This is a genomic window from Arthrobacter ulcerisalmonis (assembly GCF_900609065.1).
GTDB classification, from domain to species: Bacteria; Actinomycetota; Actinomycetes; order Actinomycetales; family Micrococcaceae; genus Arthrobacter; species Arthrobacter ulcerisalmonis.
Genome location: NZ_UXAU01000008.1, coordinates 1 through 57671, shown reverse-complemented (window position 1 = coordinate 57671; position 57671 = coordinate 1). Strand labels below are relative to the sequence as shown.

The following is a 57671-nucleotide window of genomic DNA, read 5'->3' as shown; positions in this document are numbered from 1 at the left end:
TCCCAGTACCGGCACTCAAATGGACCCCAACGCTGAGGTACTCCTGACCATCTCTGACGGTCCCAGCGCCGTGAACGTCCCGGACAACATTGCGGGTGCCACCGAGGCTGCCGCCAGGGACATCCTGCGCCAGATTGGCTTGGTGGGAGCTCCCACCACCACCACGGCCAACAGCGTCTCAGTTCCCGCGGGCGTGGTCATTACGTCCACGCCGGCGCCGGGCCAGTCCGTCGCCATCGGATCCGTCATCGAATTGGTCGTTTCCACCGGGAAAGTCAGCGTTCCGGAGCTCCGCGGCAGAACCCGCGACGAAGCAGAAACCGCGCTCAAGGCCTTGGGGCTGGTTCCGTCCGTTGGTGAGGATCCCAACCCCCAGGTGGAAGCCGGCCGGGTCACGGACCAAGACCCGGCCGTCAATTCGGCGGTGGAACAGGGCAGCACCGTGAATATCGTGGTGGCCAAGACTCCACCTACTCCAACCCCCACGCCGTCGCCGTCCAGCGCCTCACCGAGTCCCTCGGCCACCAAGAAAAACTGAGGCCGGCGGGCCTGCTAGTGCTGGATCAACGGGCTGAGCGTGGCGGCGCGACTGGCAGCACCCGTCATGCCCAGCGATTCGAGCCAGTTGCCCAGCATCTGGTAGCCGCCTTCGGTCAGGACGGACTCGGGGTGGAACTGAACACCGCTCAGCGGGGCCGTGCGGTGCTGTAAGCCCATGACGACACCAGACGCCGTCTGAGCAGTCACTTCCAGAACATCCGGGATGCTCTCACGCACTGCCGCCAGCGAGTGGTACCGGGTCGCCGTCACGGGTGAGGGCAGGCCGGCAAAAACGCTGGTGCCGTTGTGTTCCACCAATGACGTTTTGCCGTGCATCAGTTCCGGCGCGTGCGTGACGGTTCCGCCGTACGCCTCGGCCAGGGCCTGGTGGCCCAGGCAGACGCCAAACATCGGGACCTGGTTATCCCCGCACCACTTGATTAGCTCGATGCAGACACCCGTTTCGGCCGGATTGCCCGGGCCAGGTGAGACCAGGACACCATCTCGGGTGCTGGCCATCTCGATCGCCTCGGCGAGGGTGACATCGTCGTTCCGGACCACCGTAGTTTCGGCGCCAAGCTCCTGCAGGTAGCCCACCAGTGTGTAGACGAAGCTGTCGTAGTTATCCACCACGAGAATTTTGGTTGCGGTCATGGCTAGCTCTGGGACCAATCATTGTGTCGGCGACGGGTGGGGATTCGGAACTATTCGCAAATAGTGCCTGTTCCATGAATACCAGTGTGGCAGCAATCAACACCAACGCAGCCTTGATTCCGAGCGGTATTGCTGCCCTGGACCGCCACGAACTACCGCTAGGATTGATGGTTAGAACCCCTACCCAGCCCGTGCAGGAGAGCCAGTGCCCGAGTCGAAACCGCGCAAGAAGTCTGTCAGCACTCCACCGTCAGCAGGATCCCAGGCATACAAGCCGAACGCGGTGTGGTTCAAACCGGTGATGTTCGGTCTCATGATCATCGGCCTCTTCTGGATCATCACCTTCTACATCAGTGAAGGCCGGCTGCCCGTGCAGGCATGGGGATCCTGGAACATCGTTGCCGGCTTCGGCATTGCGATCGTCGGCTTCCTCATGACCACCCGCTGGCGCTCCTAGCAGCACGCCAACCACTGCGCCCATTGGTGCAGCTGGGCCCACCTCCGGCGAGGACACAACATGGCTGTTGATCATGCCGACCTGGTGACTGGCTCCGACGGACTCACCAGGCCGCTCTGGGCCGCATCATCGCCACTCCTACAGCAGTACTACGACCAGGAGTGGGGGCTGCCCGTCACCGATGAGCAGGGCCTCTACGAGCGGATCTGCTTAGAGGGGTTCCAGGCCGGACTTTCCTGGGCCACCATCCTGAAGAAGCGACCAGCTTTTCGCGCCGCCTTTGCGGACTTCGATCCGGACGCGGTGGCGCAGTTCTCGGCAGCAGACGCGGACCGGCTCATGCTGGACGCCGGCATTGTCCGGAATCGTTTGAAGATCAATGCCACCATCCGCAACGCCCAGGCGACCTTGGCGCTCCGTGCGGAGGGCGGTCTGGTGGACTTTGTCTGGGGCTTCAAACCGGAAATTACTCCTCGTCCTGTGGTCCACAGTGACATTCCCACCCAATCCGCTGAGTCGGTTGAACTCTCCAAGGCGCTGCGGCGCAAAGGCTTCGCTTTCGTAGGACCCACCACCATGTTTGCCCTCATGGAAGCCATTGGCATGGTGGATACCCATCTACTGGCCAGTCACCGCCGCGGATCGTCCGGGATCTGGGCCGACTAGCCGCTGTCGGCTCTTCTCCGTCCGCGGCCGGTTCCTGCCGCTCTCACGCAAGGCGCCTTCAGTTTTCCCCAGCTGTTGGCAAAGTTATCCACACTGTTGAAAACTCCGTCCACCTGCGCCGATGCATGGTTGAGGTTCCTTTGGCGACAAGATCGTGTCCCCGCCCACCCACCAGGGGAGATATTAACACTGTGGATTCAACTGTGGATAACTTTGCACCAGCGCATCCGCGTTCCGGCTGAAGAGATGCTTCGTTAGCAGCAGGGGACTGACACCCGTCCTCCCAAGGTGCGTCGGCAAACCCGAGCGAGCAGGCTGCTGAACGGCTCAGGGAAGCCAAACTTATCCACATACACACATCCTGATACCCACACGTTATCCACAGATGGGGATAACGGCGACGCTGGGTGGCATTCAATCCCCGGTGTGGCAGCGAATCCGAGCCATTCATGACTACTAACTACACGGTTGTTACTTATTAACACTGTGCACAAGCCTGTTGAAAATGCAGTAAGAACCCTAGTAACACCGCACCCTCCACCCGAATCAGACCGCGATTTCCACACAATCGAGTCTTTGCTCCTGCCTTATCCACTTACACACACTGCAATCCCCACGCCTTATCCACAGTTGTGGACAATCGGCTACGCGCCAGTAACTAAAGCCCGGGAACTAGGCATCGCCAGGGACAAGGCGCTGTGAACTACACCCATGTAAGTTACCAACATTGTGGATAAAGTCTGTGGATAACAAAAAGGCCCGCACCGCGTTCAGCGATGCAGGCCTTCCTGGATGTGTGGGTAGCTAGATGGAAACCCGGACAGTAGTGGCAACGACTAGGAGAATCAGGACTCCTACCAGGCCAGCAGCCTGGACCAGTTCCCGCCGGGGCCCACGGGGCGCGTACGCGATGACGGCTGCCGCCAACGCCCCGGTGACCAGGCCACCCAGGTGCGCCTGCCAGGCGATCTGGGGGACCAGGAAGCCAATGGCACCGTTGATGGCAATGAGGATCCAGAGTTGGCGGGTATCCCCGCCGCGCTGGCGCTGCACCAGCAACATGGCCCCGAACAATCCGAAGATCGCCCCGGAAGCTCCCACCACGCCGTAGATCGGCTGGCCCGGAACATACAGCGGCGTCAGGAGGAGATAGCCCACCGACCCGCCGAGGGCAGACAGCAGGTACACGGCCAAGAAGCGGATCCTGCCGAGCAGCGGCTCCAGCGCCTGGCCAAAGATCCAGAGCATGTACATGTTGAGCACAATGTGCAGGATGAATCCCTGGGAATGCAGGAAGGCCGAGGTGAGCATTCGCCACGGTTCGAAGAGGCCTAGTTGAGGCTGCGCGTAGATATTGGAGTAGCCCAAGGTCTGATAGACGGCGTCATTAGGCACCACCCATTGCAGAACATACAGAAGGGCGCAGGCGGCGATGATACTGAACGTCGCCAACGGCTTACCGGCGGCTACCGCGCCGCCATAGACCGACCTGACGGCCGGCGTCGAACGTTTTGTTTCGTTGACACAGTCAACGCATTGGAATCCGACGGCGGCCGCCCGCTGGCACTCGGGACAAGCGGGCCGCCCGCAGCGCTGGCAGCTGACATAGGAGGGCCGATCTGGGTGCCGCGGGCACACCGGGACCTGGGCGGACGGCTCAGCCGCCGGAATTCCGTAACTCATCGGGACGGTTAGAGGTTTTCGATATCGATGCTGTTGATGGTGACGTCTTCAACCGGACGGTCGCCCATCCCGGTGCGGACACCTTCAATGGCGTCTACGACCTTCTTGGACGCGTCATCAGCGACCTCGCCGAAGATGCTGTGCTTGCCCTGGAGCCAGTCGGTGGGAATGGTGGTGATGAAGAACTGCGAACCATTGGTGCCCTTGCCACCCTGCATGCCAGCGTTGGCCATGGCCAGCTTGTAGGGAGCGTTGAAGCTGAGCTCGGGGTGGATTTCGTCGTCAAAACGGTAGCCAGGGCCACCGGTGCCGCGGCCCAGGGGATCGCCGGCCTGGATCATGAAGTCCTTGATGATCCGGTGGAAGATGGTTCCGTCGTACAACGGGGTCCCGGTCTTGGCTTCGCCGGATTCGGGGTGGGTCCAGTCCTGCTCGCCGGTGGCGAGGCCGACGAAATTCTTGACCGTCTTGGGCGCGTGGTTGCCGAAGAGGTTGACGACGATGTCGCCGAGGCTCGTGTGGATGGTTGCTTTTGCGGTTGCGATGGCAGTCATGGCCCTATTATCCCACGCCAACCTCGGCCCAAACTGGACGTGACAGCAGTTCCGCGCTGGGTGAAATCTGCGCCAAATCAGCGAAGTGAATAGCCGGTGACGAGCAAGCCACGTAGGCTAGCGACAGAACTGTCACATTAATCGGGAGGTAGTTGTGAAGAAGTCAGACCGTATTGCTCGTGACCTCGAGCACTCAGTCACCAACGCAGTTGAGAACGCCCGCGAGTGGGCCACCCCCCGAGTGGAAGCGGCTGTTGACTGGGCGGTACCCCGCCTCCAGCACGGCCTTGATTCTGCTTCGCCCAAGATCCAGGAGGGCCTCAAGACTGCTGCCCACAGCTTGGCCGACGGCGTCGAAAAAGTAACGCCGCGCATTCAGGATGGCCTGTCGCAGTTGGCGCCGCGGATCAGCGACGCCGTGGACAACGCATCTCCTCGCCTGCACGACGCCCTCGACAAGGCCGGCCCCGCCGTGCTGAACGCGCGGGACCGAGTTGTTGGCGACTACCTGCCGCGCCTTTCTGACCAGATTGGCAGCGCGTCGGAGGCCGTCCACCGCACCTTGGAGAGCGCCCCGGCCCGCGTGGACAAGGTGGCACAGAAGCTTGGCGACGCCGGCATTGTGCACTCCTTGCAGGACCAGGCACAGGCCGCCGGGCACCAGATCCGTTCCGTAGCGTCGGACGCTGGCAAGGCTGTGGGCATCGAGATCGCCAAGCCCAAGCCGAAGAAGCGCGGTTGGCTGGTCTTCGGCATCATTGCCGCAGCTGTTGCTGCTGGTGTTGCCGCATGGAAGGCTTCCAAGCCGGTCGAGGACCCGTGGAAGACCCCCTCACCCGTTAAGCCCACTCCAGCACCGGTGCCGGCCACCACCGTCAACGATGTCAAGGAGTCCGCTGCTGACGCCGCCGAGAAGGCTGGCGACGCCGCTGCGGATGCCAAGGACAAGGCAGCAGACGTTGCCAGCGACGTACAGGACAAGGCAGCCAAGGTTGCTGATGACGCAGCTGACAAAGCTGACGACCTCAAGGGCAAGGTGGCCAACGTAGTCGAGGACGCCAAGGATGCCCTTGCTGACGGTGCCGAGAAGGCCAAGCATGTTGCAGAAGATGCTGCAGACCACGCAGCTAAGGTCGCAACGGACGCCAAGACGGCTACCAAGAACATTGCTGCCAACATCGGCAACGCTGACAAGGGAAACCACTAAATACTGACGCTTGAAGGAAAGGTCCCGTCTTCGGACGGGACCTTTCCTGCGTCTACAGGTGAGTTCCAACCTCCCGGTGGCTTGACCGAACGGTGCTAGATTTGATCCTGATGTCAGCCGATCAATCCTCTGGGGATGCCTTGAACGACGCAGCCGTGCTGCCCCGTGTTTCCATCGTCATCCCGGCCTACAACGAGGAAAGCGTCATCAGGCAGTGCCTGGTGGCCGCTATCTACCAGTCGGTGCCTGCCCACGAAATTATTGTGGTGGATAACCTCTCCACAGACCGGACCGCCGCCATGGTCCAACAGATGCAGCGCGAATACGCCGAAAGCCCCATCATCCTGCTCCGCCAAGAGCTGGACCAAGGCCTCATTCCCACTCGAAATTTTGGCTTGGACCACGCCACCGGTGACGTCCTCGGCAGGATCGACGCAGACTCGGTCATCGAGCCGGATTGGGTGGAGCAGGTTCAGCGGGCCTTCGAGGACCGTTCGGTCCAAGCCGCTACCGGTCCAGTGGTCTACTACGACATGCCCATGCGCCGATTCGGTCTGAAAGCCGACGACAAGATGCGCCAGCTCATGCTGAAGCTGGGAAAACAGCAATATCACTTTCTTTTCGGCTCCAACATGGCCCTGCGAGCCTCCGCCTGGCAAATTATTCGGACCGAGACCTGCCGTGATGAGCGTGATGAGATGCATGAGGACATCGACCTTTCACTCCACTTGGCCGATCATGACCTGAAGATCCAGTACTGGCCGGAAATGGTTTCTGGGATGTCTGCTCGGCGGCTTGAGGACTCACCACGCGACTACAGGTACTACGTCACCCGGTTCGACCGAACGTACAAGGCCCACAATGTGCGCAAGATGGCGCTGAAGGCGCCCATGGTGGTGTTCTTCTCCGTCTACTTCCCGGCGAAGATTCTCCGGGCCATTCACACCGTCAATACCGCCCAACCGGTCCGCCGGGGTGGGCAGTAGTCAATCCGCACCGAGCTCGGCTAGTGGCTCGCCCGTTGACCTGTTGCGGCCTTCTTTGCGCTGCGATTTCTGCCCGGCCACCACAACCGCCAGTCCGCACATAATCAACGCCAAGCCAGCATAGGTTCCAGTGGGCAGCACTTCGTTGAGGAAAATAGCAGCCAGGACTGCTGCGCCTGGAATTTCCAGCAGGATGATCATGGAGACCAGGAGTGGGCTCATGGTGGCCAGCAGATGGTTGAAGGCTGTGTGGCCTACCAGTTGGGCACACACGGTGATCGCCACAATGCCCAACCAGCCGGCCCCTTCAAACCCTGACAGAGGCGTCGCGGTGCTGAGCGCCAGAACGGCCACCAGAGCCGCACACATGCCGTAGCAGAGGGTGGTGTAGCTGCCGATGCTCAAGCTCTGCCGCGCTTTGCCACCAGCGATTGTATAGATTCCCGCCAAAGCCCCGCCAGCCACCGCCAGAGCGTCGCCCATCAGCGCTTGATCCGAGCTGCCCATGTCCAAGCCGGTAATTGCTGCTACGCCAACCAACGCGATACCCAAACCCGACAAGACCTGCCAGCGGTGTCGGGTGCCGCGGAGCATCTGGAAGACCGCAATCCAGGCCGACTGCAGGCACACCAGGGCCGTTGCTGCTGCCACTGACGTCAGCTGCAGGGAGGTAATGAAACAAGCAAAGTGCAGGGCCAGGGCGACGGCGGCAATCAGGCACCAGCGAAACTCGGCTTTGGTGATCTGGCCAAACCGCCGCGGTTCGCGGATGAGGGCTGGCGCGGCCATGACTACGGCGCCCAGAGCGTTCCGCCAGAAGGCAATTGCCAGCGCGCTGACGGATGTTGCCCCCAGGGTGGCGGCAATGAGCGGGCCGGAGGAGGCCACACCCAAGACACCCAACGCGGCAATAAGAAAAGTCACTGCACCACTGTATTCCGCCCCGGGTTGCTGGCCAGCATCGGCGGGCACACGCCAGCCAGGGGTTTTCTCCGGAAAACAAAAGTCCCGGCCAGCTGTTCGCTGACCGGGACTTTACTTATGGTGGAGGCACGGGGACTCGAACCCCGAACCCCCTGCTTGCAAAGCAGGTGCGCTACCAATTGCGCCATGCCCCCATAAGAAGCAACCCGTCAATCATACCCTATAAAAACACTGGTTATTCACCAGCCATTCGTGGGCTGTTGCTAGCTGACCGTGTCGGTCGACTGGCTCCAGACTGTCTTGCGGGCTTCGGATTCCTGCGCTTTTCGATAGAACAGGATGCCTGCGATCGCGGCTGCCAAGATCAGCAACTTCTTCACATGCTCCCCGTTCCGGTGCAATCACGTTTCCGTGACCTTACCTTTTTCGAACCTGCATAGGTTCCGTGGGCGTACCAGGACTTGAACCTGGGACCTCTTCGTTATCAGCGAAGCGCTCTAACCGCCTGAGCTATACGCCCCGATGCCTCATCGGGCCGAGATATGACTGTACAGCACATCCCGGCCCGATCCAAAATCGGGTGTCCGACCGGCGTTTTAGCCGGTTGGAGTGACCAATTAGTCGTCAGTGAGGGTCACGCCGATTCCACCCACAAGGGTGGCTGAAATGTTGTACAGGACCGCGGAAAGCATGGACAGTGCGGTGAGGAGCACCACGTTGACCACGGCGATGATGGTGGCGAACGACGCTACCTGGCCGAGTGAGGCCACCTTCTTCAGTTCAAATCCGCCGCCCTCAGAACCAGCCAAGGTTCCCAGCAGGCTGTCCACCTGGTCGAAGATGCCGGTGAGATCCAGAACGGTCCACAGCACGATCGCAGCAACCACTGTGACGATGCCCAGGGCGACTGACAGCAAGAAGGCCATCTTGAGGACAGACCAGGGATCGACCTTGCTGACCAGGAGCCGGGCGCGCCTGACCTTGGCCTTGGGCGCTGGCTTCACCAGGTTGGGGCTGCCCTGGTTCTGGCCACCCTGGGCACTGCCAGCCGCTGGCCGTTGACCGGCCGGGGCAGGACGTTGGCCAACCGGACCCTGGGCTGGTCGTTGGCCTTGTCCGGGTGCCTGCGCTGGACGTTGTTGCCCCGCCTGGCCCTGGGGCCGCTGACCGGGCGCGGCAGCCGGAGCTGCCGGGCGCTGCTGGGGCCGCTGGGGCGGGTTGACCCGCGGCGAACCCGAGGGACGGTTTGCGCCGGGCGCGGAGCTGTTCGGCTTGGGAAATGAGTCTGAATTACTCACTCGTTACCTCCGTAGTGTCTTCGTTCGGCGCATCGCCGGAGGCGTCCTCAGACTCACTGGCCGGTGATTCTTCTGCGACTGTTGGCTCAGCGGAACCACCAATGGGCCCGCCGTCTTCAGCCAACGTTACGTCATCCTCCGGCGATTCCTCGCCCTCGAGACCACGTTCGCTGTTGCGTGCCACCTCGATAATCCGATCGTTCTTATCGGGTTTGGCAAAGATGACGCCCATGGTGTCGCGGCCTTTTGCGGGGACTCCGGCCACCGAGGAACGAACCACCTTGCCGCCCTCCATGACCACCAGCACTTCGTCCTCTTCCTGGACAATCAGCGCACCCACCAGGTCGCCGCGTTCTTCGGCCAGTTTGGCCACCTTGATGCCCAGCCCGCCACGGCCCTGCAGCCGGTATTCTTCGACGGCGGTGCGCTTGGCGTAGCCGCCCTCGGTCACCACGAAGACAAATGAACCGTCGGTGATGACGTTTGCTGCCAGCAACTCGTCTTCTTCCCGGAACTTCATGCCCGTGACACCCGACGTGGCGCGGCCCATGGGCCGAAGGGCATCCTCGGTGGCGGTAAAGCGGATTGACTGACCCTTACGCGAGACCAACAACAGATCATCCGTTTCCGAGACGAGCTGCGCCGAAACAAGTTCGTCCTCGTCCCGGAGGTTAATGGCGATGACGCCTGCAGAGCGGTTGGTGTCATAGTCCTCCAACCGGGTCTTCTTCACAAGGCCCCGCTTGGTGGCCAAGACCAGGTAGGGCGCCTGCTGGTAATCCTGCAGGTCCAAGACCTGGGCAATGTGCTCGTCCGGTTGGAACGCCAACAGGTTCGCAACGTGTTGGCCCTTCGCATCCCGGCCGGCCTCAACCAATTCGTAGGCCTTGGCCCGGTAGACGCGCCCCAGGTTGGTGAAAAACAGCAACCAGTGGTGGGTTGTGGTCACAAAGAAGTGTTCCACCACGTCATCCCCGCGGAGCTGGGCACCCTTGATGCCCTTGCCGCCACGCTGCTGTGAACGGTAGTTGTCACTCCGGGTCCGCTTGACATAGCCACCGCGGGTGATGGTGACCACCATCTCCTCGACGGGGATGAGGTCTTCCATGGACATATCGCCGTCGAAGCCCATCAGGATCCGGGTGCGGCGGTCGTCACCGTGTTTGTCGACGATCTCACCGAGCTCTGTGCTGATGATCTCCCGCTGGCGTTCCTCAGAAGCGAGGATCGAGTTGTATTCCGCGATCAGCTGCTCGAGTTCCGAGTGCCTGTCCTGGATCTTCTGGCGTTCCAGGGCGGCCAGCCTGCGCAGCTGCATGTCCAGGATGGCCCGGGCCTGGAGCTCATCAATGTCCAGAAGTCCCATCAGGCCATCACGAGCGGCCTCGGTGGTGTTGGACGCACGGATCAGGGCAATGACCTCATCCAGCATGTCCAAGGCTTTCAGGAGCGCCCGGAGGATGTGTGCTTCCTCTTCGGCCTTCCTGAGGCGGTACCGGGTCCGGCGGGCAATGACGTCCATCTGGTGGGTGACCCAGTGCCGGATGAACGCGTCAAGGCTGAGGGTGCGCGGCACACCGTCCACAATTGCCAGCATGTTTGCCGAGAAGTTGCTCTGCAGTTCGGTGTGCTTGTAGAGGTTGTTCAGCACCACCTTGGCCACAGCGTCACGCTTCAGGACAATCACCAGGCGCTGGCCGGTGCGGCCGGACGTTTCATCGCGAAGATCAGCGATTCCGGAGATCTTGCCGTCCTTGACCAGATCGGCAATCTTGATGGCCAGGTTGTCCGGGTTGGCCTGGTAGGGCAGTTCCGTGACAACCAGGCAGGTCCGGCCCTGGAGTTCCTCGACGTTGACCACAGCGCGCATGGTGACCGAACCGCGACCGGTCCGGTAAGCGTCTTCGATGCCCTTGTGACCCAAAATGGTGGCGCCAGTGGGGAAATCGGGGCCCTTGATACGCAGGAGAAGCTCCTCCAGGAGCTCCTCACGGGTGGCCCCGGGGTTACGCAGGTACCACTGCACGCCGTCGGCTACTTCCCGGAGGTTGTGCGGCGGGATGTTGGTGGCCATGCCCACAGCAATGCCTGAAGAACCGTTTACCAGAAGGTTGGGGAACCGGGCCGGCAAAATGGTGGGTTCCTGGTTCTTGCCGTCGTAGTTGTCCTGGAAGTCGACGGTCTCCTCGTCGATATCGCGGACCATTTCCATGGCCAGGTGAGCCATCTTGGTTTCCGTGTACCGGGGGGCTGCGGCGCCGTCATTGCCGGGAGAACCGAAGTTGCCCTGGCCTAGGGCCAGCGGGTAGCGCATGGTCCAGTCCTGGATCAGACGAACCAAGGCGTCGTAGATCGCCGTGTCACCGTGGGGGTGGTATTGGCCCATGACTTCGCCAACAACACGAGCGCACTTGTTGAACGATCGGTCAGGGCGGTAGCCGCCGTCGAACATGGCGTACAGAACCCGGCGGTGTACTGGCTTTAGGCCATCACGGACGTCCGGGAGCGCGCGGCCCACAATGACGGCCATGGCGTAGTCGAGGTAGGAGCGCTGCATTTCCGTCTGCAGGTCCACTTGTTCAACGCGGTCAACTACGGCAACATCAGCGTCGGGCAGGAGAGCCGGCAGGCCAGCGTCCGCGGCCTGATTCTCAGGTGTTTCGTCACTCATCTATTATTTTCCGTTTCAGGTATATGTCGGTTCGTGAATATTCAGGCAGTGCCTCTAGATATCCAGGAACCTGACGTCCTTGGCGTTTTGCTGGATGAAGTTTCGGCGCGATTCAACGTCTTCACCCATCAAGACGGAGAAGATCTGGTCCGCGGCGAGGGCGTCATCCATGGTCACCTGCAGCAGCGTGCGGTGGTCAGGATCCATGGTGGTGTCCCATAGTTCCGTGTAATCCATCTCGCCGAGGCCCTTGTAGCGCTGGATGCCGTTGTCCTTGGGGATCCTGCGTCCTGCTGCTTGGCCCGACAGGAGCTTCGCGTCGCGTTCCCGGTCGCTGTAGACGTAGTCGTGGGCCGCATTGGACCACTTGATCCGATACAGCGGTGGCTGCGCCAGATAGACGTAGCCGTTCTCGATCAGCGGCCGCATGTAGCGGAACAGCAGGGTCATTAGCAGCGTGGTGATGTGCTGGCCGTCAACGTCAGCGTCAGCCATCAAAACAATCTTGTGATAGCGCAATTTGGAGAGGTCAAAGTCCTCGCCAATGCCGGTACCAAAGGCTGTGATCATGGACTGTACTTCGGCATTGCCTAGGGCCTTGTCCAGCCGCGCGCGCTCCACGTTCAGGATTTTGCCGCGCAACGGCAGGATCGCTTGGGTCTCCGGGTTGCGGCCACGCTTAGCGGAACCACCCGCGGAGTCACCCTCCACAATGTAGACCTCACACTTTTCCGGATTCTTCGAGGAACAATCCGAGAGCTTTCCGGGCATCCCAAAAGATTCGAGCGGACTCTTGCGGCGAGCGTTATCGCGGGCCTTGCGTGCCGCCATCCGGGCCTGGGCAGCGGAAATAGCCTTGCGGATCACGTCGCGGGCAGGGCCAGGGTTGCGTTCCAACCAGTCACCCAGACCGTCAGTGACCACGCGCTGGACGAAGCCCTTGACCTCGGAGTTGCCCAGCTTGGTCTTGGTCTGTCCCTCGAACTGGGGCTCGGCCAGCTTCACGGAAATGACCGCGGTCAGCCCCTCGCGGATGTCATCACCGGTGAGGTTGTCATCCTTTTCCTTAATGATGCTTTTCTCCCGCGCGTAGCGGTTGATGAGCGAGGTCATCGCGGCCCGGAAGCCCTCTTCGTGGGTGCCACCCTCATGGGTGTTGATGGTGTTGGCGTAGGTGTGGACGCTCTCCGAGTAGGCGTTGGTCCACTGCATTGCCATCTCCAAGGCAATCTTGCGGTCCTTGTCCTCGGTTTCAAAGGCGATGACGTCCTCATGGACTACCTCAACCTTTTTGCCTGAGTTCAGGTGTTTCACATAGTCCAGCAGGCCGTCGTCGTACTGGTAAACCACCGTGCGGTGCTCTGCAGCACTGACCTCGCCCTCTGTTGCCACGGCGTCCAAGTCCAGATCGTCGTCCTGGGGCGCGGACTCGGCTACGCGTTCATCTGTCAGGGTGATGCGCAGGCCCTTATTCAAGAAAGCCATCTGCTGGAAACGGGAGCGCAAGGTTTCAAAGTCGAACCGGGTGGATTCGAAGATCTCGGGATCCGGGTAGAACGTCTGGGTGGTTCCGGTTTCTTCGGTTGCCTCGCCCTGAACCAGGCCGCCCTGCGGCTTGCCGCCGTGGGCAAACGACATCCGCCACGCGTGGCCTTGCCGCCGAACTACAGTGTCGACTCGTTCAGACAAGGCATTGACAACGGAAATGCCAACGCCGTGCAGTCCACCAGAGACCGCATATCCGCCGCCGCCGAACTTGCCGCCAGCATGGAGGATGGTCATGACAACTTCGACAGTTGGTTTGTGCTCGGTGGGGTGCATATCGACGGGGATACCGCGACCGTCATCAATCACCCGCACGCCACCATCTGCCCGCAGAATCACTTCAATGTGGGAACAGTAGCCCGCCAAAGCCTCATCAACCGAGTTATCCACCACCTCATAGACCAGGTGGTGGAGGCCACGGGGACCGGTGGACCCGATGTACATCCCGGGGCGTTTCCGGACTGCTTCAAGCCCCTCGAGAACAGTAATGTCGCTGGCGCCGTATTCCCGGGGAGTTGTGGCTGTGGGGGTGTCATTCGCAGCCTCCCCAAGCTCGGTATCGGCTGCCAGTTGTTCCGTATTGTCGTTAGCCACAGGCGCTGTCGACTCCTCTGTTCTCGGTTTTGGCCAGGCGAAGCCCCTCTATCAGGAAAGACCCGCCGCTAGGCATGAACTGATAGCAAAGTGCCGAGACAGCAAAGAGGCCGAACCCCTCTCAGTGTGAAGAACGCGGAGTTCGGACTCAGTCAACGGTTCACCCGCGCCCAGTTTTCTTACCCGATTCTACCGCGAAGTAGCCCATTTCCTCGCATTCATAAGCCGTGGGCAGATACTGAATTGCCCTTGAGCGGCCATTGACTACCGTTTTGGCGGACTTGGGGAGCGGTCGCCGGGGACCTATACGGCACAACGCCCCAAAATGGCTCTATCCGGCGCTGGGCACCCATCGCGGCGCAGATTCGTTCAGCCATAAGTATCGCGGGGCCCGCGACCATTAACTGTTCGGGCGCCCTTACGCCAGGTTGGTGCCGAAGGCCCCAGAACCTGGATGCTGGTGACCACGCCGTCACCGAGTTCTGTCCGGAATTTTTCAAGAAGGCTGATACTCAGAAGTCGTAGCTGCGTTGCCCAGGCAGTGGAGTCGCAGCGAACGTGCAACGTGGTGTCGGTAAAGCTTTCGGGTGTGCAGTGCGCGGAGATCTCTGGGCCAACCAGGGTGGCCCACTCGGCCATGACAGAACCCACCGCCACGGGTGAGGTCCAGCCACGTTCTGCCACCAGCCGGCCAACAACCTTGCCCAGCCCCAGCGGATCGCGGCCGGTATTGTGAAACTGGCTGAACCCACGGGTGTCCCGAATTCCCGACCTGGCCTTCTTCGCGCCGGCTCGAGGAGCAGCCCGCCGCACTTCGCCACGGGACGCCGCAGCGTCGCGCATCCGGTTCAACGCCGCCTGCGGGGCGTCGATTTCGTCCGGGTCCCGGCCAGGTTGGAGTCCGCCACCAGCTTCAGCGTCCCTACTCATCAATACCTCCCGGGACAACGTTCACGCGACGCCCCGACAACTCCGCCGGAATATCAGCATCGACAGCGGCCGTCACTAGGACCTGCTCGGCGCCGGTCACTATGGCTGCTAGTTTACGCCGCCGGTGCACGTCCAGTTCGGCAAAAACATCGTCGAGGATCAGGATCGGCGCAGAGCCTCCGGTGCGGGCATCATCCAACATTACGTAATAGGAAGCCAATCGAAGCGACAAACACATGGACCACGTTTCACCGTGCGATGCATATCCCTTGGCAGGCGCCTGGCCAAGGATGAGTTCCAACTCGTCGCGGTGGGGGCCCACCAAGGAGATTCCCCGTTCCAGCTCCTTTTTCCTCGCCTCCGCAAAAGCCTTGACGTACCGTTCGGTGAGCTCATCAACGGAGAATTGCCGCAGGTCGTCAACCACTGCTGACGATTCTGCCGCCACCGGTGACCCGTTCCCGCGTGCCGGCCCGCCGTCGTCGTCAATCTGGTCCTGGAGGGTGGACCGATACAGCGCGTCAGCGGGTTTGGACGCATCCGTCAACCCTGCATAGGCGCGGGCGAGGTGCGGCCGGAGAAGTTCCACGAGCTCAAGCCGTGCGTGTAACAACGCTGCACCTGCCTTGGCCATATGGTGATCCCAGACTTCAAGGGTCGCCTCGTGGGCCGCGCTGAATTTCCCAGCCCGAGCAGACTTCAGCAGCGCATTGCGCTGTTTCAAAACCCGGTCATAGTCGGCACGTGTTGCAGCGTGGTGAGGCACCAAGCTGGCCAGCAGCTCATCGAGGAACCTGCGCCGATTGCTCGGGTCGCCTTTGACCAGGGCCAGGTCCTCGGGGGCAAAAAGGACTGTCTGGCAGATGCCCAGAAGGTCCCGTGCGCGGACAGGGTTACTACGATTAATCCGGCCACGATTAGCCCGGCCAGCGTTGATTTCCAATTCCAGGACCGTGATTTGGCCGCCACGGACCACCCGAGCCCGAACCAGGGCACGCTCTGTCCCAAACCGCAGCAAGGGCGCATCGGTGCTGACCCTGTGTGAGCTAAGGGTGGCTAGGTAGCCGATTGCTTCCAACAGGTTGGTCTTGCCGATTCCATTCGCGCCCACAAGAACGGTCACGCCCGGAGTCAGCGCCAGTTCAACCTGCGCGTAGCTGCGAAAATCGGTCAGGGAAAGGTGTTCGAGGTACACGCGGGATTCGACAATTCTGGGAACCTCTCGGTTCCCGCTGGGTACTACTTAGCGGGACGGGTGGCGTGGCCGCCAAACTGGTGGCGGAGGGCGGACACCATTTTCATGGCAGGCGAGTTATCTTCGCGTGAAGAGAACCGGGCAAAGAGGGCAGCGGTAATGGCTGGGGCGGGGACGGCATTGGCAATGGCTTCTTCGACCGTCCACCTGCCTTCGCCGGAATCTTCAACGTAGTCGTCAATCGATTCCAGTCCCGGATCCTCGTCCAGCGCTTTCACCATCAGGTCCAACAGCCAAGACCGGACCACGGTGCCTTTTTGCCATGCCCGGAACGTGCCGGGCAGATCCGAGACGATGTCTTTGGCTGCCAGGAGTTCATAGCCTTCGGCATAAGCCTGCATGAGACCATATTCGATGCCGTTATGGACCATTTTGGCGTAGTGCCCAGCACCAACATCGCCAACATGGACGAAGCTGTCGGCGCGGTCTCCTTCTGGGCGAAGTGCATCGAAAACCGGCATGGCACGTTCAATGTCTGCTGCAGCGCCGCCCGCCATGAGTCCGTATCCGTTCTGCAGGCCCCACACGCCACCAGAGACACCGCAGTCGGCGAAGTTGATTCCCTTTGCCGCGAGGATTTCACCGTGCTTTTGGTCCTCGGTGAAACGAGAGTTGCCGCCATCAATCACCAGGTCGCCTTGCGCGAGCTTGTCGCCCAACTCCGCGATGACCGAATTGGTGATGCCGCCTGATGGCACCATGACCCAGATGATGCGGGGAACGGGAACCTGGGCCAACAGCTCGTCCACCGAGGCCACATCCGTCACCTCGGGGTTGCGGTCCATGCCGGTCACCTCAATGCCGTTTTGTCGTAGCCGCTCGCGCATGTTGAAACCCATCTTGCCGAGGCCGATCAGTCCAATGTGCATGGTGAGACTCTTTTCTGGGCTAGTGGGTGGCGGTGGCTTGGGCCCCGTTGGCGAGCGGCACTGCCTCAGCTTGCGAAGGCTGGGAGCCGTTGGAGACTAGTTAGGGAGCCGGACGGGCATGACCAGGTAGCGGTAGTCGTCCTGGTCATCGCCCTCAGCTTCGGCCTGGGCAGTGATCATGGCCGGCTTCGGCGCAGACGTGAAGGAGAATCGGACAAATTTGGTTTCGATGACGCTGAGACCCTCCACTAGGTAGTGCGGGTTGAAGGCCACGGTAATTTCTTCACCGGAGAGCTGGGCTTCCAACTCTTCCGAGGCTTGGGCATCTTCACCGGTGCCTGCGTCAAGGTTCAGTTGGCCCTCGGTGAAGGCCAAACGCACCGGAGTGTTCCGTTCGGCTACCAGCGAGACACGGCGGACAGCTTCGACGAGTTCCTGGGTCTGCACCGTGGCGTGGATTGGCGTGGATTCCGGGAAAAGCGAGCGGATCTTGGGGTAATCGCCATCCACCAGCAACGATGTGGTGGTGCGCCCACCGCTCTCGAAGCCGATGAGCCGGGTGTCGTCGTCTGCCAAGGCGAGGTTGATGTCGCCACTGTTACCGAGGGTTTTGGCGACTTCGTTCAAGGTTTTTGCTTTGACCAATGCGCTGGTAGACAGGCCCGGAGTTGCTGGCTTCCACGGGACTTCACGCATGGCGAGCCGGTAACGGTCCGTTGCCAGGAGCGTAATGAGGTCGTCCTCGATTTCCATCCGGACACCGGTGAGGATCGGCAAGGTGTCATCCTTGCTCGCAGCAATGATGACCTGTGAAACAGCCTGGGCAAAGGCATCGCCGGGAACGGTTCCGCTAATGGTGGGTAATGCCGGGAGGGGTGGGTACTCGGCTTCCGGCATGGTGGCCAAATGGAAACTGCTACGGCGGCAGGTCAGGGTGACTTTGCTGCCATCGGTTTCGACGTCCACTGGCGCGGACGGCAAGCTGCGGCAGATGTCTGCGAGGAGCCTGCCGGAAACCAGGATAGTGCCCGCTTCCCGCACGTCAGCGGCAATTTCAAGCCTGGCAGAGGTTTCGTAGTCGAAGCTCGAGAGGCTGACGGTGCCAGCTTCTGCCTTAAGCAAGAGACCCGAAAGGACGGGGACGGGTGGCCGCGGAGACAACGACCGGGCTGTCCATGTGACGGCTTCTGCCAGGACGTCCCGATCGACTCTGAACTTCACGGAAGGGTGCCGCCTTTCATTGCTGCTGCGTTGGTGTAACCGACACCGCCTGGGGTGGTGCCAAAAAAATTCAGCGAATCATCATGGTTTTCCGGATGGGAAGCACAAGAAAACCCAAGGATGGGAGCGCTGCTGACAGCTTAGCCCGAAGATCTGGGATTAACCCATCCCCGGCCCCTGCCCGGAGGCCCGTTGGGCCGTTTGGCCCGGCCCGTTGCCGTGCAGAACCCATCTTGTTGTTTGAGGGATTTCAATTTCTTGGGATTAGTAGTGTTAATAACTGCTGTGGAAACTGTGGATAACTCGATCCTGCCGCTGAATCCAGCGGTTAAGCCCTGTTCATTGGGTGTGGGTGGATCAGGTTTTAAACAGGGTGTGGATGGGGATAACATTTTCGGCCGTTTCGCTGATCCACAGATGGCTTAAGGGTTTTAAGCCCATTAAGCCGCGTTGTCCCCTTAACTATCCACAGGCTTATCCACATGCGCCTGTTAATAAGGTATGTGTAGCGCGCTCAGGAGTCGCGTTGCTGCTGCTTGATCCGGTTGGTCAGCTCTGTGACCTGGTTGTAGATCACACGACGTTCAGCCATCAGTTCACGAATCTTGCGGTCCGCATGGATGACAGTGGTGTGATCACGGCCGCCGAGCTCTTGGCCAATCTTGGGCAGCGACATGTCCGTCAACTCACGGCAGAGGTACATGGCGATCTGCCGAGCCGTGACCAAGGTCCGGGTCCGGGACTTGCTGCACAGTTCCTCCAGACTGAGCTTGAAGTACTCCGCGGTCTGTTGCAGGATCTGGGCGGATGTGATTTCCTGGGCGCCGTCGTCGGTGATCAGATCCTTGAGGACCATTTCGGCAAGCGCGACGTCGACCGGCTGGCGGTTCAGGCTGGCGAAGGCCGTGACGCGAATCAGGGCGCCTTCCAGTTCACGAATATTGCTGGAAATTTTGGAGGCGATGTACTCCAGCGCATCGTCCGGAGCGGACAGGCCCTCACTCAAGGCCTTCTTCCGAAGAATCGCAATCCGGGTCTCCAGTTCAGGTGGCTGGATATCGGTGAGGAGGCCCCACTCGAAGCGTGACTTCATCCGGTCTTCAAAACCAGCCAGTTGTTTCGGCGGCAGATCGGAGGTGATGACCACCTGCTTGTTGTTGTTGTGCAACGAGTTGAAGGTGTGGAAGAACTCCTCCAGTGTTCGATCTTTGCCGGCGAGGAACTGGATGTCATCGATGAGGAGCACGTCCACGTTGCGATACGTGGTCTTGAAGCTGGCGCCCTCATCATCCCGGATGGAATTGATGAAGTCGTTGGTGAATTCCTCGGAATTTACGTACCGAACGCGGATGCCGCTGTACAGTCGGCGGGCGTAATGGCCGATGGCGTGGAGCAGGTGTGTCTTGCCCAGGCCGGAATCACCATAGATGAACAGCGGGTTGTAGGCCTTGGCGGGCGCCTCCGCCACAGCCACTGCCGCAGCGTGGGCGAATCGGTTCGATGAGCCAATCACGAAGGTGTCAAAGACGTACTTGGGATTCAGCCGGCCGAACTCATGGGAAGTGCTGGGCAGCATGGGCTGCGGCTTCTGTTCGATCAGCTGGTCGGCTGCGAAGGAAAGTTCGACGGCGGGTTCAGGTTCCGTGAAGAGCGGCACCAAGTCGGTGTCGACGTCGATCGCGCATCGGATGTCTTCGGAGAAGACGCTGTGGAGCGCATCGTCCAGGGCTTCCTTCACCTGGGTCTGCAGAACCTCACGGGTCAGCTCATTGGGCACCGCCACCAGGAGGGTTGAACCGATCAGGCCTTGAGCCTGGGCCAGAATGACGAATCCACGCTGCCGGGGTGAAACCCGGTGGTCCTGCTCAAGCAGGGTGATGACCCGGCGCCAGGAACTTCCGACAGTGTTGGCGTGGTTGGCTTCGTCTACTGTCATCAATCGGTTCCCTAAAGCTTGCTGTGTCTGCATTACCTGCAGCCAGGCCTGGGACCAAGAAGGGACCAGCTCTATCCACAGGGTTATGCACAGTCCGTGGATAATCGGCTACTGAGCCACTCTAGGGGATCAAAAGCCTAGAAGATAGCTGGCAATCGGCTTGTGGATAATTACACTGGTGTGGTTCGTAAACGGGCCTTGTGAGCCGGTTCATCCACAGGCTCCATGGCGAGTTAGCCACAGCTGGGGATAGTTCTGGAGTAGGCTGCTGGTTTGACTCTGCTACCCCGGTTGCCCTAGTGTTGTGAAGTCCTTTGTGTGCGCTTTTGGTCCCATTGAAATACTTCGACGCCCTGCGTTGGAGTCCTGGGAATAGCGTGCATATACAAAACTTAGCGTCGGCCAGTTCTTCCCTTTTTGATCGGGTGGGCGCACCTTTGATCCACTGGAGTAACTAACGTGAGCAAGCGGACTTTTCAGCCGAATAACCGCCGTCGAGCCAAGAAGCACGGCTTCCGCCTTCGTATGCGTACCCGTGCCGGCCGTGCCATCCTGGCAGCCCGTCGTGGCAAGGGTCGCACCGAACTGTCGGCATAACTACTGACTTGTCGGTAGAGATCTTCCTGCGAGTGTAAAGGTGCTAGCCGCCAGCAATCGCCTGAGGACTGCTACCGATTTTTCAACCACTGTACGTTCCGGTGTCCGCAATGGACGCCGGAACGTAGTGTTATATGCGGCAGCCCTCGCTGCCGACGAACCCAGCCGCATCGGGTTCATCGTTTCCAAAAGTGTCGGGAACGCTGTAGTCAGGAACCTCGTTAAGAGAAGACTGAGAGAAGCAGGTGCTGCCTCGTTGGGTGCGCACGCACATGGTTTGGCTATTGTGGTCAGGGCGCTGCCCGCGTCCGCGACAGCCAGCTGGGACCAGCTCCTGTCGGACTACAATGCCGCACTCGAATCGACTGTGCACCGGTTGGCGAGCCGCCCATCAAAAGGCGCCACCAACGGTGCAGCCGGTACAACACAGGAGGGGACACCGCGTGACTAATGGCACCGCCGTCGTCCGCCGTTCTGTACCCCTGACCGTGGGCACGTTCATCTGGAACTTGCCCCGAAACATCCTCATTCTCCTGCTGATGGCGTACCGCAAGGTGATTTCCCCCTTGTACGGCCAGGTATGCCGTTTCTTTCCCTCATGTTCGGCCTACGCTCTGGAAGCTATTACCGTCCACGGAGCTGTGAAAGGGACGTGGCTGGCTGCCCGGCGCCTGGGCCGTTGCCACCCATGGAATGCTGGTGGTGTGGACCATGTCCCCGCCGGCACCCGGGAATGGCCGTTGAGCCAGACCCCCACGATTGTTGTGCTGAACAACCCGGACATTTACCTGGCTGCTCGGACTGATGAAGAAGGCCGCAATGCGGCCTGACGAATAGGGATAAGTATGGACTTCTTTGCGACAATCATGTTTCCGTTCAAATGGCTGGTGTCCATCATCATGGTGGGCTTCCACGAAGGCCTGACCTTCATTGGCCTGCCGGCGGCGAGCGGCTGGACCTGGACCCTGTCCATCATTGGCCTGGTGTTGGTGATTCGCGCCGCCCTGATCCCGGTGTTCGTCAAGCAGATCAAGGCACAGCGTGGCATGCAGCTGCTGCAGCCCGACCTGAAGAAGCTGCAGACCAAGTACAAGGGCAAAACGGATCAGCTTTCCCGCCAGGCCATGGCGCAGGAGCAAATGGCCATGTACAAGAAGCACGGGACCAACCCGTTCTCGGCCTGCCTCCCCATGCTCATCCAGATGCCGTTCTTCTTCGCCCTCTTCCAGGTACTTTCCGGTATCAGCACGAACGCCAAGGCTGGCGAGGGTGTCGGTGCCATGAGTCCGGGCCAGGTAGTGCAGTTCGATGAGTCCAGCATTTTCGGCGCACCCCTCTCGGCAACCCTGCTCCACGGCGGCGGCGGCGATTCGCAACTCGCCGTCAACATCCTCTCCGTGGTGATGATCCTGGCCATGACGGCCTCGCAGTTCATCACGCAGAAGCAGATCATGGCCAAGAACATGTCTGAAGAGGCCATGGCCAGCCCGTTCATGCGCCAGCAGAAAATGATGCTGTACATCCTGCCCGTTGTCTTCGGCGTGGGTGGCATCAACTTCCCCATTGGTGTCCTGATCTACTGGACCACCACCAACCTCTGGACCATGGCGCAGCAGTTCTTCGTTATTCGTCGGATGCCAACGCCGGGTTCCCCTGCTGCCAAGGCCCTCGCCGATCGCCGGGCTGCCAAGGGCCTGCCGGCACTCTCTGTTCTCACCGGTAAGAAGGATGAAGAGGCAGACGCTGCGGCCATCGCCGCCGTGGAACCCAAAATCCAGCGCGTTCAGCCCCAGCGCAAGAATAGGAAGAAGAAGTAATGTCTGCTGAGAGCAACGAACACGCTTTGACCGACGTCGTCGATGACGTGGAGAAGGCCAACGACGACGGTGCTCCCGCCAAGGTTGCGTCAGTCAGCCGCCTCGAAGAAGAGGGCGAAATCGCTGCCGACTACCTCGAAGAACTCTTGGATATTGCCGATATCGATGGTGACATCGACATTGAGGTTCGCAGCGGCCGCACGTACATTTCCATCGTCGCGGAAGACGAAGTCGATAACCTGGATGCCCTGGTAGGCGCAGACGGCGAAGTCCTGGAGGCACTTCAGGAACTCACCCGGCTGGCTGTCCTCTCGGCTACGGAGAGCCGCTCACGCCTGGTTTTGGACATTAACGGTTACCGGAAGGAGCGCAGCGGGCACCTTCTGAAGATCGCGGAGCAGGCTGTCGCCACCGTGAAGGAAACTGGACAGCCGGTGGCGCTGGAACCGATGAGTGCCTATGAGCGGAAGATCATCCACGACGCCGTCGCGGACCTTGGCCTTGTCAGTGAGTCCGACGGTGAAGGCGCGGGACGCCACATCGTAGTTTCCGCCGACTAAAGAATTGATGACGTGTTAACCATGGTTGAGATTACGGCAACTGAGCTCCAGGCCGCTGAAAAGATCTTCGGTGACCGCCTGGATTTGGCCAAACGCTACGTGGAGCACCTGGCGACGTCGGGCACCGAGCGCGGACTCATTGGACCCCGTGAGATTCCCCGCCTCTGGAGCCGGCACGTTCTGAATTGCGCTGTCATTGAAAGCGAGATTGCCCAGGGCAGCCGGGTTGCCGATGTTGGCAGCGGTGCGGGGCTGCCGGGTTTGTGCCTGGCGATCGCCCGTCCTGACCTTGAACTGACCTTGATCGAACCGTTGGAACGCCGGGTGATCTGGCTGCAGGAAGTCGTGGACGATCTTGGCCTGGCCAATGTCACGGTGATGCGGACTCGAGCCGAGTTGGCTGTTGGCTTGGTGGATGCTGACGTTGTGACAGCGCGTGCGGTCTCCGCGCTGACCAACCTTGCCGGCTTGACCATTCCACTGCTTGCAGGGCGGGGCGAAGTAGTGGCCATCAAGGGACGCAGTGCCGGCGAAGAAATCGAAAAGGCAGCGAAGACCATTCGAAAGTTGGGCGGAATTTCCACCGCAGTGGTCACGGTTGGTGAAGCACTCCTGGAAGAGCCCACCACTGTGGTGCGCATCGTGGTGAACAAGCCGCAAAAGAAGTCCTAGACGGGCTGCGATGTCCGTGGTCAGCCATGCCGAGAAGATAGGCTTGTAGGCGGCAGTCAGTTTGGCCCAATGAGAGTGAGCGTGACCAGTGAGCAGTAGCGAAGCCTCCACACAACGGATTCCCCCGTTTGTGTCTTTGGGGTCGGCGCGGTCTGCCGCTGTACCGGCCGCAGCACCGGCACGTGGACTCAGCCAGCCGAACGTCCCTGTACGCAACGCCAAGAGCGTTTCACGTGAAACAACCTCTGGCGGTAGAAGCAACGTCATGGATGCGATGGACGATTCCAGTCCAATCGCCAAGGAACTCGCCCATGAGACCAAGCGGCGGGAAAAGTTACTTGGGCGTAAGCTGCCCCGCCCAGCCAAGACCCGCGTGTTTACCGTCTCGAATCAAAAGGGTGGGGTGGGAAAGACCACCACCACTGTAAACATTGCCGCAGCTCTCGCAGCGGCCGGGTTGAACGTCCTGGTCATCGACATCGATCCCCAGGGCAACGCCTCGACGGCACTCGGCATTGAGCATCACGCTGAGGTCGACAGCATCTACGACGTACTGATCAATGACGTTCCGTTAGCGGATGTGGTGGCTAACTGCCCTGACATTGATAACCTGCAGTGCGCTCCCGCCACCATCCACCTGGCTGGCGCGGAGATTGAACTGGTGTCCCTGGTAGCTCGGGAACAGCGCCTTCGCCGGGCGATCGATCAATATGCCAAGACCCGGGAAAAAAATGGCGAACCTCGGCTCGACTACATTTTCATCGACTGCCCGCCGAGCCTGGGACTGCTGACGGTCAACGCGTTCTGTGCAGCCGGTGAGGTGCTGATCCCCATTCAGTGTGAGTACTACGCACTCGAGGGCCTGAGCCAATTGCTCAAGAACATTGAGATGATCCAGAAGCACTTGAATGCAGACCTGGAAGTGTCCACGATCCTGCTCACGATGTATGACGGGCGGACCAACCTGGCAGCCCAAGTTGCTGCAGAAGTTCGCACGCATTTCCCTGAGAAGGTTCTCTCAGCAGTTGTCCCGCGTTCGGTGCGGATCTCGGAAGCGCCAAGTTACCAACAAACCGTGATGACGTACGATCCCTCATCCACCGGGGCACTTTCCTACCTGGAAGCCGCTGCCGAAATAGCAGAACGCTAGACTCTTCGATCACCGCAACGACACTTGATCCGGGTACATCCTGGTTCACTGGAGGGATTAATTCATGAGCGAGAAGCGACGCGGCTTAGGTCGCGGACTTGGCGCGTTGATTCCGAGTTCCGCCGGGTCCAGCGACGGTGGCAACGGTAGCTCCGCTTCCAGGCCCGTGGATCTGTTCTTTCCCGAAGGACGGCGGAAGACGGAACCAGTTCTCGAGAAGTCCGAGCCAAGCGATATTGTGGAGCTCGCCAAAGTTCAGGATGCGCCAGCCAAGGAAACTACGCGCCCCGCTGCAAAGAAGCCAACCGCCAGCAAATCATCCGCGACGTCCGGCTCCCCTGTGTCTGGCGCGAAGCAAGACGATGCTCAGACTACCGTTGTGGCTGAAGCGGCGCCGCCGTCCGCACCGAAGTTTGAAAGTCCAGACGTAGAACTCGTCGAAGTTCCCGGAGCACGATTCGCTGAGATTCCTGTCGGTGATATCCATCCGAACCGTAAGCAGCCCAGAAGTGTCTTCGATGAAGACGACATGGCGGAGCTGGTTCACTCTGTTCGTGAAATTGGCGTCCTCCAGCCAATTGTTGTCCGTAAATCAACTGATAATAGTGGTGAACCCTATGAGCTGGTTATGGGTGAGCGTCGGTGGCGGGCAGTGCAGGCCGCTGGGCTGGAAACAGTGCCTGCAATCATCCGCGAAACAGCTGATGACGATCTTCTTCGCGATGCTTTGCTGGAGAACTTGCACCGAAGCCAGCTGAATCCCCTCGAAGAAGCTGCCGCGTACCAGCAGCTCCTCGAAGACTTCGGTACCACGCATGAGCAGCTCGCGGACCGTATTGGTCGGTCCCGTCCTCAGGTTTCCAACACCCTGCGACTCTTGAAGCTCCCGCCATTGGTCCAGCGTCGCGTTGCTTCTGCCGTCTTGTCGGCCGGGCATGCCCGCGCTCTTCTCTCACTCCCGGACGCCGCAGCTATGGAACGCATGGCGCAGAAGATTGTTGCCGAAGGTATGTCTGTTCGAGCGACAGAAGAAGCCGTTACCCTGTATCAGGATCCCACCAAGCCGGCCAAGAACAACATCCCCCGTCCCGGCGCTCGGCACGAACGGCTGGACTACCTTGCGTCGTCGCTGTCGGACCGACTGGATACCAATGTGAAGATTTCCTTGGGCGTTCGCAAGGGCAAGGTCAGTATTGAGTTTGCGAGCGTTGAGGATTTGAACCGAATCATGGATGTTCTCAGCCCGGGATCCACTAGTTGATGTAGTTTTACTTGTTCATAGAGAGGTCCCAGATTTCTGGGGCCTCTCTTTTTGCCTGGTGACATCAATTTCCGTGGATCACTGCTGGGACTGGCGATTGATGCATCGCTTTCGCGGATGCTGCAAAGCCACCTGAGCGGCTGTGATGCTGCCGGTTAGCCCTTCTCAGCTGTGCTCAGCCTGAAGGTCTCTAGCCTAGGACTGCAAGTCCCGGAACAGCTTCGTTCAGACGTTGCGGACACGCCGCATGGCCCCTTGGGGTATCTGATAGTAACCGGGGCGGGCAGCTAGTCTGAATCGCTAGAGTCTGCTGGTGAGCCGCGCAGGGCGCTGCGTGGGTTCGACGGCAGGGATACCTCTCCTAGCTTTAGATCGGAGCCCCTGGTAGCGTTCTACCGCCCATTATGGGTACGTGCAGGTCCTATGGGCGGGCCTCATTCACTCCCCTTAGACCCGCAGGCCAATATTGTTGGAGCTTTGGTAGTAGTGCCGTGCAGGGTAGAGTCCTCCAGGTCTACGCGCCCTACTTGTTGTTTCACGTGAAACATGACACCGGCTACTGAGACGCAGGTATTGATCATTCTATTGCCTCGATTCTGAGCTCTTTTGCGTCACCTAGGCAGTCCAATCCGGCGCCAGGAAGTATGGTGTGTGAGGTGAATGCTGAAAGATTTCGGTACCAGCAGATACTGATAACCTCAACGTTTCACGTGAAACAGTCCAGGCTCAAAGAACTGAGCGCTACAGCGACTGTCGTAGGATAGTCGATGTTTCACGTGAAACATGCACCATGTTGGGTGGACTGGTGGTGACCTATTCGGTGTCAGCCGGCCAGTCCTTGAATAAAGGCGATTCGCCAAGATGCCGTGCGCTGGGCAGCGGACGATCCGACTGACACTGCAATGATCACTGCCAAGAGGTGACCGCGACCTTCTCAACACCGACGGGAGGTGGTTTGCAAATTATACGCTGGAAACTGGCATAGGCTTGACAGCAAAAGCTTCACATTGTTGGGGTGGGACAAAGTCACGGAGAACTTCACCTGGCGGCAGTTCAGCGTGAATCAGAACTAGGTTATGCCTTTCATTGCTCGGCATGATCCGCGCGCGGACGCACTTCATCTCACATGGCGGATTCCTCAGATCACGAGCCAGAGCTGCCGACTGACTCCCCCGTCCTCAGCGGGGTTCCAACCACTCCACAGACGGAGGGACGAGGACACTATGCACTTCATCTATTGCCAGGCACACGGGGAAGTATGATCTGACTTCAGATCGGGTGAAAGCAGGAATACAGGGTGTGGGTGCGGGTGGTCTTTGATGGATCGGAACTTTTGACGCAGGCATTCGTGCTTCAAGTGTGAGAAGACCCCGATTCGAGGCTGTCAGCAATGTCTCTATCGTTAACAATCCGGCTGTGCATCTACCTGTGGATTATGTGGATCGGAGCTGTGGATAAGTCTGTGCACATCATCATCAAACTAGGTAGGACCCTCTGACGAGATATGGTCGATTCTGGTCGACTCCTTTGCGCTGACTCGCCAAAGGCTATCGTCTTGAATACGAACACAATGTGCTGTTTCACGTGAAACATTCTGGACTAATCGTACAAGCGTATTTGGTCGCAAACGCAGCAGTTCAAGCAAATTTGGCGCTCTACTATGGTGGGCCACCGACGCCCGCCTAGTATTTTTGGAGCCGGAACATTCCCGGTCAAATGTCTATTCGGCTGGCTCAGTTGGTCGCGGCTTTTCACTAAGTCAGCTCGACAATCTCGACTGTGGATAGTCCTGTGGATAACTCTGCTCCACACTGTGGACAAGGAGCGAGGGCACTGCCGTTCTATCGCGTGGTCGGAAGCCACATCTCCAGCAATCCTTCCCCGAGCGACTGCGGGTTGCACCATCGTGTTCGGCTTGGGCCCAGCAACTTGTCCCTGTTCTTGCTGTCACGCCTCGCCCGGTCCTGGGCGGACTTGTCCACAGCGCTGTGCGCCACACGAGAGGGTGACTATAGGGACGGTGCTCAATTCGTTTGGGCCAGCCCCTCACACCCTGGCCCCCTCGCCTCGGTGTCAAGGAGCGGTTTGTTTGCTTGCGATTCCCAGCCAGTGTTTCATTGCTCCTTGTCCTCCCCTAGGCGGTGGATGGCTGGATGATTGGACGGCGGGATTCCCGGCCTGTCTGGTCTGGCACGTCCTATGTCGATAGGTCTGGGACAAATGTGGATGTCTCGATGTGGTGACCAGCGACGTGCTGTTTGAGACGCTGCGGGAACGACGTGTAGGCAGACGAATTGCGCTGCTCGTGGCATCGTGTTCCCGGTGCACCAGGCAATGGGCAGTCGGCGTGTAATGCGCTGACTGGATGCTGTCGCAGGTCAGACTACATTTGGTCTTCTGGCCAATGTGGGAGGAGCGAGACGGGAGCGGTGACCTGATGGCTGAAACCTGGAGTGTTGTACCCAAATGGCAGGGTAAGATGCGGTTCTACACGCCGCGAATGTTTCACGTGAAACAGACCAGATCCATGGGACCTGGTGGGCAGCGTCAACGCAAGCAGAGATTACATCAGTAAATTCGTTCGGTGGAGTAGGTGTGCCCTAAGGCACATGTGTCAGCTGCACAGCCCTGTCGGTGGGTACACAGAGGGGTGGGCGCCCCAGCCTCGCACCCAACGTTTTCGTTGTAGGAAATATCAGGTTCTGCGTCTAGCTAGATTGTTGTTGCTCGCCAGCATACTTCTGGGACGTCTGGATACTATGGGCAAGGTCCATCGCTAGGGCCTAGACGAGGCACCAGGGCTCTAAGGCTGTCGCTGTGGACATGAGCGGGTTACGGTATCCAGGGGCGGTTCAGAGTAGCTGAGATCCAAAGTCACAACATAGCAGCGGCCTCCATGAGCAGCGATTGCCGGAGGCGGCGGCTCTGATGCCGGACACTCATGATCCGACTGGCGAAATCATTCGGATTAGCGTGATCGGCGGACGGATTTCAACCTTGAGCCACTCACCATAGTACTAGAACGGCCAGGTGCCTCCAGACTCTATTCTCTTACCCAACGTTGGAGGACATTTATTCACGGGATATCCGGCATGTGTCCGGCAAAACTATGTCAGCAGTGTTGGGGGAACCTGCTTTCTGACGCGTGACGGCTCCCACCGTGGGTCCTATGGCCCCAGAGCTAGCGCTCCATCCTGTTATAGCGTTGTCTCACTGGAGGCGCCGCAGTCGACATATCGCGCCTCCCCGCGGATCTACGCCGGTGTGGAAGACCATAGTTTTCGCAGAAGTGCGTGAACTCGAGGTAGTTTTCTCATAAGTAGCGGCTCCAGTGCGTCTTTTCTGTGGTGCGCTGACATTCTTTGCATGGGTCCAGAGGCTTCCAGAGCTCGGCTACGTTCTTGAGCGTCGATGTTTCACGTGAAACATCGACGCTCTGCGGTTTTTGTCGTGTGCCGAGCCCTCGCAACTGAAGACAGCGCTGCCGGCAGTCCTTTAGAGTCGGCGAGTCCATCAACGTTTCACGTGAAACATCACCACGCTCTTCCCATGCCGATGTTTCACGTGAAACAGGTGAGAGCTCCGCCTGGCAGCGTTGAACACTTAAAGCAGAAGGGAGTGGTCGCCGACTTTCCGGCGACCACTCCCCGCTTCACTGCTATCAGCAAACCAGTGGACCAAGATCCATTCGCTGATTAGGACAGAACGTCCGCGAACTCCTTCTCGAAGAACTGCTTCGGCTTGGCGCCGATGACGGTGCTCTTCACTTCGCCGCCCTGGAACAGATAAACGGCAGGAATCGACGTGATGCCAAACTTTGCGGCGATCTCCGGGTTGTCATCGACGTTGACCTTCACCACGTCAACCTTGTCGGCGTACTCCACCGAGATTTCATCCAGGATGGGGCCCAGCTTGCGGCAGGGACCACACCACTCGGCCCAGAAATCTACAATGACAGGTTTCTCGGACGAAAGGACATCCGTGCCGAAGCTTGAATCGGTTACATTTTTAGCGTTGCTCATAATTCTTCCTTCTCTCTTCGTACGTGACGGGGTTGTTCAGGCTGGAAGATCAGCCAAGTAGTGTTCCACATCGAGGGCGGCTACACAGCCGGACCCGGATGCGGTGATCGCCTGACGGTAGGTCGGGTCAATGACGTCACCCGCTGCGAAGACACCAGCAATGCTTGTCTTCGAGGTACGTCCCTCTACCGCGATGGTGCCCTCGGGAGTGAGGTCGAGGATCCCTTTCACCAGGTCCGTACGGGGATCGTTGCCAATGGCGACGAACACGCCGGTAACTGCCAGCTCAGAGACGGTTCCATCGACCAGGTTCTTGAGCGTCAGCCCAGTTACCTTCGGATCGCCAAGAACATCCTCAACGGCGGTGTTCCACACGAAGTTGATCTTCTCGTGCGCCAAGGCGCGGTCTGCCATGATCTTCGAGGCCTTGAGGGTGTCACGCCGGTGGATGACGGTGACGGAGTTCGCGAACTTGGTGAGGAACAATGCCTCTTCCATAGCGGAGTCTCCCCCGCCGATGACCGCAATGTCCTGACCCTTGAAGAAGAAACCGTCACAGGTTGCACACCAGCTAACGCCGTGTCCAGAGAGCCTCTTCTCGTTGGGCAGCCCCAGCTCGCGGTACGCAGAGCCGGTCGACAGAATAATGGCCTTCGCCTGGAACTTTTCGCCCGTGGCGATGGTCACCGTCTTGATGGGCCCTTCAAGGTCCAGCTCGGTGACGTCCTCGAACTGGATTTCCGTGCCGAAGCGCGCCGCCTGCTTTTCGAAGTTTTCCATGAGGTCCGGCCCCATGATGCCTTCGGGGAAACCGGGGTAGTTCTCCACGTCCGTGGTGTTCATCAGCTCGCCGCCGGCAGTGACTGATCCTGCCAGCAACAGCGGCTGCAGGTTCGCTCGGGCCGTGTAGACGGCTGCCGTGTATCCGGCAGGACCGGAACCGACGATGATGACATCACGTACGCCTGGCGCCGTGTTCTCTGCACTGCTCACTGAACTACGAACCTCTTCCTAGATTGACGCGCCCCGTTGGGGCCGGCCACATGGCACAACTGGTAATTGGCGCTGAATATTCCAAGCTACTGCAACGCCACAGCCGACGAACGGCGCTTGATTTGCCGAACTTCCAGATTACCGTCGAAGCGCTCGAACGCCTGCGGAGCTTCACCACACTCCGTCACACCACTGACAGGGAGGTGGGCTACTGGACCTTGATCTCGGCAAGCCGCAGGCCGAACCCGTACCGGGTCTTGGGCTGGGCAAGCTTCGGCAGGGCGTTGATGGCCACCAGGACATACTTCGACTTGGCGGGCTCGGCCAACGGGATATTGAGATCCATTGAAGTGAAGCTGTTTGTACCCACAGACTTTGCACCCTCAAGAGTTGGGGTGTCGTTCGTGTAAATGGTCAGGTTGCCGCCGGAGCCGCCCAGCTGCGAGAGCGTAATGGAGGAAACAGTCGCTGCTTCCTTCAGCTCGATGGCCAGCGTGACCCCATCAGGTGCCAAACCACCCCAGCCTTCCGTGGCGAACTCCATGTCTGACCAGTAGCTCGCTGCGTTACCGTCATAGGCCTTGACCAGATCGCCATCGAACGTTGCGGCGAAGTCGAAGTTGCCCAGCCGGGTCACCCTGGCGATGGCGGGCGGTACCACTGGGGCCGCTGAACTGGGAGCCTGCGACGGCGTTTCCCCGTTGGTGGTTGCACTCGAAGCCGACGGTGTACTGTCAGCCTGCGGAGCTGATGGCGTGAGCCTGCCAAGGTTGGTCACCGCAAAGATCAGGCCAGCAACAAGGACGACGGCGAGCAGCCCACCAACCAGCCATCGCATGGACCGCGGCTCGCGCTCGTCTGTGTCATCGGCATCATCGAATTGTGCCGGCGGTGCTCCCCCAGCTGCGGCAGCACCTTTGGTGAACATTGAAGGACGCCGCTCAGCGGGCTCAGGATCTGCCGCGGGAACGTCGTTGTACTCATCCGACGTGTTGGCCTGGGCATAGTCGTCTTCAGACCAAAGGGAAACCTTGGGGTTCTCCGCAGGTTCCTCTGCAGGGGGCTTGGGAGTTGGTGCCGTGAAGGCAGGCGGTGCCGGGACCAACGGGCGTGCGGGAGGTTGCACTGGTTGGGCCGGCGCAGTGGGGTACGGGTCAACCTGGCTGGGATACGCCTCGGCGTAGTTGATGTACCCGGCCTCGACGTTGTCTTCTTCGTCATCGTACGGTTCCGGCTCGTTGGACCGGGCCTGGCCGAAAATTTCGCTGCCCAGGGTGTCCGTGAAGAACGGCTCAACGTAGGGCGGATTGGAGGCAACAACAAGATCCAGAAGGTCCGCAGCGGAGGCGTGATTGGTGATCAGGTAGGTAGCGTCCTCGCTGACCCCCAGATCCAAGACCTGCACGGTCCCGGGACGCTCCCCGGTGGCCACTTCGCGGGCACTCTGGGCAACCTGTGCGGCGTTGTCCGGCCCGGCCACCAGAATGCTGACGGGACGGTTCAGGACCTGATCCACACCATCCAGCACCAGATCGTGGTCGTGCGAGGTCAGGACTGTGGCAGTGACCTTGTAGCGGCCGCCCAGGACTGATCCGACTTCGATCGGGTTGGACACGTGTTCCTCCTAGACTGTCCGGGATTGCCGGCTCACGTTTTGAAACCGCCGTTCGCGGAGGAAACCCGGTGGCTCCCCTGGTCCAACGACCCTTATATCACCTCTGATCCTATCCGATTGGATACCCGGAGCCCGGGAAACCAGCCGCCGCACGCAAGGGATCCTTTACTTCCTTCGTGGCCGCCGCGCCGAGAAATAAGGGTTCTGACCGGCTTTGCCCTGGAAGGTCCGACGGCCGGGAAGCGGAATCCCTGCCCGCAGCCTGCCCGCCTGGGCCGTGCTGGGCTCGTCCTCCTCCGGCAAATAGCCGCCGGCAGGTTGTTGCCGGGGACCGTCGTCGTACGACTTCGGTGCGCGCTCCGGCATGGGCCCCGCGCGGAACGACGCGGCGTCGAACTCACCGGAAATCCGAGGGATGAGGCCGGTGTCCAGCGAGGTGGTGGCGCGCTGGGGCGTCTCCGCAGCGCCTGCCGCGGCACTTTGTGGGGATCCCGACGTCGGACCTTCCGGCGGAGGAACGGCACCGCCGCCACGCCCGAACCGGCCCATCAGCGGCCGGAGCATGTCCCGGAGTTCGGTGACGTGGAAAACCCGCAGCAGCAACAGGTACACCACCAACATGACAGGACCCACCACCACCACCGTGAGTAGCGCTGAAAGCCGGTCCTGCCAGGCGAATCCGTCGAGGCTGTAACTCCCCATCAGCCAGAGAGCGCCCGCGCCAGCGATCGCGGAACCGAGTGCTGCGTAGCCCATCCGGATGTAGGAATTAGCGATCCGAGGGCCGTCGAGGTGTCCCAGGAGCCGGCGGAGGAAGACGGCGCTGATGACCACCGACAGGATGTTTCCCGCCATGTACAAGATGGCGATGGCGTAGATGATCTGCCCCACCGGCAGGAACTGGATAATGAAAGCGCCCACCACGTAGACCACCGCGAGCAGCAGCTGGACATAGAACGGCGTGCGGGCGTCCTCGTTGGAGTAGAAGACCCTTGACATCATGAAGTTTGCGCTCAGGAACGGGGTGCTGAGGGCAAGGATGGTGAGCGTCTGCGCCAGCATCACGCCGTCCTGCCGCGAGCCGCCCGAGAAAAACATGCCAAGGGGCCCGGCCAGCGCAAACAGGGCCAATGCGCCGAAAACGGTCGCTACCGCCATGGTGCGCAGCCCGTGCGAAAGAGCGTCCCGGAGTGCCGTTTTGTTGCCGTCCTGGGAGGCCCGCGTCATCCGGTTGAAGAGCACCGTCGCCAGCGACAAAGCGATGATCGAGTGCGGCAGCAGGTAAAGCTGGCTGGCGACCTCCAGGACCGCGTTGCCGGGCAGGTTCTCCGCGCCAGGGGCGCCGGCGTCGCGCAACCTCAGCCGCTCGGCACCCGGGATCGTGGCGATCCGCATGACATACAGGAAGGCCAACTGCCCGACGGCGGCCGTCAGGAGCGTCCATACGCTCAACTTGGCAGCCTGGCCCAGGCCTACGCCGCGCCAACCAAAGCGCGGCCGAAGGCCCAGTCGCAGCCGAATCACGGGGATCAGCAGGATGGCGGTTTGGGCCACCACGCCGAACGTGGAGAATCCAGCAATCAGCAGGGTCTGGTCCGGGCCCCAGTTCGCCAGGGTGTGGGGGCTGAACTCGTTGGTGCCGAACAGCCAGATGAACATGCCCAGGCCGCCGATGGCCACCAGGTTGTTCAGGATGGGAGCCCACATGGCGGGCCCAAAGGCGCCGTTGGCATTGAGGACCTGGGTCAGCAGCGCATAGAGGCCGTAGAAGAAGATCTGTGGCAGGCACCAGAACGCGAACGTGACGGCCAATGCCTTCTGCTGCGGGTTGTAGCCCTGGGTGGTGAGCTCAATGACCCACGGCGCCGCCAACGTCACCAAGGCCGTCAACCCCATCAATAACAGGATGGCCAGGGTGAGCAGCCGGCTGATGTAGTCGGCTCCCCGGTCCGGTGCCTTGCTGGCCTTGATGATCTGCGGGACCAAAACGGCGTTGAACACGCCACCAGCCACCAGGAGGAAGATTAGGTTGGGCAGGTTGTTGGCGTTGATGAACGTGTCATTGACCGTGGAGCCGAGCCCCAAGGCCGTGCCCAACATCCAGGTCTTGCCAAAGCCCAGGAAACGCGACACGAGCGTACCTGCCGCCATGATGGCACTGGAACGCGTTTCACTGGCTCCCGCTGCAGCCCGATCGGGTGCTGAGGGAACTGTCCCGGCAGGAACGCCGTTTGGGTCGGCGTCGGACTGGCGGCCGGACTTGTCGGGGGAAAAATTGGTGGCAGGCATCGCCTTTATCGTCTCACCCGAACAGGTCCAGTGCGGCCAGGCGGCCCCGTTGTGCCCACGCGAGGGAAGCCTCAGCGGTGGTTGGGAAGGACCTCGCGGGCCAGATCGGCGATGCGCCGCTCATTGGGGAAGGACAGTTTCCGGGCCAATTCCTGGATGGGAACCCAGGCCACGTCCACAGCTTCCTGGTCCGGGTCATTCTCGATGGTCAGTTCGCCACCGGTGGCCCGCAGGAGGTAGTGGTGAACGGTCTTGTGGACTCGATGCCCACTGACGGTAAACCAGTAATCGATACTGCCCAACGGCGCCAGAATGTCGCCTTCGATGCCGGTTTCCTCAGCGATTTCGCGGACCGCAGCCTCTTCGTTGTTTTCCTTGCCCTCCGGGTGTCCCTTGGGAAGGCACCACTCCAGGCGTCCGCCGCGATTAAGCCGGGCGATGATCGCAACCCGCAATTCGGCGTCGGACGTGTCAACCACAACACCGCCGGCAGACACTTCCTCCACAGTGGGCAGGGAAGCCGGTGCCGAATGCTGGGCAGGGGCAACGTGCGCACCGATTGCCGATGGCAATGGTGCGTTTGTCCTCCTGCCGGGAGCGCTCGGTACTGGGTGGGCCATGGAGTCCACTCTAACGACTGTTGCCCGATCGTGATGACCGGAACATGACTCCACTATGGACAGCAGATGGCCACCTTTGCCGGTGGCACACGGAATCCTTGGCGAACTTGCCGAAAATGGCCTGCCACGGCGCGGATTTCTGACAAGCTTAAGCAACTATGGCGCACCAACATCACAAGATTGATTCCCACACCGTCGACTTCAAGGTTGACCCGGTGGTCCTGGAGCTCGGCCAGCGCTTTGTGGACGCCGGCCATGAGCTCTCGCTGGTGGGCGGACCGGTGCGCGACCTGTTCCTTGGCCGAACCTCGCTCGACCTGGATTTCACCACCGACGCCACCCCTGACCAGACCGTGGCGCTCATCAAAAAGTGGGCTGACAACTTCTGGGAGATCGGGCGCGCGTTCGGCACCATCGGGATGCGCAAGTCCGGGTTCCAGATCGAAATCACCACCTACCGGGCAGAAGCGTACGATCCGGACTCGCGCAAGCCCGTAGTGGCGTTTGGTAACTCCCTCACGGACGATCTCCTGCGCCGCGACTTCACCATCAACGCCATGGCCCTCAAACTACCCTCCCTGGAACTCGTGGATCCGTTTGGTGGCGTGCGCGACCTGCACGCGTCAATCCTCGCCACGCCCGGTTCCCCCGAATCATCGTTCTCTGACGACCCGCTGCGGATGATGCGCGCAGCCCGGTTTGCGGCGCAGCTGGGGGTGGCCGTCCACGATGATGTCCGCCAAGCCATGGCCAACATGGCCGAACGCATCAGGATCATTTCGGCCGAACGGGTCCGCGACGAACTGGTCAAGTTGATCTGCGGTGCGCGTCCGCGGGTGGGCGTGGACCTGCTCGTGGACACCGGCCTGGCCGAATTCGTCCTCCCCGAGGTGTCCGCGTTGCGCCTCGAATCGGACGAGCACCACCGGCACAAGGACGTCTACCAACATTCCTTGCAGGTCCTTGAGCAGGCCGCCGGACTGGAAACCGCAGCAGACGGGGCGGTGCCCGGCCCGGATTTTGTGCTGCGGTTCGCGGCGTTGATGCACGACGTCGGCAAGCCGGCTACGCGTCGCTTCGAACCGGGCGGCGCGGTGAGCTTTCGCCATCACGACATGGTGGGGGCCAAACTCACCGCGAAAAGAATGAAGGCACTGCGCTTCGATAATGACAGCACCAAAGCTGTGGCCCGGCTCGTGGAACTGCACATGCGCTTCTACGGTTACGGCGAGGCCGGCTGGAGCGACTCCGCCGTGCGCCGCTACGTCACAGACGCCGGCCCACTCCTGGAGCGCCTGCACCGGCTCACCCGGTCCGACGTGACCACCCGCAACCAACGCAAGGCTGACAGGCTCTCGTTCGCCTACGACGACCTCGAAACCCGGATTGCCGTCCTCCGGGAACAGGAATCCTTGGACGCCGTCCGTCCGGACCTCGACGGCGCCCGCATCATGGAGCTGCTCGGCATCAAGCCAAGTCCCGTGGTTGGCCGCGCCTACAAATTCCTCCTCAATGAACGGATGGAAAGCGGGCCCCTGCCCCAAGATGAAGCGGCGGCGCGCCTCTTCGCCTGGTGGGCAGAACAGCCTGAATCCGTACCCGCCCAGCCTGATGCACCCACGCCGGCAGCCGCCGTCGTCCCTTCCCCAGCCCAGGAGTCCAAGTGACCGTTCCCGCCGTTTCCCCCCGCCCGCAGCTCTGGATCCTCCGCCACGGTGAGACCGAATGGTCCAAGAGCGGCCAGTACACCGGCCTGACGGACCTGCCCCTGACCGTTGAGGGCGAACAGCAGGCGGTGGATGCGCGCAAGGTGCTCGATACTGTCGATTTCGACTTGGTGCTGACATCTCCGCTCCGCCGGGCCCGGCGGACCGCGGAACTTGCCGGCTTTCCGGCCGCGCAACAGGAACCCCTGGCGGTGGAGTGGAACTACGGTGACTACGAAGGCATCAGCTCCGACCTCATCCGCAAGGACAACCCCGAGTACCTGATCTGGAAAGACGGCGTACCCAATGGCGAATCCCTTGACCAGGTGGCGGCCCGCGCCGACAAGATCATTGCCCGCGTGTTGGAGTCGGGCATGGACAACGTGCTGATTGTGGCGCACGGGCACTTCTCCCGGATTCTGACGGCCCGGTGGCTTGAATTGTCCCCCGTTGAGGGGCGGCACTTTGTGTTGGGAACTGCAAAGGTCTGCACGCTCGGATGGGACAAGAAAACGCCTGCAATTGTCCGCTGGGGACTCTGAATTTCTTCTTTTCTGAATTAGCTGGTTTTCCAGTCAATTCTGGTGTACTTTTAATTTCAGTCCCAAGGCGCTCTGCCGGGACATTAGCCCGCGTCGCACCACGGTGTAGCGAACAACAGAAGAGGAGGTTGGGAAAATGATTACTTTGACTGGCGAATGGAAGACTGTCAGCACTGCACGCCCGGCCTCAGTTGTCCGTGAGCGTGGCTTCGCTGGCCTCCTCGGCGCGTAAGTCTGCCCCTTTTCAAGCTGACCCGGACCAACTGTCCGGGGCTGCTTGGCCCGCAGCAGTGATGGAGTTGTTGGACCCTTAGGTCGATAGCTTCGCTACCCCTGCTGTTGGTTGGCCAACGCTATTTGGCGCGTCCCCGCCTCTCCGGCGGGGCTTGACCCTGCTGGCGTTGTCCGGTTCTTTGGGCAGCCGTCTGGCGTTCGACGCCGAACGGATCCTTGGCAGGGCCTGCTTGCCATGGCCGTTGCCGGTTTCGCTGCCAGCGCGCATCCGCACCATTCCCGCATTTCCTTTTCCTGGCGAAATGCCCTGCGGTAATCGTGCCGCTTTTTATCATTGCCTTTTACTCGGGCAATAAGGGGTCTTATTGCCATGTCCGAATTCATCACTACTGAAAGGAGGTGATTTCCTTGGTGAAAAAACTTTCCGAGCTGTTCCTCGCCGTCTCCGGCCAGCGTGCCGGCCGTCGCGTTGCCCGGAAGCCATTCAACGGCGCCCGTCTCGAGCAGCAGCGCGACGATGTCTTCGTCATGATGCACCAGCAGATGTCAGGCCTGCGTTGACGAGCTGCCACTGGGCGTTGCCCTGGCGAGCTGCCCCGGTCCGGACCGGCGGTATGCTCGGGATCATGCAGGAGACCATGCCCCCGGAACGCCGCGGCGGGCCATCCCTGGTGGTCCCCACCAGAAGTGACAGCACCCTCCGTCAGTTTACGGAGGTGGTTGGCGGGCCGTTGGGCCGGCGGACGGATCCCGGAGTCATCGCACCCCGAATATTTACCGTAGAGCGGGTACTGGTGGTCCTTACCATCCTGGCCGCGCTGCTGGGGCTGGTACTCAAGGACTACTGCCGGGTCAACGGTTGGTCAACGCCTGGCCAGTTCTACGCCACCTGTTACTCCGACTTCCCGGAGCTTTTCCGTAGCCGCGGGTTGGCAGATGGACTCTTTCCCATCCTGGGTGCCGGCAGCCTTTTCGAGTATCCCGCCCTCATTGCCTTGATCGCCGGCGTTACTGCCTGGCTGGTACCGGGAACGGGCATCACCGATGCCCGGACCCTCGCCTACTTCGACGTGAACGCAGGACTGGTCGCGGTGGCAGCACTGGTCACTGTGCTGGTGACTGCCCGGCTTGCTGGGCGGCGGCCGTGGGACGCGGCGATGGTCGCGGTGGCGCCTGGCATCATCCTGGCGGGCACCATCAACTGGGACCTGTGGGCCGCTGCGTTGCTGGCCGTTGGCATGTACCTGTTCGCCCGGAACCGACCGCTTGCCGCGGGAATCCTTATCGGCTTGGCTGCCGCCACCAAGCTGTATCCGGTCCTGATCCTGGCCGCAGTGGTGCTGCTGGCCATCCGCACCGGCCAGAAACGCCCGGCGCTGATCACAGTAGGCGCGGCGGCAGCTGCCTGGTGCCTGGTGAATCTACCCTTCGTTGTGGCGAATTTTCCGGGCTGGGACTATTTCTTCGAATTCAATGCCAGTCGGGAAGCCGGCTACAGTTCGCCGTGGTTCGCTTTCAACCTCGCCGCAGCCCGACTTGGCGGTCCATCGTTGGACGTGAGTGCCGTTGATGTCCTTTCGTTGGGCTTCTTCGTGGTTGCGTGCCTGGGCATTGCCTACATCGCGTTGACCGCCACGCGCAGGCCCCGACTCGCCCAGCTTGCCTTCCTGATCGTCGCGGCACTCATCCTCACCAACAAGGTCTACTCGCCGCAGTACGTTATCTGGCTGATCCCGCTGCTGGCCCTGGCTCGTCCCAACTGGCGAGAGTTCCTCATCTGGCAGGGAATTGAAGGCCTGCACTGGGCCGCCATCTGGCTGTACCTTGGGCAGGTCACCAGTTCAGGCCCCGTTCAGCACAACCTGGACATGCCCTACTACGTCCTGGCTGTGGCGGCCCACATGGCAGCGGTGGCGTATCTCATGGCTCGGGTGGTGTGGGACATTTACCACCCCAGTTCGGACCCCATCAGGCGGCATCACGTTGACGACCCGCACGGCGGCCCCTTCAACAATGCCGCCGATGCGCAGTGGCTGTCCCGGCGCACCGGTCGTATTACCCAGAAACGGCAGGCCCGGACCGGTGCCTGATGTCACAGTAGTTGGCAGCGGGCCCAACGGGCTGGCGGCAGCAGTGGTCATGGCCCGGGCCGGGCTGAGCGTAGAAGTCTTCGAAGCGGCCCCCCGATTTGGCGGTGGAACCCGCACCGACGAGCTGATGCAGCCCGGCCACCTGCATGACATCTGTTCAGCGGTGCACCCCATGGCCCTCGCCTCGCCCTTCTTCAACGCCTTCGAACTGACCCGCCGGGTGGACTTCATTACTCCCGACGTGTCCTACGGGACGCCACTCGAGGGAGGCAGGGCGGCCGTGGCCTACCGCTCGCTTGATCGGACTGCCGCTGGGTTGGGCCGAGATGGAGCCGCCTACCGCTCACTCCTCGAACCGCTGGTGCGGGGCGCCGGCCAGGTCATGGACTTCACCCAGAACCAGCTCCTACGGCTTCCCAACGATCCAGTGATGGCCGCACGGTTTGGCCTGCGGAGCCTGGAACAGGGTTCCTTGCTGTGGAATGCACGCTTCCGCGAAGATCTGGCCCCGGCGCTCCTCAGCGGCGTGGCAGCCCATGTAGTGTCCCCGCTCCCGTCGCTGGCGTCCGCTGGTGCAGGTCTTTTGCTCGGAGCCCTGGGACACGCCAGCGGGTGGCCTATCCCCCGCGGCGGTTCGGTGGCGATCGCCAACGCCCTGGCTGCAGACCTCGCTGCCCACGGCGGTGTCATCCACACCGATTCCCCCGTGGAGCGGCTGGCGGAATTGCCGCCGTCGGCCGCCACCGTATTGGACGTGGCACCCCAAGGACTGTTGCGCATGGCAGCACAGGAACTGCCACCCCGCTACCGCAACAGCCTGGAGAAATTCCGCTACGGGAATGCTTCATGCAAGGTCGATTTCATCCTGTCTGATCCGGTGCCGTGGGCTGCTGCCGAACTCAGGGCCGCCGGCACGGTGCACGTCGGTGGCACGCGGGCGGACTTCGCGCAGGCCGAGCGGGACGTTGCCGCCGGGCGACACCCGGAGCGGCCATATGTGCTGGTTGCCCAGCCGTCAGGCTTCGACACTTCCCGCGCCCCGGCCGGCCAGCACACCCTCTGGACCTACTGCCATGTTCCCGCCGGTTCAACCACAGATATGACCGAGGCCATCACAGCCCAGATCGAACGCTTCGCTCCCGGCTTCCGGGATGTGGTGCTGCAGTCTCACGTAGTCACAGCGGCGCAACTGGGAGCCTACAACCGCAACTATGTGGGCGGCGACTTCAGTGCCGGTGCCGTAGACCTGCGCGGCCTGGTGCAACGCCCCATCATCTCCACGGTGCCGTGGCGGACCCCGCTCCGCGGCGTCTACCTGTGTTCTTCCGCCACACCGCCCGGTCCCGGCGTCAGCGGCATGCCAGGCCTGCACGCAGCGACCCATGCCCTGAAGGACATATTCGGCTTGTCCCGCCCCAATCTGGGCCTGGCCTCGGGCTAAGCCCGGAAACCGGCGCTCCGCTGGCCGAATCCAGCGTGCAGATCGGGGATAATGGCGCCATGGGGAATAGAACAAAGCTTTCACTGGCCGTCGCTGCATTGGTCCTGGGGACCTCACTCGTGGCCTGCGATGACGGCCGCAACGGAGCGGAATCGGCCGTGCAGGGCTTCGCTTCCGGAGTCTCAGCCCTGGACCTGGGGTCCGTTCCGTTCGAGGGCAAGGACTCCGCGGCCGCGACTGACCAGATCCGCAGTGTCTTTGCGGCCCTGGACCCGCAAAAGCCAGCAGTCCAGTCTGGAGACGTGACGGTGGACGGCAGTGAGGCCACCGCTCCCCTGACCTACACCTGGACGTTTGGTGCGTCGGAGTGGAAGTACACGGTGTCCGCGAAAATCAAGAAGTCCGGCGACAAATGGCTCGCCGTCTGGGACCCAACCACCTTGGCTCCCGGCCTGGCGGACTCGGAAATCGTCACCAAGGGCTCGCAATCTCCCCAGCGGGCCGACATTCTCGGTGCCGGCGACGTTCCCCTGGTCACCTACCGTCCCGTGGTGAACGTCGGGATCGACAAACCCCAACTTGGCAGCGCCGATCCCGCAGACTCCGCCGCAAAACTGGCTGCCCTGGTGGGCGTTGACCCCGCCACCTACACCGCTCAGGTCAAGGCCGCCGGGGCTGAGGCCTTCGTTCCAGCGATCACGCTCCGCGAAGACGGCCGCACAGTGACCAACGAACAGATTGCCGCCATCCCGGGGGCAAGGGCGATCTCCGATGCTGTCCCGCTGGCGCCGAGCCGCACGTTCGCCCGTCCCATCCTCGGCTCTGTCGGCGAAGCATCAGCCGAGCAGATCCAATCGTCCAACGGTGCCCTGACCGCCGGTGAAGTGACCGGAAATGGCGGATTGCAGCAGCAGTATGACAAGCAGTTGCGCGGAACAGACGCCCTGATCATCAGGGCCCAACGCGCCGACCTGACCCGCGAACAGATCCAGGCGGCAACCACAGACCCGCGCCGGACCCTCTTCGAAGTGGCGCCCGTTCCTGGCACGCCCCTGAAAACTACCCTGGATCAGCGTCTCCAGACGCTGGCCGAAACCACCCTGGCAAACGTTGGTCCGGCGTCGGCCATTGTTGCCTTGCGCCCCTCCAGTGGCGCCGTCCTGGCCGCCGCGTCAGGGCCCGGCAGCAACGGCTACAACACCGCCATGCTGGGCCAGTACGCACCCGGCTCAATTTTCAAGATGGTCGATTCGCTGGCCATGTTCCGCAACGGACTGACACCTGACTCCAAGGTGGAGTGCACCCCAACGCTCAACGTTGATGGCCGGACCTTCAAGAACTCCGAGGGCTACCCCGAGACCTCGCTGGGTTCCGTGACCCTCCGCGACGCCTTTGCACACTCCTGCAACACGGCCTTCATCGCCGCCCGCGATTCGGTATCCCAAACTCAACTGGAATCGGCAGCCACCGCCATGGGACTGGCCGTTGAAGCGCCCACGCTGGGTGCTGAGGCGTTCCTGGGGTCGGTCCCGGGCGAAGCGGCCGGCACCGAGCACGCCGCGTCCATGATCGGCCAGGGCAAAGTGCTGTTGTCGCCTCTCGCCGCAGCCATGATGGCGGGTTCGGTGGCCAAGGGCGCACCGGTTGCGCCGCAACTCGTTCTCAACCCACAAGCGGGGGCGCCTGCCGCGGGGACCGCCACGGGCTCGGCAGCCCCCGAAGCCCAGCCGTCCGCCACCGCTACCGGCAACGCGCCCGCCACCGCCTCAAGCCAGCCGATCACCGCAGCTGAAGCTGCCCTGCTCGCTGACATGATGCGGGCCGTGGTTACCTCCGGGCACGCAGGATTCCTCGCCAGCGTCCCCGGCGCGCCTGTCGGCGCGAAGACCGGCACCGCGGAGTTCGGCAAGGAGAACCCGCCCAAGACACACGCCTGGATTGTGGCCGTGCATGGCGACTTGGCCGTGGCGGTATTCGTCGAAGACGGCGGACTGGGCGCTACCACCTCGGGGCCCCTACTCAAGGAGTTCCTGACCGCCGCGGGCTAGCAGGCGCACTCCATGGGAAGATGGACCCCGTGGCCCATATTGACGTTTCTGGCATTGATTACTTCCTCTCCGACGGCACCCAGCTTCTCAACGGAGTGAACTTCAAGGTCCCGGATGGCACCAAAACGGCCCTGATTGGCCCCAACGGCACCGGCAAGACCACGCTGTTCAGGATCATCTCCGGCGACCTGGTTCCGGACGAGGGAGTCATTGGCCGATCCGGGAGCATGGGCATCATGCGCCAGTTCGTGGGCCAGGTCCGGGACGAGTCCACTGTCCGTGACCTCCTGGTTTCCGCCGCGCCACCGGCACTCGCCGCTGCCGCCAAGGAAGTCGACGAAGCAGAACTGGCCATGGTGGAGCACGACGACGAGCCAAGCCAGATGCGCTACGCCCAGGCGATCGTGGACTGGGGCGACGCTGGCGGCTACGACGTCGAAACCGTGTGGGATGAGGTCTGCATGGCCGCGCTGGGACTGCCATTCGACCGTGCGCAGCACCGCCCGGCGTCGACCCTTTCCGGTGGCGAGCAGAAGCGGCTGGTCCTGGAAGCGCTCTTCGCCGGCCCCGACGAACTGCTGCTGCTCGATGAGCCGGACAACTACCTCGACGTGCCCGGCAAACGATGGCTCGAAGCGAAACTCAACGAGTCCAAGAAGACAGTATTCTTCATCAGCCACGACCGTGAGTTGCTCAACAACGCAGCCGGCCGGATCGTCACCCTGGAACCGGGCATCAACGGTGCCGGTGCCTGGATCCATGGCGGCGGTTTTGGCTCCTACGTGGACGCCCGGGCCGACAGGAACGCGCGCTTCGAAGAGCTGCGGAAGCGGTGGGACGAGGAGCACGTCAAGCTCAAAGAACTCGTCAACATGTACAAAAACAAGGCCGCGTTCCGCTCTGACATGGCCAACCGGTACCACGCAGCGCAAACCCGGCTGGCGAAATTCCTCGAAATTGGTCCACCCGAAGCGCTGCCGATCGAACAAAACGTGCAGATGCGGCTCAAGGGCGGCCGAACTGCCAAACGCGCGATCGTTGCCGAACGGCTTGAGCTGACCGGTCTGATGAAACCGTTCTCCACCGAGGTCTGGTTTGGGGACCGGGTTGGCGTGCTGGGCTCAAACGGGTCAGGTAAGAGCCATTTCCTCCGGTTGCTCGCCACGGGCGGCACGGACCCGGAGCGCGAACACGTGCCGGTGTCCGACGTCGACATTGCAGAAGTGCCGCACGAGGGCACCGTGAAACTCGGCGCCCGCATCCGGCCAGGGTTCTTCGCGCAGACTCACGTCCGGCCTGACCTGTTGGGGAAGACCCTGCTGGAAATCCTGCACCGCGGCGACGAACACCGTTCCGGGATGGGCCGCGAGGCTGCCGCCGGTGCGCTGGACGGCTACGGATTGGTCGGGCAGTCCGAGCAGAAGTACGAGTCGCTCTCTGGCGGCCAGCAGGCCCGCTTCCAGATCCTTTTGCTGCAGCTCAGCGGCGCAACCTTGTTGCTGCTGGACGAGCCCACGGACAACCTCGACCTGCACTCGGCGGAAGCGTTGGAGCGGGCCATCGACCATTTCGAGGGAACAGTGCTGGCGGTGACCCACGATCGCTGGTTTGCCAGGACGTTCGACCGGTTCATGGTGTTTGGTTCCGACGGCAAGGTATATGAATCGGACGAACCCGTGTGGGACGAGAAGCGCGTCCAGCGCGCCCGCTAGCCACCCTCCCGGAGATCCTGCCGCTTTTTTACCAACCTTCCCGGACATCCCGTCGCGTTTTGCGTAACCCTCCCGGACATTCGGCGGCGGTAGCACCAGGACTCCGGGAGGGTTGGCCGTTCGGTCGTAAAAACTCCGGGAGGGTTCCAAAATTTTGATCCACCATACTCAGGGGAAGTAGTGCACGCATGAGCGCCAAGACAGACAAAGCCAGCCCGGCAGCATTGCGGGCCGCCACCATCGCGACCTTTGTGGTGTTCGGCATCAACGGCCTGGTGTTTGCCAGTTGGGCAGCCAGGATTCCGGCCGTCACGGAAACCTTGCAGATCACCTCCGGGCAGATGGGTGGCCTGTTGCTGTGCATGGCGCTGGGTTCCCTCCTCGCCCTGCCCACCGCGGGCCTGGTGGTGGGCAGGATTGGGACTGCCAACACCGTGCGCCTGGGTGGGCTCATCGCAGCGGCGGCCGGGGTGGGAATCGCGGGTTCCCTATCGATTGCGTCCGCTCCCGCAGTGGCTGTCTCGCTCTTCTTCTTTGGCATCGCCGTGGGTCTGTGGGACGTTGCGCAGAACCTGGAGGGGGCCGACGTCGAACACCGCCTTGGCCGGACGGTCATGCCCCAGCTGCACGCGGCCTTCAGTGGCGGCGCTTTCGTGGGGGCGCTCGTGGGTGCCGGTCTGGCGACCATTGGCGTGGACTTGCCGCTGCACCTGTTGGCTATCGTGGTGGTGGTCCTGGTGGCGACCATGGTGGCGCCAAAGTACTTCCTGCCCCACGTTCCCGCCGCTGTGGTCCCGGAAGGCGAAGCCAAGCCGGCTCGCGGCCCCTCGGCCTGGCGTGAAAGCCGCACCCTCCTGATTGGTGTGGTGGTGCTGGGTGCCACGTTGACCGAAGGCGCGGGCAACGACTGGATTGCCAAGGCCTCGGTGGACGGCCTGGGCACTTCAGAATCCACGGGCGCGCTGCTCTTTGCGCTCTTCGTCCTGGCGATGACGGCTGTCAGGTTTGCCGGCGGCCGCATCATCGACAGGTTCGGCCGCGTGGTGTCGTTGCGTGCCAGCATGGCCGCTGCCGCGGTGGGGCTTTGCCTCTACGTCCTGGCCGGTGAGGTCTGGCTGGCCGCGATTGGCGCAGCACTGTGGGGAATGGGCGCGGCGCTGGCCTTCCCCATGGGCATGTCCGCGGCGTCGGACGATCCCCGGCGTGCTGCGGCGAGGGTATCGGTGGTGTCCACCATCGGTTACGTATCGTTCCTGGCGGGGCCTCCGCTCTTGGGTTTCCTGGGCGATCTCACCGGAATCCACCAAGCGCTGCTGGCAATCCTGGCACCGATTCTGTTGGCACTTTTGCTCGCGGGCGCGGCGAAACCGCTCAAGGCCGTTCCTGCGCACGACGGCGGCCCAACGGCTTAGGTGGGTTGCCGCCCACGGGTGCCTAGTTGCGTCAGTCCCGGCGGTAGGGTGAAAGAATGCGGAACAAACGAGGCCCGATCAGCCTATTGGATAGATACCTCGTCCGGAATGTTTCACGGCTCCCGAGTGGGGAGCACGACGATTTCTTCAGGACGCTATCCGCAGCGGCCAACAACGGCAAATTGTGGATGGCGGCCGCAGCGGCCATGGCGATAATCCCAGGTCGTCCCCGCCGCGCAGCACTGCACGGGCTCATTGCCCAAGGCGTAGCGTCCGGAGTGACCAACGTAGTGTTTAAAACGCTACTGCCACGCAACCGGCCGCACCCGGACAGCCTGCCGGTCTTCAGGTTCGTCCATCCGCAGCCCACCAGCTCATCCATGCCCTCAGGACACTCCGCATCAGCAGTCGCGTTCGCTGTAGGTGCGGGACTGGTGCAGCCAGGGATCGGTGCGGCCTTGGCTCCCGTGGCTGCAGCCGTGGCCTATTCCAGGGTGCACACGGGTGCGCACTGGCCTTCCGACGTGGCATTCGGCTCAGCCCTTGGGGCTGCCTCGGCGCTGGTCACCCGCCGTTGGTGGCCAGTCCGGCCGCCCATCCCCGCGCTCACCAGGACACCCGTTCCCGCGCCGAAGCTGAGCGAGGGGCAGGGACTCAGCATCGTGGTGAACACCTTGGGCGGATCCTTCACCGATGAAACGGCCGACGCCCTTCGAAAAGTATTACCCAAAGCGCATATTCTCCTGATGGAACATGACCAGGATCTTGCCGAGCAGGTCAACCGCTGCGCCGACACGCCCGGCACCCTGGCCTTGGGCGTGTGGGGCGGCGACGGGACCGTGGGCACTGCCGCAGCGGTCGCCGTCGAACGTTCCCTGCCGTTACTGGTGCTGCCCGGCGGTACCCTCAACCACTTCGCAAAGGACGCGGGCACCGGCAGCCTGCGCGACGCCCTCACCGCCGCCGTGTCCGGTGAGGCTGCGCTGGCCGACGTCGGAACGGTCACCATCCAGCGTGGCCTCCTGAGTGAGCCGGAGATGCTCAGCATGACCATGCTGAACACCTCAAGTGTTGGCCTGTACCCCAACCTGGTGCGGCGCAGGGAGCAGTTGCAGCCTGCCCTCGGTAAACCGCTGGCGGGGGTGGTGGCTATGTTCCGCACGTTCGCCGCCGGGACACCCACATCGCTTACCGTCGACGGCATCAGGCACAAGGTGTGGATTGCGTATGTGGGGCGCGGCAGGCACTACCCCCTCGACCATGCGCCGCTGGCTCGGCCAGTTCTGGATGACGGCGTCCTCGACCTTCGGCTGATTACCGCAGATGAGCCCTTTGCCCGGCTTCGCCTCCTCTGGGCGGTGTTGACGGGAACTGTTGCCAGTTCGCGGATCACCCACCTGCAGGAAGCCACCGAAGTCCATATCGACGCTGGCGGCGCGCCTATGGTTTTGGCGGTGGACGGCGAGGTCCTGGCCGGCGTGCGAGCTGTGACCTATACAGTGCAGCGGCGTGCGCTGACGTACTACTCCCCACTACCTCAGTGACCAGGACGGTCATCACTCCGGAGTACCCAGGGCAGCACCAAATCATCCCCAAGACAGGCGAATTACCGCTGCGTCCTCGGTAGCGTAGAAGCACACCACCGTCTCCACACACATTCGGCAGCGCGGGCTGCCAACCGGAGGGAACCATGATTGAGGCACTCAACCTGACCAAAACCTACGGGGCAAAAGCCGCCGTAGGTGGTGTCAGTTTCACCGTCAAAGCCGGGCAGGTTACCGGATTCCTGGGGCCAAACGGCGCCGGAAAATCCACCACCATGCGCATGATCATGGGCCTGGACCGGCCTACTTCCGGATCGGTCACCGTCAACGGACTCCCCTACGTGCAGCACAAGGCTCCGCTGCAGGAAGTGGGTGCGCTCCTGGATGCCAAGGCGGTCCACACCAGCCGAAGCGCCTACAACCACCTCCTTGCCATGGCGGCAACCCACAGCATTCCCAAGAGCCGGGTCCGCGAAGTCATCGAGATGACGGGTCTGGAAGCAGTTGCCCGGAAGAAGGCCGGCGGATTCTCACTGGGTATGGGGCAGCGGCTCGGCATTGCCGCCGCGTTGCTGGGCGATCCGCAGACCCTGATCCTTGACGAACCCGTCAATGGGCTCGATCCCGAGGGTGTGCTCTGGGTGCGTAACCTAGTGCGCTACCTCGCCTCGCAGGGAAAAACAGTGTTCCTCTCCTCGCACCTCATGAGCGAAATGGCGCAGACAGCCGATCACTTGATTGTGATCGGCCGCGGCCGCATCATTGCCGATGCCCCTGTCCGGGACATCATTGCCGGCACTCGGCAGACCAAAACGCTGGTCCGGACCGGCGCTTCGCAACAGCTCTCGGCTCTCCTCGCAGGCAACGGCGTCACCATCGACCAGAGCGAGCCCGAAACCCTCACTGTGACAGGCCTCGAGCCCCGCCAGATCGCGCAGCTCGCCCTGGAACACCAAGTCTTGGTTTACGAGCTCACCCCCCAAGTCTCCTCCCTAGAAGACGCCTACTTCGACCTGACCAAGGACGAAGTGGAGTACCACTCGCATCTGACCGGCGCACCCGCCGAAGCCGCCCCCGCAACGGTAGGAAAGTAGCACTGATGAGTACCTCCACTGATACCACCGCCCCCCAGACCAGGGCTGCCGCAGCCCGGCACGGCTTGACGTTCGGCGGCGTGCTGCGTTCCGAATGGATCAAGCTGTGGACCTTGATGTCTACCCGGATCCTCCTGCTGCTGACGCTGCTCGCGACTGTCGGTGTGGGCACTCTGACCATTCTGGTCCGCTTCAGCATCCTGGACCAGATGGCCAAGTCCGCCCGTGAACAGGGCCTGGAGCCGTCGTCGGGCATGCTGACGGAATCCATGCCAGCTGGCTCAGGCCTGGACCTTTACAACTTGCCCAACGCGGGACTGCAGATCGGCATCCTGATCATCGGTGCCTTGGCGGTGCTGTTCATGTCCTCCGAGTACGCCACGGGCATGATCCGGTCCACCATGAGCGCCGTGCCGCGGCGGACGCCCGCCTTCCTCGCCAAGGCCATCATCCTGGCGGTCATCTCCTACGTCATCACCACCGTGGCCGGAGTGGCAACGTTCTTTATCGCCCAGCCGGTCTTCCGTGGGCTTGGCATCGATTTGGACTGGTCCACGGAGGGCGTGCTGTACAGCGTCTTCACCGGCGGCCTCTATGTGGCAGGCGTTGCGCTTATCGGGTTGTCGTTGGGCACGCTGCTCCGCAACTCAGCAGGTGCCATTACGGTCCTGGTGGGCATCTTCTTCGTCCTCCCGATCGCCTCCAGCGCCGCGACGCTGATCCCCGGCGATTTTTGGAAGTACGTCCCCCAGTACATCCCCAGCGAGGCCGGCGGACGGTTCCTCTCGATTGGCCACATTGACGCGTTCATCGATCCTTGGCAGGGCGGCCTGATCTTCCTTGGCTACGTGCTGTTGTTCTTCATCCCAGCCCTGCTGGTGCTCAAGAAGCGCGACGTCTAGTCAGCACCGTGCAGCATCCGACGACGGCGAGGGACGTGGCAGCCAATCAGGCTGACGCGTCCTTCGCCGAACTCACAGCCCGGCGCCGGGGCCGGCTCCGCAGCTACCTTTACGAGCGGCCTCGCGTCATGGACGCGGTGGTTGCGGCGTGCTACGCGCTGCTCGTGGCCCCCACAGTGGTTGACGCCATCCGGTCCGGGAATTGGTTGGCTGCAGCCTTGCTGGTCGGCGTGGGCGGGGCCATGTTCCTGCGCCGCCGGTACCCCGTGGGCTTGGTTGCGCTTGTGGCGGTCGTTGAAGTTGCCGTCACCCTGCTGCATCCGTGGGGTTCGAACGTCTCAGCCGGCCTGTGGTTCTCGCTCTACGCCGTCGCCGTAGTCCACAGCCGCCGCTTCGCCCTGATCACCATGGCCGTGGCCACCGCACCGCTCGCCCTGCTCTACCTCATGGCCGCCGTGGGTCCCATGGAGGAGTCGTTGATCCCCGAAGCTGCCCGTTCCGGTGAGTTTCAGCTGATTTCCAGCATTGCCACCGGCGCCACCATCGCCCTCTCCAACGTCATCGCCACCGGTATTGGGATCGGGATCAGGCAGCGGCGCGAACACGAACAGGAAATCGCTGCGTGGGCAACCCGAACCGCGCAGCTTGCTTCGGTCAACGAACGGAACCGGATTGCCCGGGAAATGCACGACGTCGTTGCCCACTCGCTGACGGTGATGATCAGTCTCTCGGATGGCGCCGCCGTCGTGGTCCGGAAGAATCCCGAACGTGCCGGAGATGTTCTGGGTGAACTCTCCCGCACGGGCCGCGCGGCGCTGGCGGACATGCGCCGCGTCCTGGGGGTGCTCCGGGACGATGCGGGCCTCGTGGCGCCACGCCAGCCCCTCGCCTCGGGCGACAGCCTGGCCACCCTGCTCGATGGTTTCCGGACCGCAGGGCTGCCGGTGCACTACTCCTACACAGGCCCGGCGCTTCCCGCCGACGCCGCATTCCAGCTGACCGTCTACCGGATCGTGCAGGAATCGCTCACCAACGTGTTGCGGTATGGGAGGTCGCTGGGGCGCGTGGACGTGGCAATTGTCCGCTCCGGCGACGTGGTGAGCATCGACGTGCTCGACGACGGCGCAGGAGCGCCCGCCTGGCTCACCAATGAGCCAGGCACCGTAGCCCTGGGATCGTTTGGCTCTGGCCAGGGCCTTGCCGGGATGGCGGAGCGGGCCCGGATCTACGCTGGGACGGTCGAGGCTGGACGGACCCAACGTGGCTGGCGGGTGCATGTAGAACTCTCATGGGCCGCCGAGCAATCCAGCATCATTTCGTCCCCCGAACTGCAAGGCAGGCCATGACCGACAACACCACCATCGCCGTCCTGCTCGTGGACGATCAGCCCCTGCTGCGGATGGGTTTCAGGCTCATCTTGGAAGGCGAAGAAGACCTCCATATTGTAGGGGAGGCCTCCAATGGCGCGGAAGCGGTGTCGCTGGTCAAGGAACTGGATCCCGACGTCGTCTTGATGGACGTCCGGATGCCCGTCCTGGACGGGATCGAAGCGACGCGGGCCCTCAGTGCTGCGGATTCGAGAGCGCGCGTCATCATTTTGACCACCTTCGACGTTGATGAGTACGCGTTTGCCGGGCTCCAAGCTGGCGCGTCTGCGTTCCTGCTCAAGGATGCAGCACCGGAGGAGCTCATCCAGGCGATCCGGGTGGTGGCCAGCGGCGACGCCGTCGTGGCGCCGAGGGTGACCCAGCGGCTGCTCGAGACGTACGTTCGTGGCGCTGCCCGGCCCGCACCGGCAACGTCAGCACCGGACCCATTGCTGGCGGAGCTCACGCCGCGGGAAACAGAGATGTTGGAGGCCATGGCGGAGGGGCTTTCCAACGCGGAGATCGCCCATCGCTACTATCTGTCCGAGGCGACGGTAAAAACGCATGTGCGCAGGATTTTGACCAAGCTGCATCTCCGGGACCGGGTCCAGGCCGTGGTCTACGCCTATGAGACCGGCCTGGTGGTGCCGAGTAACCCTGACTACTGACCGGAGGGGTGCAGGATCCTCACAGCTGGCACACAGGCGAGCCCTACTCGCCGCATAAGGGGCCGGGCTTAGATGGATCCATGACCCCTCCACGCAGCCCCGAAGACCACCACCAGCCCCACCCGAACCATGATCGCGGACTTGAATTCGATCTCTCCACCATGATGAGCCGCCGGTCCCTAGGACTGTTCCTTGGCGCCGGTGGTGCCGTTGCGGCCCTCGCAGCGTGTACACCCGCATCGACATCGGGCACCGCAACGTCCACCGCCGCAGCTTCGGCGACAGCGACGGCGACAACGTCAGCCACAGCCACCGCCAGCCCCACCCTGACCCGCGCCATCGCCGAGTGTGGGGTGGAGATCCCGGAAGAGACCGCCGGCCCTTACCCCGGTGATGGCTCCAATGGGCCCAACGCCCTCGAAGCGTCAGGGGTGGTCCGTCAGGACATCCGCGCCAGCTTCGGATCCGGAACGGCTACCGCGGAAGGGGTGCCGTTGACCTTCACCCTGACACTGCTGGACAACGCCAACGGCTGTGTCCCCCTGGCCGGTGCGGCCGTGTACGCCTGGCACTGTGACCGGGACGGGAAGTACTCCCTGTACGACTCCGGGCTGACCAACGAAAACTACCTTCGCGGCGTGCAGGAATCGGACGCCAACGGCCAGGTCACGTTCACTTCCATCTTCCCGGCTGCCTACTCGGGACGCTGGCCGCACATCCACTTCGAGGTATTCGAATCCATGAGCAATGCCACTGCAGCCGGCCAGGTGCTGGCAGTTTCCCAGATCGCCCTCACCAAAGCGGCGTGCGATGACGTGTACGCCACCGCCGGCTATGAGCAGAGCGTCACCAACATGACCCGGACCACCCTGCAATCGGACATGGTCTTCGGCGACGACGGCGGCATCTACCAGCTGGCGACCATGACCGGGTCGGCAGCCACCGGGTACACGGCGGGGCTGAACGTCACCCTCTAGACTCGGGAGCATGCCTTCACTTTCTTCCGCAGCGGACCACATCCAGGACCTTGGCGCATATGTCAGCGCATCGCCGTCGAGCTTTCACGCAGTCCACGAGGCGGGGCGGCGCCTCACTGCGGCGGGATTTGTCCGGCTGGATGAGCGGGAGGAATGGGCTGCCGCGGCGGGCAGTTACTACCTGATCCGCGACGGGGCGCTGATCGCCTGGGTGGTGCCCGAATCTGCCGGGCCAACCACGGCTTTCAACATCCTTGGCGCGCACACGGATTCGCCGTCCTTCAAGCTCAAGCCGAAACCCACCACTGGGGCCTTCGGCTGGCTGCAGGCGGGCGTGGAGGTCTACGGCGGGCCGCTGCTGAACTCGTGGCTGGACCGCGAACTGCAGCTGGCTGGTCGCCTGGTACTGCGCGACGGCACCGAGCACCTCACCGCTACGGGTCCCATGCTGCGCTTCCCACAGCTTGCAATCCACCTTGATCGGGCAGTGAATGAGGGCCTCACGCTGGACAAGCAGCGGCACATGAACCCGGTCTGGGGCTTGGGCGATGCCCGCGATACGGACCTCCTCGCCGTCTTGGCGGCCCGGGTAGAAGGCGGCGGGGTGGACCCGGCAGAGATCGGCGGGTACGACGTCGTCATTGCAGACACGCAGGAACCGGCAGTTTTCGGCGGCAATAGTGAGTTCTTCGCCTCCGGCCGCCTCGATAACCTCTCGGCCACGCATGCGGGCCTTGCGGCCCTGATCGCCCACGCGGGCAACCCGCAGGGGCCGGGAAGCGCAGACACCCGCCCGATCGCGATCCTGGCAGCCTTCGACCACGAAGAGATCGGCTCAAACTCCCGCTCAGGTGCCTGTGGACCCATCCTGGAGGACGTCCTCGTCCGGATCTCGGATGGCCTGGGCGCAACGGTGAGCCAACGGCGGCAGGCCCTGTCGGCGTCGTTCTGCGTGTCAGCCGATGCCGGCCACGCCGTCCACCCCAACTACGCCGAACGGCACGACCCAGCCAACCACCCGCTTCTCAACGGCGGCCCGCTGCTCAAAATCAACGCCAACCAGCGCTACGCCACGGACGCCACAGGTGCAGCGTTCTGGGCGGGCCTCTGCGCGGCGGCGGGCGTTCCGTACCAGGAGTTCGTCTCCAACAACGTGATGCCTTGCGGGTCCACCATCGGCCCGCTGACGGCCACCCGGCTGGGAATCCGGACGGTCGACGTCGGGGTGCCCCTGCTTTCCATGCATTCGGCGCGGGAACTGTGCGGCGTCGATGACCCGTGGCGCCTCGCAGTGGTGACGGAACGGTTCTTCAAGACGGCGATCTAGCCGCAGGTGGGCGCCCGGTTCGGCGCCCACAGACCTGGTGCGGATACCCACAGTTACAGCGAATTCTCCTAGTAGGGCGGCTTTGACCTGCTTACGGTGGATTTACACGAACACCCTTTTGGCTAGCGTCCCGGTTCCGGACTACAGCGCGGCGGCCGCACAGGCCGGCAACAACAGGGTGTTGGTGATAACCAACTGACGCATCAGAGAAGGCGCCGCCCTTTGGCGCCTGGCGAGGACGGGGAGTGCAGACCCCAACCTGGCCTCTGTTCGGGTGCGCCGTGACCCTGGAGCCAAGAGATGTCCTCTGCACCCGCACTGCTGCCCGGCCTGACCAAGAAGTCGACGGGGCGGCCCACCTCGCTTTTAGCGAGGCCCGCGCACCAGTTCGCGCCAGCACCCCTGCCGCAGCCCGCCGCACTGCCTCCGTTCCCGGTCCCTATCAACCTGGGCGGGGCCCCTGTGCACCTGGCAACGGCCGACGACGCCGTGCGGCTCATCATGGCGCGCGCCGCCCGGCGTGGAGGAGGCCAGCCGCTTTCCGTGGCGTCGGCCAACCTGGACCACATCAAGCACTTTGGCCGGGACTCGAAATGGGCTGGCGTGCTCGAATCTGACACCAACTCGGAATGGCTCACGCTGCTCGACGGCGCACCCCTGGTCACGCAGGCAGAGCGGGTCACTAAAGTGCGCTGGCCCCGACTGGCCGGCAGCGACCTCTCTTGGCCCATCCTGGACGAGGCAGCGGTAGCCGGCCTCAGCGTTGGCTTTATTGGCGGCATGCCGGAAACCCACGAGCTGGTCCGGGTCCGGCTCGACCAGGACTACCCCGCACTGAAGGTGGCCGGCTACTGGGCCCCTGACCGGAAGGACCTCACCGACCACGCAGCGTCTACTGCCCTGGCCGCAGACATCGCGGGTTCCGGTGTCGACATCTTGTTCGTGTGCCTCGGCAAACCGCGGCAGGAACTCTGGATGAAGGACTACGGGCACCTGACCGGTGCCCGCGTCCTGCTCGCCTTCGGCGCCACCGTTGACTTCTTGGCAGGCAGTGTCCGCCGGGCACCGGAGGCGTTGCGCGACGCCGGCCTTGAGTGGGCCTGGCGCCTTGCATTGGAGCCCAAGCGGCTCGCCTCCCGGTACCTCGTAGACGGCCCCCCCGCGTACGCCCGATTGCGCGCACACAGCGGGCCCGACGTCGTTCCCCCCGTTCCGACGTCGGGTACGGGTTCGCGGTCCTCGGCCTCGCCGGTTCCCACCGGCATCCCGCAGCCGTCGCTCCTGGGCTTCTCGGCCAAGGACGACGCGGCCCAGGTTGCCGTGCTGGTGGTGACCTACAACAGCCAGGACACCCTGCCCAAGCTCGTGGAGGACCTGCGCAAGGAAGTGGCGCAGCAAAGCATCAAGGTCATTGTTGCGGACAACTCGCCGTCGTCAGCCACCATCGACAGCATCCACGGCCAGGACGATGTGGACATCTTCCGGACCGGCGGAAACCTCGGCTACGCAGCAGGGATCAACCTCGCCATGCAGCGGGCCGGCAATGTGGAATCATTCCTGGTCCTGAACCCGGACATGCGCCTCGAGGAAGGCTCCATCGCGAAACTTCGGGCCCGGATGGCAACCTCCGGCGCCGGCGTCGTGGTTCCCCTCCTGCGCGACGACGACGGTACTGTCTACCCCTCGCTGCGGCGTGAACCCACGGTGTCCCGTGCTGTAGGCGACGCGGTCCTGGGCAGCCGGATCCAGAGCCGGCCAGGGTGGCTCTCCGAGATGGACTACGGCCCGGAAAGCTACGAACGTGCGCACCAGGTGGATTGGGCCACCGGTGCTGCCCTGCTGATCGACGGCCGCACCGCCCGCAAGGTGGGCGACTGGGACGAGCAGTACTTCCTCTATTCCGAGGAAACCGACTTTATGCGCCGCGTCCGCCGGACGGGCGCCAGTGTGTGGTTCGAGCCCTCGGCCCGGATGAGTCACAGCCGCGGGGCCTCCGGCGCCTCGGTGGAACTCGACGCACTGATGGCCACCAACCGGGTGCGGTATGTGCGCAAGTTCCGGCCTGTTACCTACGCCAAGCTCTTCCACGGCGCGGTCATCCTGAGTTCGCTGCTCCGTGCGCCGATTCCGGGAAACCAGGGAATCCTGGCCACTGTTGCCCGTGAATCGCGCTGGGCCCAGCTGCCGCGCCCCGATTCGGAGCTGGATCCAGCCCTGATGCCGCGCGGATCGGTGGTCATTCCGGCGCACAATGAGGCGGGCGTGCTGGAGCGCACGCTGGACCACTTGGCCCCGTACGCGGCAGCTGGCCGGCTTGAGGTCATTGTGGCCTGCAATGCCTGCACAGACGCAACAGCGGCCATCGCCAAGCGCTACCCGGGGGTGCAGGTGCTTGAGCTTGCCGAGGCCTCCAAGGTAGCTGCGCTTAATGCCGCGGACCAGGCCGCAACCGTGTGGCCACGGCTCTACCTTGACGCCGATATTGAGATTCGGCCGGCCGCGTTGGCGACACTCTTCTCCACCCTGTCCAACGGCGATGCCCTCGCTGCGCGGCCGGAGTTCGTCTACGACAGCAAGGGTGCGCACTGGCTGGTCAGCTCCTACTACCGGGCCCGCTTCAGGATGCCGTCCCAGCGGGCGCACCTCTGGGGCGCAGGGGCGTATGCCGTGAGCTCTGAGGGTCACTCCCGGCTGGGGTCCTTCCCGGACGTCACCGCCGATGACCTGTTTGTGGACTCGCTCTTCAGCGCTGACGAGAAGGCAATCCTCAACACCAAGCCTGTGGTGGTGCGGATCCCCCGTGCTGTTGAAGGGCTGGAAGCCATCCTCCGCCGGACGTACCGGGGCAACACTGAACAGGGCGACGCAGGCGACGCCGGCAGCTCGGTCCGCGAACTCCTCGGCTCAGTCCGTGGCCCCGGGTCAGCCTTCGACGCGGCGGTCTACGTGGCCTTCGCCCTGCGCGGCCAGCGCGCTGGTGGCCGGGCCACCACCAAGGCCTGGGAACGGGACGAGAGCAGC

The 57671-nt window shown here is 62.2% G+C and carries 47 protein-coding genes and 2 tRNA genes (1 of these 49 running past the window's edge); 29 read left to right on the top strand and 20 right to left on the bottom strand.

All coding sequences use genetic code 11. From position 1 onward, the window contains the following. A protein-coding gene (pknB, locus tag PSET11_RS00270) for a Stk1 family PASTA domain-containing Ser/Thr kinase (RefSeq protein ID WP_238988964.1) crosses the window boundary here: on the top strand, positions 1 to 538 show its end. Its footprint begins 1403 nt before the window's first position; only the last 538 of its 1941 coding nucleotides appear in the window; the start codon falls outside the window, past its left edge; the stop codon is at positions 536 to 538. 14 nt (positions 539 to 552) lie between these two features. Here pknB and PSET11_RS00265 read toward each other — a convergent pair whose 3' ends face one another. Further along, positions 553 to 1194 carry an aminodeoxychorismate/anthranilate synthase component II gene (locus PSET11_RS00265; protein ID WP_124089592.1) on the bottom strand — a complete coding sequence of 214 codons (642 nt, stop codon included), beginning with the start codon at positions 1192 to 1194 and terminating at the stop codon, positions 553 to 555. 205 nt (positions 1195 to 1399) lie between these two features. On the opposite strand from PSET11_RS00265, the gene PSET11_RS00260 reads away from it, so the two are divergent. Further along, the gene (locus tag PSET11_RS00260) at positions 1400 to 1651 is read left to right on the top strand and encodes a cell division protein CrgA (RefSeq protein WP_124089590.1); all 252 of its coding nucleotides are present in this window, start codon (positions 1400 to 1402) and stop codon (positions 1649 to 1651) included. A 60-nt stretch (positions 1652 to 1711) separates the two neighbouring features. Then, a complete protein-coding gene (locus PSET11_RS00255; protein ID WP_124089588.1) occupies positions 1712 to 2317 on the top strand; it encodes a DNA-3-methyladenine glycosylase I in 606 nt (201 codons plus the stop codon). Positions 2318 to 3121: 804 nt separating this feature from the next. Here PSET11_RS00255 and PSET11_RS00250 read toward each other — a convergent pair. Both PSET11_RS00250 and PSET11_RS00245 read right to left on the bottom strand, forming a co-directional pair. After that, positions 3122 to 4000 (bottom strand): rhomboid family intramembrane serine protease, encoded by an 879-nt coding sequence (locus tag PSET11_RS00250; protein ID WP_124089586.1) that lies wholly within the window; start codon positions 3998 to 4000, stop codon positions 3122 to 3124. Positions 4001 to 4008: 8 nt separating this feature from the next. Next, positions 4009 to 4554 (bottom strand): peptidylprolyl isomerase, encoded by a 546-nt coding sequence (locus tag PSET11_RS00245; protein WP_124089584.1) that lies wholly within the window; start codon positions 4552 to 4554, stop codon positions 4009 to 4011. A 154-nt stretch (positions 4555 to 4708) separates the two neighbouring features. On the opposite strand from PSET11_RS00245, the gene PSET11_RS00240 reads away from it, so the two are divergent. Next, positions 4709 to 5761 carry a hypothetical protein gene (locus tag PSET11_RS00240; RefSeq protein WP_124089582.1) on the top strand — a complete coding sequence of 351 codons (1053 nt, stop codon included), beginning with the start codon at positions 4709 to 4711 and terminating at the stop codon, positions 5759 to 5761. Between the two features lie 110 nt (positions 5762 to 5871). Beyond that, positions 5872 to 6747, top strand: coding sequence for a glycosyltransferase family 2 protein (locus PSET11_RS00235; protein WP_124089580.1), 876 nt, complete (start codon positions 5872 to 5874; stop codon positions 6745 to 6747). On the opposite strand, the gene PSET11_RS00230 is transcribed toward PSET11_RS00235, so the two are convergent. From PSET11_RS00230 to dnaA, 12 genes are all read right to left on the bottom strand, one after another. Then, positions 6748 to 7671, bottom strand: coding sequence for a DMT family transporter (locus PSET11_RS00230; RefSeq protein ID WP_124089578.1), 924 nt, complete (start codon positions 7669 to 7671; stop codon positions 6748 to 6750). A 118-nt stretch (positions 7672 to 7789) separates the two neighbouring features. Beyond that, positions 7790 to 7865: transfer RNA gene (locus PSET11_RS00225), tRNA-Ala, on the bottom strand. Positions 7866 to 7934: 69 nt separating this feature from the next. Beyond that, positions 7935 to 8051 carry a DLW-39 family protein gene (locus PSET11_RS16775; protein WP_238988963.1) on the bottom strand — a complete coding sequence of 39 codons (117 nt, stop codon included), beginning with the start codon at positions 8049 to 8051 and terminating at the stop codon, positions 7935 to 7937. Positions 8052 to 8117: 66 nt separating this feature from the next. Next, positions 8118 to 8191, bottom strand: a tRNA-Ile gene (locus PSET11_RS00220). 97 nt (positions 8192 to 8288) lie between these two features. Next, on the bottom strand, positions 8289 to 8969 hold the full coding sequence (locus tag PSET11_RS00215) for a DUF3566 domain-containing protein (protein ID WP_124089576.1): 681 nt from the start codon (positions 8967 to 8969) through the stop codon (positions 8289 to 8291). Next, the gene (gyrA, locus tag PSET11_RS00210; RefSeq protein ID WP_124089574.1) at positions 8962 to 11640 is read right to left on the bottom strand and encodes a DNA gyrase subunit A; all 2679 of its coding nucleotides are present in this window, start codon (positions 11638 to 11640) and stop codon (positions 8962 to 8964) included. The genes PSET11_RS00215 and gyrA overlap by 8 nt, the downstream gene beginning before the upstream one ends. A 54-nt stretch (positions 11641 to 11694) precedes the next feature. Continuing rightward, positions 11695 to 13779, bottom strand: coding sequence for a DNA topoisomerase (ATP-hydrolyzing) subunit B (gene gyrB, locus PSET11_RS00205; protein ID WP_124089572.1), 2085 nt, complete (start codon positions 13777 to 13779; stop codon positions 11695 to 11697). Between the two features lie 369 nt (positions 13780 to 14148). After that, positions 14149 to 14709 (bottom strand): DciA family protein, encoded by a 561-nt coding sequence (locus tag PSET11_RS00200; RefSeq protein WP_124089570.1) that lies wholly within the window; start codon positions 14707 to 14709, stop codon positions 14149 to 14151. After that, complete coding sequence (gene recF / locus PSET11_RS00195) at positions 14702 to 15904, bottom strand: DNA replication/repair protein RecF (RefSeq protein WP_124089568.1); 1203 nt, start codon at positions 15902 to 15904, stop codon at positions 14702 to 14704. The genes PSET11_RS00200 and recF overlap by 8 nt, the downstream gene beginning before the upstream one ends. Positions 15905 to 15948: 44 nt before the next feature. Beyond that, positions 15949 to 16833: a phosphogluconate dehydrogenase (NAD(+)-dependent, decarboxylating) gene (gene gnd, locus PSET11_RS00190; protein ID WP_124089567.1), complete on the bottom strand. Its 885-nt coding sequence runs from the start codon at positions 16831 to 16833 to the stop codon at positions 15949 to 15951. Between the two features lie 96 nt (positions 16834 to 16929). Continuing rightward, a complete protein-coding gene (dnaN, locus tag PSET11_RS00185; RefSeq protein WP_124089566.1) occupies positions 16930 to 18054 on the bottom strand; it encodes a DNA polymerase III subunit beta in 1125 nt (374 codons plus the stop codon). Positions 18055 to 18568: 514 nt separating this feature from the next. Next, a complete protein-coding gene (dnaA, locus tag PSET11_RS00180) occupies positions 18569 to 19990 on the bottom strand; it encodes a chromosomal replication initiator protein DnaA (RefSeq protein WP_124089564.1) in 1422 nt (473 codons plus the stop codon). Positions 19991 to 20449: 459 nt separating this feature from the next. On the opposite strand from dnaA, the gene rpmH reads away from it, so the two are divergent. The 8 genes from rpmH (at position 20450) to PSET11_RS00140 (ending at position 26047) form a co-directional block, all read left to right on the top strand. Continuing rightward, positions 20450 to 20587: a 50S ribosomal protein L34 gene (gene rpmH / locus PSET11_RS00175; RefSeq protein WP_003800212.1), complete on the top strand. Its 138-nt coding sequence runs from the start codon at positions 20450 to 20452 to the stop codon at positions 20585 to 20587. Between the two features lie 40 nt (positions 20588 to 20627). After that, positions 20628 to 21038 carry a ribonuclease P protein component gene (gene rnpA, locus PSET11_RS00170; RefSeq protein ID WP_124089562.1) on the top strand — a complete coding sequence of 137 codons (411 nt, stop codon included), beginning with the start codon at positions 20628 to 20630 and terminating at the stop codon, positions 21036 to 21038. Continuing rightward, entirely contained in the window at positions 21031 to 21417 is a 387-nt protein-coding gene (yidD, locus tag PSET11_RS00165; protein ID WP_203415857.1) for a membrane protein insertion efficiency factor YidD, read from the top strand. Before rnpA ends, yidD begins: the two co-directional genes overlap by 8 nt. Positions 21418 to 21432: 15 nt before the next feature. Next, a complete protein-coding gene (gene yidC / locus PSET11_RS00160) occupies positions 21433 to 22404 on the top strand; it encodes a membrane protein insertase YidC (protein WP_124089558.1) in 972 nt (323 codons plus the stop codon). Next, a complete protein-coding gene (locus PSET11_RS00155) occupies positions 22404 to 22964 on the top strand; it encodes a Jag family protein (protein ID WP_124089556.1) in 561 nt (186 codons plus the stop codon). The genes yidC and PSET11_RS00155 overlap by 1 nt, the downstream gene beginning before the upstream one ends. Positions 22965 to 22985: 21 nt before the next feature. Next, positions 22986 to 23636, top strand: a complete 651-nt coding sequence (gene rsmG, locus PSET11_RS00150) for a 16S rRNA (guanine(527)-N(7))-methyltransferase RsmG (protein ID WP_124089554.1) — start codon at positions 22986 to 22988, stop codon at positions 23634 to 23636. A gap of 88 nt (positions 23637 to 23724) precedes the next feature. Further along, positions 23725 to 24786: a ParA family protein gene (locus PSET11_RS00145; RefSeq protein ID WP_124089552.1), complete on the top strand. Its 1062-nt coding sequence runs from the start codon at positions 23725 to 23727 to the stop codon at positions 24784 to 24786. A 64-nt stretch (positions 24787 to 24850) separates the two neighbouring features. Continuing rightward, positions 24851 to 26047 (top strand): ParB/RepB/Spo0J family partition protein, encoded by a 1197-nt coding sequence (locus PSET11_RS00140; RefSeq protein WP_124089550.1) that lies wholly within the window; start codon positions 24851 to 24853, stop codon positions 26045 to 26047. Between the two features lie 3695 nt (positions 26048 to 29742). Here the strand turns inward: PSET11_RS00140 and trxA are convergent. The 5 genes from trxA to PSET11_RS00115 all read right to left on the bottom strand — a co-directional run bounded on the left by trxA (position 29743) and on the right by PSET11_RS00115 (position 35586). Further along, entirely contained in the window at positions 29743 to 30069 is a 327-nt protein-coding gene (gene trxA / locus PSET11_RS00135; protein ID WP_124089548.1) for a thioredoxin, read from the bottom strand. A gap of 36 nt (positions 30070 to 30105) precedes the next feature. After that, positions 30106 to 31062 carry a thioredoxin-disulfide reductase gene (gene trxB, locus PSET11_RS00130; RefSeq protein ID WP_124089546.1) on the bottom strand — a complete coding sequence of 319 codons (957 nt, stop codon included), beginning with the start codon at positions 31060 to 31062 and terminating at the stop codon, positions 30106 to 30108. A gap of 208 nt (positions 31063 to 31270) precedes the next feature. After that, complete coding sequence (locus PSET11_RS00125; RefSeq protein WP_124089544.1) at positions 31271 to 32677, bottom strand: protein kinase family protein; 1407 nt, start codon at positions 32675 to 32677, stop codon at positions 31271 to 31273. Positions 32678 to 32842: 165 nt separating this feature from the next. Next, a complete protein-coding gene (murJ, locus tag PSET11_RS00120; protein ID WP_124089542.1) occupies positions 32843 to 34966 on the bottom strand; it encodes a murein biosynthesis integral membrane protein MurJ in 2124 nt (707 codons plus the stop codon). Positions 34967 to 35037: 71 nt separating this feature from the next. Continuing rightward, on the bottom strand, positions 35038 to 35586 hold the full coding sequence (locus PSET11_RS00115; protein ID WP_377947594.1) for an NUDIX hydrolase: 549 nt from the start codon (positions 35584 to 35586) through the stop codon (positions 35038 to 35040). Between the two features lie 158 nt (positions 35587 to 35744). Here PSET11_RS00115 and PSET11_RS00110 point away from each other — a divergent pair, with 158 nt between their 5' ends. From PSET11_RS00110 to PSET11_RS00040, 16 genes are all read left to right on the top strand, one after another. Next, positions 35745 to 37253 carry a CCA tRNA nucleotidyltransferase gene (locus PSET11_RS00110; RefSeq protein WP_124089540.1) on the top strand — a complete coding sequence of 503 codons (1509 nt, stop codon included), beginning with the start codon at positions 35745 to 35747 and terminating at the stop codon, positions 37251 to 37253. Beyond that, positions 37250 to 37834, top strand: a complete 585-nt coding sequence (locus PSET11_RS00105) for a histidine phosphatase family protein (RefSeq protein ID WP_124089538.1) — start codon at positions 37250 to 37252, stop codon at positions 37832 to 37834. Before PSET11_RS00110 ends, PSET11_RS00105 begins: the two co-directional genes overlap by 4 nt. Before the next feature lie 645 nt (positions 37835 to 38479). Then, a complete protein-coding gene (locus PSET11_RS16570) occupies positions 38480 to 38629 on the top strand; it encodes a hypothetical protein (protein WP_160118932.1) in 150 nt (49 codons plus the stop codon). A 65-nt stretch (positions 38630 to 38694) separates the two neighbouring features. Then, positions 38695 to 40158 (top strand): glycosyltransferase family 87 protein, encoded by a 1464-nt coding sequence (locus tag PSET11_RS00100; protein WP_124089536.1) that lies wholly within the window; start codon positions 38695 to 38697, stop codon positions 40156 to 40158. Continuing rightward, the gene (locus PSET11_RS00095; protein ID WP_124089534.1) at positions 40151 to 41599 is read left to right on the top strand and encodes a phytoene desaturase family protein; all 1449 of its coding nucleotides are present in this window, start codon (positions 40151 to 40153) and stop codon (positions 41597 to 41599) included. Before PSET11_RS00100 ends, PSET11_RS00095 begins: the two co-directional genes overlap by 8 nt. Before the next feature lie 59 nt (positions 41600 to 41658). Beyond that, positions 41659 to 43647, top strand: coding sequence for a penicillin-binding transpeptidase domain-containing protein (locus PSET11_RS00090; RefSeq protein ID WP_124089532.1), 1989 nt, complete (start codon positions 41659 to 41661; stop codon positions 43645 to 43647). Between the two features lie 29 nt (positions 43648 to 43676). After that, on the top strand, positions 43677 to 45359 hold the full coding sequence (locus PSET11_RS00085; protein WP_124089530.1) for an ABC-F family ATP-binding cassette domain-containing protein: 1683 nt from the start codon (positions 43677 to 43679) through the stop codon (positions 45357 to 45359). Between the two features lie 188 nt (positions 45360 to 45547). Next, a complete protein-coding gene (locus tag PSET11_RS00080; RefSeq protein ID WP_124089528.1) occupies positions 45548 to 46771 on the top strand; it encodes an MFS transporter in 1224 nt (407 codons plus the stop codon). A gap of 56 nt (positions 46772 to 46827) precedes the next feature. Beyond that, on the top strand, positions 46828 to 48315 hold the full coding sequence (locus tag PSET11_RS00075; RefSeq protein ID WP_124089526.1) for a bifunctional phosphatase PAP2/diacylglycerol kinase family protein: 1488 nt from the start codon (positions 46828 to 46830) through the stop codon (positions 48313 to 48315). 146 nt (positions 48316 to 48461) lie between these two features. Further along, positions 48462 to 49409, top strand: a complete 948-nt coding sequence (locus PSET11_RS00070; protein ID WP_124089524.1) for an ABC transporter ATP-binding protein — start codon at positions 48462 to 48464, stop codon at positions 49407 to 49409. A 5-nt stretch (positions 49410 to 49414) separates the two neighbouring features. Then, complete coding sequence (locus PSET11_RS00065) at positions 49415 to 50311, top strand: ABC-2 family transporter permease (protein WP_124089522.1); 897 nt, start codon at positions 49415 to 49417, stop codon at positions 50309 to 50311. Positions 50312 to 50346: 35 nt separating this feature from the next. Beyond that, positions 50347 to 51657 carry a sensor histidine kinase gene (locus PSET11_RS00060; RefSeq protein WP_238988962.1) on the top strand — a complete coding sequence of 437 codons (1311 nt, stop codon included), beginning with the start codon at positions 50347 to 50349 and terminating at the stop codon, positions 51655 to 51657. Beyond that, positions 51654 to 52346: a response regulator gene (locus PSET11_RS00055; protein WP_124089519.1), complete on the top strand. Its 693-nt coding sequence runs from the start codon at positions 51654 to 51656 to the stop codon at positions 52344 to 52346. Before PSET11_RS00060 ends, PSET11_RS00055 begins: the two co-directional genes overlap by 4 nt. A gap of 80 nt (positions 52347 to 52426) precedes the next feature. Beyond that, the gene (locus PSET11_RS00050) at positions 52427 to 53323 is read left to right on the top strand and encodes an intradiol ring-cleavage dioxygenase (protein WP_124089518.1); all 897 of its coding nucleotides are present in this window, start codon (positions 52427 to 52429) and stop codon (positions 53321 to 53323) included. A gap of 10 nt (positions 53324 to 53333) precedes the next feature. Next, the gene (locus tag PSET11_RS00045; protein ID WP_124089516.1) at positions 53334 to 54650 is read left to right on the top strand and encodes a M18 family aminopeptidase; all 1317 of its coding nucleotides are present in this window, start codon (positions 53334 to 53336) and stop codon (positions 54648 to 54650) included. A 300-nt stretch (positions 54651 to 54950) separates the two neighbouring features. Next, positions 54951 to 57671 (top strand): WecB/TagA/CpsF family glycosyltransferase (locus PSET11_RS00040; protein WP_124089514.1); only part of this gene is annotated, 2721 nt, incomplete at its 3' end.

Coding starts and splice junctions, on each gene's coding strand:
- PSET11_RS00090 (WP_124089532.1), top strand. CDS start 41,659: ATGGGGAATAGAACAAAGCTTTCACTGGCCGTCGCTGCATTGGTCCTG.
- PSET11_RS00235 (WP_124089580.1), top strand. CDS start 5,872: ATGTCAGCCGATCAATCCTCTGGGGATGCCTTGAACGACGCAGCCGTG.
- PSET11_RS00115 (WP_377947594.1), bottom strand. CDS start 35,586: ATGGCCCACCCAGTACCGAGCGCTCCCGGCAGGAGGACAAACGCACCA.
- PSET11_RS00155 (WP_124089556.1), top strand. CDS start 22,404: ATGTCTGCTGAGAGCAACGAACACGCTTTGACCGACGTCGTCGATGAC.
- PSET11_RS00070 (WP_124089524.1), top strand. CDS start 48,462: ATGATTGAGGCACTCAACCTGACCAAAACCTACGGGGCAAAAGCCGCC.
- PSET11_RS00255 (WP_124089588.1), top strand. CDS start 1,712: ATGGCTGTTGATCATGCCGACCTGGTGACTGGCTCCGACGGACTCACC.
- PSET11_RS00065 (WP_124089522.1), top strand. CDS start 49,415: ATGAGTACCTCCACTGATACCACCGCCCCCCAGACCAGGGCTGCCGCA.
- PSET11_RS00265 (WP_124089592.1), bottom strand. CDS start 1,194: ATGACCGCAACCAAAATTCTCGTGGTGGATAACTACGACAGCTTCGTC.
- PSET11_RS00200 (WP_124089570.1), bottom strand. CDS start 14,709: ATGAGTAGGGACGCTGAAGCTGGTGGCGGACTCCAACCTGGCCGGGAC.
- PSET11_RS00055 (WP_124089519.1), top strand. CDS start 51,654: ATGACCGACAACACCACCATCGCCGTCCTGCTCGTGGACGATCAGCCC.
- trxA (WP_124089548.1), bottom strand. CDS start 30,069: ATGAGCAACGCTAAAAATGTAACCGATTCAAGCTTCGGCACGGATGTC.
- gyrA (WP_124089574.1), bottom strand. CDS start 11,640: ATGAGTGACGAAACACCTGAGAATCAGGCCGCGGACGCTGGCCTGCCG.
- dnaA (WP_124089564.1), bottom strand. CDS start 19,990: ATGACAGTAGACGAAGCCAACCACGCCAACACTGTCGGAAGTTCCTGG.
- PSET11_RS00245 (WP_124089584.1), bottom strand. CDS start 4,554: ATGACTGCCATCGCAACCGCAAAAGCAACCATCCACACGAGCCTCGGC.
- PSET11_RS00110 (WP_124089540.1), top strand. CDS start 35,745: ATGGCGCACCAACATCACAAGATTGATTCCCACACCGTCGACTTCAAG.
- murJ (WP_124089542.1), bottom strand. CDS start 34,966: ATGCCTGCCACCAATTTTTCCCCCGACAAGTCCGGCCGCCAGTCCGAC.
- yidC (WP_124089558.1), top strand. CDS start 21,433: ATGGACTTCTTTGCGACAATCATGTTTCCGTTCAAATGGCTGGTGTCC.
- rsmG (WP_124089554.1), top strand. CDS start 22,986: ATGGTTGAGATTACGGCAACTGAGCTCCAGGCCGCTGAAAAGATCTTC.
- PSET11_RS00045 (WP_124089516.1), top strand. CDS start 53,334: ATGCCTTCACTTTCTTCCGCAGCGGACCACATCCAGGACCTTGGCGCA.
- PSET11_RS00075 (WP_124089526.1), top strand. CDS start 46,828: ATGCGGAACAAACGAGGCCCGATCAGCCTATTGGATAGATACCTCGTC.
- PSET11_RS00080 (WP_124089528.1), top strand. CDS start 45,548: ATGAGCGCCAAGACAGACAAAGCCAGCCCGGCAGCATTGCGGGCCGCC.
- PSET11_RS00100 (WP_124089536.1), top strand. CDS start 38,695: ATGCAGGAGACCATGCCCCCGGAACGCCGCGGCGGGCCATCCCTGGTG.
- PSET11_RS00140 (WP_124089550.1), top strand. CDS start 24,851: ATGAGCGAGAAGCGACGCGGCTTAGGTCGCGGACTTGGCGCGTTGATT.
- PSET11_RS00250 (WP_124089586.1), bottom strand. CDS start 4,000: ATGAGTTACGGAATTCCGGCGGCTGAGCCGTCCGCCCAGGTCCCGGTG.
- PSET11_RS00050 (WP_124089518.1), top strand. CDS start 52,427: ATGACCCCTCCACGCAGCCCCGAAGACCACCACCAGCCCCACCCGAAC.
- gnd (WP_124089567.1), bottom strand. CDS start 16,833: ATGCACATTGGACTGATCGGCCTCGGCAAGATGGGTTTCAACATGCGC.